Origin of the sequence: Allostella sp. (genome assembly GCF_041913585.1) — a bacterium.
Classification (GTDB): Bacteria; Pseudomonadota; Alphaproteobacteria; order ATCC43930; family Allostellaceae; genus Allostella.
Genome location: NZ_JAYSFE010000023.1, coordinates 1 through 44,693, shown reverse-complemented (window position 1 = coordinate 44,693; position 44,693 = coordinate 1). Strand labels below are relative to the sequence as shown.

At 72.0% G+C, this 44,693-nt stretch carries 38 protein-coding genes and 1 pseudogene; 16 read left to right on the top strand and 23 right to left on the bottom strand.

Annotated elements, in window-relative coordinates; all coding sequences use genetic code 11:
• The coding region (locus tag ACE3Q3_RS06750; RefSeq protein ID WP_374443803.1) for an ATP-binding cassette domain-containing protein at positions 1-952 on the top strand (952 nt) is incomplete at its 5' end.
• Here ACE3Q3_RS06750 and ACE3Q3_RS06745 read toward each other — a convergent pair.
• Positions 895-1,833 (bottom strand): DMT family transporter, encoded by a 939-nt coding sequence (locus tag ACE3Q3_RS06745; protein ID WP_374443800.1) that lies wholly within the window; start codon positions 1,831-1,833, stop codon positions 895-897. The genes ACE3Q3_RS06750 and ACE3Q3_RS06745 overlap by 58 nt on opposite strands.
• Positions 1,834-1,911: 78 nt before the next feature.
• Between ACE3Q3_RS06745 and ACE3Q3_RS06740 the strand changes: the two genes are divergently transcribed.
• Entirely contained in the window at positions 1,912-2,853 is a 942-nt protein-coding gene (locus ACE3Q3_RS06740; protein WP_374443798.1) for a LysR family transcriptional regulator, read from the top strand.
• Here ACE3Q3_RS06740 and ACE3Q3_RS06735 read toward each other — a convergent pair.
• The 5 genes from ACE3Q3_RS06735 to ACE3Q3_RS06715 all read right to left on the bottom strand — a co-directional run bounded on the left by ACE3Q3_RS06735 (position 2,835) and on the right by ACE3Q3_RS06715 (position 8,670).
• Entirely contained in the window at positions 2,835-3,653 is an 819-nt protein-coding gene (locus ACE3Q3_RS06735) for a class I SAM-dependent methyltransferase (protein ID WP_374443796.1), read from the bottom strand. The two genes, ACE3Q3_RS06740 and ACE3Q3_RS06735, sit on opposite strands and share 19 nt — an antisense overlap.
• 94 nt (positions 3,654-3,747) lie before the next feature.
• On the bottom strand, positions 3,748-4,542 hold the full coding sequence (locus ACE3Q3_RS06730; protein WP_374443794.1) for an HAD-IIB family hydrolase: 795 nt from the start codon (positions 4,540-4,542) through the stop codon (positions 3,748-3,750).
• The gene (locus ACE3Q3_RS06725; RefSeq protein ID WP_374443792.1) at positions 4,539-5,312 is read right to left on the bottom strand and encodes an RMD1 family protein; all 774 of its coding nucleotides are present in this window, start codon (positions 5,310-5,312) and stop codon (positions 4,539-4,541) included. Before ACE3Q3_RS06725 ends, ACE3Q3_RS06730 begins: the two co-directional genes overlap by 4 nt.
• Positions 5,309-6,493 (bottom strand): acetyl-CoA C-acyltransferase, encoded by a 1,185-nt coding sequence (locus ACE3Q3_RS06720; RefSeq protein WP_374443791.1) that lies wholly within the window; start codon positions 6,491-6,493, stop codon positions 5,309-5,311. The genes ACE3Q3_RS06725 and ACE3Q3_RS06720 overlap by 4 nt, the downstream gene beginning before the upstream one ends.
• Before the next feature lie 68 nt (positions 6,494-6,561).
• Positions 6,562-8,670, bottom strand: a complete 2,109-nt coding sequence (locus ACE3Q3_RS06715; RefSeq protein ID WP_374443788.1) for a 3-hydroxyacyl-CoA dehydrogenase NAD-binding domain-containing protein — start codon at positions 8,668-8,670, stop codon at positions 6,562-6,564.
• 176 nt (positions 8,671-8,846) lie between these two features.
• Between ACE3Q3_RS06715 and ACE3Q3_RS06710 the strand changes: the two genes are divergently transcribed.
• The gene (locus tag ACE3Q3_RS06710; RefSeq protein WP_374443786.1) at positions 8,847-9,650 is read left to right on the top strand and encodes a transglutaminase family protein; all 804 of its coding nucleotides are present in this window, start codon (positions 8,847-8,849) and stop codon (positions 9,648-9,650) included.
• A gap of 10 nt (positions 9,651-9,660) precedes the next feature.
• On the opposite strand, the gene ACE3Q3_RS06705 is transcribed toward ACE3Q3_RS06710, so the two are convergent.
• Both ACE3Q3_RS06705 and ACE3Q3_RS06700 read right to left on the bottom strand, forming a co-directional pair.
• Positions 9,661-12,195, bottom strand: coding sequence for an EAL domain-containing protein (locus tag ACE3Q3_RS06705; RefSeq protein WP_374443784.1), 2,535 nt, complete (start codon positions 12,193-12,195; stop codon positions 9,661-9,663).
• Between the two features lie 151 nt (positions 12,196-12,346).
• Positions 12,347-13,042 (bottom strand): cupin domain-containing protein, encoded by a 696-nt coding sequence (locus tag ACE3Q3_RS06700; protein ID WP_374443782.1) that lies wholly within the window; start codon positions 13,040-13,042, stop codon positions 12,347-12,349.
• A 129-nt stretch (positions 13,043-13,171) separates the two neighbouring features.
• On the opposite strand from ACE3Q3_RS06700, the gene ACE3Q3_RS06695 reads away from it, so the two are divergent.
• The 5 genes from ACE3Q3_RS06695 to ACE3Q3_RS06675 all read left to right on the top strand — a co-directional run bounded on the left by ACE3Q3_RS06695 (position 13,172) and on the right by ACE3Q3_RS06675 (position 19,920).
• Complete coding sequence (locus tag ACE3Q3_RS06695) at positions 13,172-15,235, top strand: hydantoinase/oxoprolinase family protein (protein WP_374443780.1); 2,064 nt, start codon at positions 13,172-13,174, stop codon at positions 15,233-15,235.
• Between the two features lie 18 nt (positions 15,236-15,253).
• Positions 15,254-16,960, top strand: coding sequence for a hydantoinase B/oxoprolinase family protein (locus tag ACE3Q3_RS06690; RefSeq protein WP_374443777.1), 1,707 nt, complete (start codon positions 15,254-15,256; stop codon positions 16,958-16,960).
• Between the two features lie 43 nt (positions 16,961-17,003).
• Entirely contained in the window at positions 17,004-18,041 is a 1,038-nt protein-coding gene (gene dctP, locus ACE3Q3_RS06685; protein ID WP_374443775.1) for a TRAP transporter substrate-binding protein DctP, read from the top strand.
• Between the two features lie 83 nt (positions 18,042-18,124).
• Complete coding sequence (locus ACE3Q3_RS06680; protein WP_374443773.1) at positions 18,125-18,625, top strand: TRAP transporter small permease; 501 nt, start codon at positions 18,125-18,127, stop codon at positions 18,623-18,625.
• 5 nt (positions 18,626-18,630) lie between these two features.
• The gene (locus tag ACE3Q3_RS06675) at positions 18,631-19,920 is read left to right on the top strand and encodes a TRAP transporter large permease (protein ID WP_374443770.1); all 1,290 of its coding nucleotides are present in this window, start codon (positions 18,631-18,633) and stop codon (positions 19,918-19,920) included.
• On the opposite strand, the gene ACE3Q3_RS06670 is transcribed toward ACE3Q3_RS06675, so the two are convergent.
• The 5 genes from ACE3Q3_RS06670 to ACE3Q3_RS06650 form a co-directional block, all read right to left on the bottom strand.
• Positions 19,871-21,124 carry a nitrate/nitrite transporter gene (locus ACE3Q3_RS06670; RefSeq protein ID WP_374443768.1) on the bottom strand — a complete coding sequence of 418 codons (1,254 nt, stop codon included), beginning with the start codon at positions 21,122-21,124 and terminating at the stop codon, positions 19,871-19,873. The genes ACE3Q3_RS06675 and ACE3Q3_RS06670 overlap by 50 nt on opposite strands.
• Before the next feature lie 92 nt (positions 21,125-21,216).
• On the bottom strand, positions 21,217-21,972 hold the full coding sequence (locus ACE3Q3_RS06665) for a glucose 1-dehydrogenase (protein ID WP_374443766.1): 756 nt from the start codon (positions 21,970-21,972) through the stop codon (positions 21,217-21,219).
• A gap of 19 nt (positions 21,973-21,991) precedes the next feature.
• A complete protein-coding gene (locus ACE3Q3_RS06660; RefSeq protein WP_374443764.1) occupies positions 21,992-23,626 on the bottom strand; it encodes a 3-(methylthio)propionyl-CoA ligase in 1,635 nt (544 codons plus the stop codon).
• Between the two features lie 354 nt (positions 23,627-23,980).
• Entirely contained in the window at positions 23,981-25,405 is a 1,425-nt protein-coding gene (locus ACE3Q3_RS06655) for an FAD-binding oxidoreductase (RefSeq protein WP_374443762.1), read from the bottom strand.
• 331 nt (positions 25,406-25,736) lie between these two features.
• Complete coding sequence (locus ACE3Q3_RS06650) at positions 25,737-26,495, bottom strand: TorF family putative porin (protein ID WP_374443759.1); 759 nt, start codon at positions 26,493-26,495, stop codon at positions 25,737-25,739.
• Positions 26,496-26,752: 257 nt separating this feature from the next.
• On the opposite strand from ACE3Q3_RS06650, the gene ACE3Q3_RS06645 reads away from it, so the two are divergent.
• From ACE3Q3_RS06645 to ACE3Q3_RS06635, 3 genes are read left to right on the top strand one after another with little or no spacing between them, the layout of a single operon-like run.
• Positions 26,753-27,793, top strand: coding sequence for a phosphotransferase (locus ACE3Q3_RS06645; protein ID WP_374443757.1), 1,041 nt, complete (start codon positions 26,753-26,755; stop codon positions 27,791-27,793).
• A 41-nt stretch (positions 27,794-27,834) separates the two neighbouring features.
• The gene (locus tag ACE3Q3_RS06640; RefSeq protein WP_374443754.1) at positions 27,835-29,088 is read left to right on the top strand and encodes an acyl-CoA dehydrogenase family protein; all 1,254 of its coding nucleotides are present in this window, start codon (positions 27,835-27,837) and stop codon (positions 29,086-29,088) included.
• Between the two features lie 24 nt (positions 29,089-29,112).
• Positions 29,113-29,937: an SDR family oxidoreductase gene (locus ACE3Q3_RS06635; RefSeq protein ID WP_374443752.1), complete on the top strand. Its 825-nt coding sequence runs from the start codon at positions 29,113-29,115 to the stop codon at positions 29,935-29,937.
• A gap of 1 nt (position 29,938) precedes the next feature.
• Here ACE3Q3_RS06635 and ACE3Q3_RS06630 read toward each other — a convergent pair whose 3' ends face one another.
• Genes ACE3Q3_RS06630 through ACE3Q3_RS06615 form a run of 4 tightly spaced genes read right to left on the bottom strand, consistent with a single transcriptional unit; the run spans position 29,939 to position 33,401 of the window.
• Positions 29,939-31,054, bottom strand: a complete 1,116-nt coding sequence (locus tag ACE3Q3_RS06630; RefSeq protein ID WP_374443750.1) for an oxygenase MpaB family protein — start codon at positions 31,052-31,054, stop codon at positions 29,939-29,941.
• Entirely contained in the window at positions 31,051-31,860 is an 810-nt protein-coding gene (locus tag ACE3Q3_RS06625) for an SDR family oxidoreductase (protein ID WP_374443748.1), read from the bottom strand. The genes ACE3Q3_RS06630 and ACE3Q3_RS06625 overlap by 4 nt, the downstream gene beginning before the upstream one ends.
• Positions 31,861-31,880: 20 nt before the next feature.
• Positions 31,881-32,936, bottom strand: a complete 1,056-nt coding sequence (locus ACE3Q3_RS06620; protein WP_374443746.1) for a sulfotransferase — start codon at positions 32,934-32,936, stop codon at positions 31,881-31,883.
• Between the two features lie 21 nt (positions 32,937-32,957).
• Positions 32,958-33,401, bottom strand: coding sequence for a MaoC family dehydratase (locus tag ACE3Q3_RS06615; RefSeq protein WP_374443744.1), 444 nt, complete (start codon positions 33,399-33,401; stop codon positions 32,958-32,960).
• A 96-nt stretch (positions 33,402-33,497) separates the two neighbouring features.
• On the opposite strand from ACE3Q3_RS06615, the gene gndA reads away from it, so the two are divergent.
• Positions 33,498-34,892 carry an NADP-dependent phosphogluconate dehydrogenase gene (gndA, locus tag ACE3Q3_RS06610; protein WP_374443742.1) on the top strand — a complete coding sequence of 465 codons (1,395 nt, stop codon included), beginning with the start codon at positions 33,498-33,500 and terminating at the stop codon, positions 34,890-34,892.
• A complete protein-coding gene (locus ACE3Q3_RS06605) occupies positions 34,889-35,386 on the top strand; it encodes a gluconokinase (RefSeq protein WP_374443740.1) in 498 nt (165 codons plus the stop codon). The genes gndA and ACE3Q3_RS06605 overlap by 4 nt, the downstream gene beginning before the upstream one ends.
• A gap of 30 nt (positions 35,387-35,416) precedes the next feature.
• Here the strand turns inward: ACE3Q3_RS06605 and ACE3Q3_RS06600 are convergent, their stop codons facing one another.
• The gene (locus ACE3Q3_RS06600) at positions 35,417-36,391 is read right to left on the bottom strand and encodes a 2-hydroxyacid dehydrogenase (RefSeq protein ID WP_374443737.1); all 975 of its coding nucleotides are present in this window, start codon (positions 36,389-36,391) and stop codon (positions 35,417-35,419) included.
• Between the two features lie 130 nt (positions 36,392-36,521).
• On the opposite strand from ACE3Q3_RS06600, the gene ACE3Q3_RS06595 reads away from it, so the two are divergent.
• Positions 36,522-37,325 carry a cell envelope integrity EipB family protein gene (locus tag ACE3Q3_RS06595; protein ID WP_374443735.1) on the top strand — a complete coding sequence of 268 codons (804 nt, stop codon included), beginning with the start codon at positions 36,522-36,524 and terminating at the stop codon, positions 37,323-37,325.
• A 9-nt stretch (positions 37,326-37,334) separates the two neighbouring features.
• Positions 37,335-38,114, top strand: coding sequence for a hypothetical protein (locus ACE3Q3_RS06590; RefSeq protein WP_374443733.1), 780 nt, complete (start codon positions 37,335-37,337; stop codon positions 38,112-38,114).
• A 9-nt stretch (positions 38,115-38,123) separates the two neighbouring features.
• Here the strand turns inward: ACE3Q3_RS06590 and ACE3Q3_RS06585 are convergent, their stop codons facing one another.
• Both ACE3Q3_RS06585 and ACE3Q3_RS06580 read right to left on the bottom strand, forming a co-directional pair.
• Positions 38,124-39,908: a TRAP transporter permease gene (locus tag ACE3Q3_RS06585; protein ID WP_374443732.1), complete on the bottom strand. Its 1,785-nt coding sequence runs from the start codon at positions 39,906-39,908 to the stop codon at positions 38,124-38,126.
• Between the two features lie 10 nt (positions 39,909-39,918).
• On the bottom strand, positions 39,919-40,878 hold the full coding sequence (locus ACE3Q3_RS06580) for a TAXI family TRAP transporter solute-binding subunit (protein ID WP_374443730.1): 960 nt from the start codon (positions 40,876-40,878) through the stop codon (positions 39,919-39,921).
• 369 nt (positions 40,879-41,247) lie between these two features.
• Between ACE3Q3_RS06580 and ACE3Q3_RS06575 the strand changes: the two genes are divergently transcribed.
• Positions 41,248-42,675: a peptidoglycan DD-metalloendopeptidase family protein gene (locus tag ACE3Q3_RS06575; protein ID WP_374443728.1), complete on the top strand. Its 1,428-nt coding sequence runs from the start codon at positions 41,248-41,250 to the stop codon at positions 42,673-42,675.
• A gap of 21 nt (positions 42,676-42,696) precedes the next feature.
• Here the strand turns inward: ACE3Q3_RS06575 and ACE3Q3_RS06570 are convergent, their stop codons facing one another.
• From ACE3Q3_RS06570 to ACE3Q3_RS06560, 3 genes and pseudogenes are all read right to left on the bottom strand, one after another.
• Positions 42,697-43,740, bottom strand: coding sequence for a threonine/serine dehydratase (locus ACE3Q3_RS06570; RefSeq protein ID WP_374443726.1), 1,044 nt, complete (start codon positions 43,738-43,740; stop codon positions 42,697-42,699).
• Positions 43,741-43,769: 29 nt separating this feature from the next.
• On the bottom strand, positions 43,770-44,456 hold the full coding sequence (locus tag ACE3Q3_RS06565; RefSeq protein WP_374443724.1) for a haloacid dehalogenase type II: 687 nt from the start codon (positions 44,454-44,456) through the stop codon (positions 43,770-43,772).
• A pseudogene (locus ACE3Q3_RS06560) lies at positions 44,453-44,693 on the bottom strand (lytic transglycosylase domain-containing protein); the annotation flags it as partial. The gene ACE3Q3_RS06565 and the pseudogene ACE3Q3_RS06560, both read right to left, overlap by 4 nt.

Below are 44,693 nucleotides of genomic sequence, written 5' to 3'. Positions count from 1 at the left end.
GGAGATCGCCGACCGGGTCGCGGTCATGCAGCACGGCCGGGTGGTCGAGGAGGGGCCGGCGGCCGAGGTGCTGGAGCGGCCGCAGCATCCCTACACGCGCCAGCTCATCGCCGCGGTGCCCCCCCTGCGCGCGCCGCCGCCGCGGCCCCTGGCCGAGACGGCGGTGCTGACCATCCGCAACCTCTCCAAGACCTACCGGACGGGCGGCTTCCTCGGCCGCGGCGTCCGCGTCACCCATGCCGTGCGCGACGTCTCGCTCCGGCTGCCCAGCGGCGGCACGCTCGGCATCGTCGGCGAATCGGGGTCGGGCAAATCGACGCTCGCGCGCTGCATCGTCCGGCTGGTCGATCCCGACCAGGGCACGGTCGAGCTCGAAGGGGTCGACATCGCCCACCTGTCGCGGGCCGAACTGCGACGTCAGACCCGGCGCATCCAGATGGTCTTCCAGGACCCGTTCGGCTCGCTCAACCCGCGGCGCCGGGCGGGTGAGCTGGTGGCGCAGGGGCCGATGGTCCACGGCATGCGGCGCGTCGACGCCATGACGCGCGCCCGCGAGCTCTTCCAGCTCGTCGGTCTCGACCCGGCCTCCGTCGGCCGCTTCCCGCACGAGTTCTCCGGCGGGCAGCGCCAGCGCATCGGGCTCGCCCGCGCGCTGGCGCTGGAGCCGCAGGTGCTGGTGGCGGACGAGCCGGTGTCGGCGCTCGACGTCTCGGTCCAGGCGCAGGTGCTGGCGCTGCTCGCGGAACTGCGCCGGCGGCTCGGCATCTCCATCGTCTTCATCACCCATGACCTCCGGGTGGCGGCGCAGATCTGCGACCTGGTGGCGGTGATGAAGGACGGCGAGGTGGTGGAGGAGGGACCGGTCGCCCGCGTCTTCGGCGACCCGCAGCACCCCTACACCCGGGCGCTGCTCGATTCCATTCCGGGCCGGAGCTTCGGCGCCGGCGGCTGATCTCGCCCGGGGGTGGCGGCGAGCGCGACGCCCAGCGTCGCGGCGACGGCGCCCAGGAGGGTCGCGCCGTCGGGCCGCTCGCCCAGCACGAGCCAGCCGGCGAGGGCGGCCGCGGGCGGCACCAGCGCCCCCGACGCCGCGGCGCGGGTGGCACCCAGGTGGCGCACCGCCAGTGCGTAGATGCCGAGCCCGCCGAGCCCGGCGACGAGGCCCTGCATGACGAACTGGAGCGCCACGTCCGCAAGCGGTGCCGTCGCCAGCCGGCCCTCGCCGGCGAGGAGCCAGACCGGACCGACCGCCAGCCCGGACCAGCCGGCGACGACCGCGGCCGAGGTCCAGGGCGCCATCCGGCTCCGCCGGTAGGCGACCGTGTAGACCGCCCACAGGAGGGCGGCGGCGAGGAACAGGAGGTCGCCGCGCCAGGCGCCGTCGCTGCGGTCTGCCAGCGCCGGCAGGCCGATGGCGACGATCCCGACGAGTATCAGGCCGAGGCCGACGAAGCGCCGGGGAACCGGCCGCTCGCCCAGCACCGCCCAGGCCAGCAGCGCCACGAAGAGCGGCATGGTGCCGGGCAGCAGCACCGCCATGTGCGCCGTCGGCGCGAAGGCCGCGCCCGCCATCGCCGCCAGACCGAAGGGCAGCCCGGCCCCCAGCACCATCAGCGCGACGGCGCCGCGCGCCACGCCCGCCGGCAGCAGTCCCGACCGCAGCCAGAGCGGCGCCAGCGCCAGGGCCGGGACGCCGTAGCGGAAGAGGGCGAGGTCGATCGGCGCCAGCGTGGTCGTCGTGCCGAGCCGCGTCGCCACCTGCCAGCCGACCCCGATCAGGACGGACAGGCCGCCGGCCAGGAGGCCGAGGGGCAGGGACGAGGCACGCGACATGGCCCGAGTGATGCCGCGGCCGGCCGGTCGCGGCCAAATGGTGCTTGCGCATGACCGCATGAGCCGGATTCATGACGGATGCGCCGCCTGCCACCCTTCCCCGCGCTCGTCGCCTTCGAGGCCGTGGCCCGGCTCGGCAGCTTCACCCGCGCCGCGGCGGAACTGCACCTGACCCAGAGCGCGGTCAGCCACCGCATCCGGGCGCTGGAGGCGCATTTCGGCACCCGCCTCGTCGACCGGCGCAATCCCGGGCTGTGCCTGACGGCGGCGGGGGAGGCGGTGCTGCCGGACCTCGTCGCGGCGCTCGATCTGCTGGCCCGCGTCGGACGGACGGACGGTCCCCGGCGATTGCGCCTCGGCGCCGGCTCCGCGCTCGCGACCTGGTGGCTCGCGCGCCGCCTGCCGGCCTTCGCGGCAGCCATGCCCGGCATCGCCGTCGACCTCGTGCCCTATGCGAATGCCGCGGAGGCGCAGCGCCTGCCGGTCGACGTCACGATCCGGTGGGTTCCCGCGGCCGAGGCATTCGCGACCGCGACGCAGCGGCCGCTGCCCCGCGAGCAGGTCTTCCCGGTCTGCCATCCCTCGCTGCTGCCCGCCGGCCGGCCGTTCGCCGTGCCCGACGACCTGCGGTCGCTGCCGCTGCTCCACAAGGGGCCCGGCGGCGAGGACGCGCCGCCCGGCCCCGAATGGTCCTGGTCGGCCTGGCTCGACCCGTCCCGCCCGCCGCCGCGCCCGGCCTTCCGCTTCCGCGACATCGGCCAGGCGCTGGCCGCCGCCGCCGACGCGGCCGGCGTGACGCTGGCGCGGACGCTCCTCGTCCGGGATGCCATCGCCGACGGGCGCCTCGCCCGCGCGCTGCCGCCCTCCTGCGACCGGCCGAGCGCGAAGGTGCACGTCATCCGCTGGCCGGCGGCGCTGGCCGGCGATCGCGCGGTCGCGCGACTGTCGGAATGGCTGGCGACGGCAGCGGCCGTCGCGGCGCCCGGCGCGTGGCCGGCCGCTCAGGCCCGGCAGACGTAGGTGACGGTGCGGATGCGGCGTTCCTGCAGGTTGCGCACCTGGTTCCGGGCCATGGCCGGGAAGTCGGCGCCGAGGAAGGTCTGGAACGTCACGGCTGGCGCCTGCTGCCCCGTCCGGTTCGCCAGGGCCTCGAACCAGGCCTGGCTTTCGGCGGTCGAATCCTGGACGTCCGTCACCGTCAGCCCGGCATCGGCCAGCAGCGACCGCATCGCGTCCGGCGTCGCGAGGTGGCTGATCGACGGATCGCGCGCCCAGGGCACCGGATAGTGAATGTCGCCGCCCTCGCCCTGGAGCACGTCGTAGATCGCGAGCCGCCCGCCGGGCTTCAGGACGCGTCGCGCCTCGGCATACATGCGGTCCTTTGCGGCAATGTTCATGGCGACGTGGATCGTCAGCGCCGCATCGAACTCGTGGTCGGGGAACGGCAACCGGGTCGCGTCGCCCTGGCGGAAGGCGACACGGTCGCCGAGGCCGACCCAGCCGCTCAGGATCGCGGCCGTCCGGCAGAATTCGTCCGTCAGGTCGATGCCGGTGACGCGACAGCCGAAGGCCTCCGCGATCGTGCGCGCCGGCCCGCCGAGGCCGCTGCCGATGTCGAGGACGTGGCTGGCGGAATCGAGCCCGAGAGCGGCGCCCAGTTCCAGGGTGGCCTTGCGGCCCCGGATGTGGAACTCGTCGACGGTCGCGAGGTCCGCCGTCGTCAATGCCGCGATGTCCTTGCCGGCGTCCCGCAGCCGTGCCGCGATGGCGGCCGCGAGGTCGTTGCTGCCTGCGTAGTGGTCTGCGACCGCTTCCGCCATGACCCACCCCCGGTAGGACCCGTCGACAACCGGAAACCCTATCGGAAGACGTGAGACAGCGCCAGCCGCGACGCCCCGCGAACGATCCGCCCGCCTACCGCACGGCCAGCAGCGCCTCCGCCACCTCGGCGAAGCCATGGCCGCCCTCGCCGGCGGTGACGTAGGCGGGCGGCTTCGTCAGCTGGTCCCGGAACCGGAGCACGTTGGCGACGCCGACGGCGTTCGGGAAATGGCCGAACATGGTCTGGTCGTTGGGGGAATCGCCGACGAAGACGAACGGCGCCGGGTCGGCGTCGACGTCCTGGCCCAGCACCTCGGCGACGCAACGGCGGGCCATGCCGAGCTTGCTGAAGTCGCCGAACCACATGTTGACATGGATCGACGAGACCTTGGCGGTCGCGCCTTCGGCCTCCGCGATGGCGACGATGCGGCGGACCTCGGGATCGGGCAGGGGCGCCACGTCCTCGCACCAGTCGATGGCGATGTCGGCGGCGCGGAACGGCTGGTCCGAGGCGATGCCGGTGCCGGGAACCTCGGCCAGGATGCGGCGGGCGATGCGCCACAGCCGCTCGTGGTCGGCGCGGCGCTGCGCCTCCTCCACCCACCAGCGGCGGACGAAGCGCCGGCCGCCCTCGTCGTGGCGGAACCAGAAGGCGCCGTTCTCGCCGACGACGGCGGCCACCGGCCACTGCCGGGCGATGAGGTCGCACCAGCCGGCGGGCCGTCCGGTCACCGGGATGACGGCAATGCCGGCCCCGGCCAGCCGCTCCATGGCCGAATAGGCGACCGCCTGGAGCCGCCCGTCCTTGGTCAGCGTGTCGTCGATGTCGGTGAGGACGCAGCGGACCCGGCGGCGGTCGGCCGCGGGGAAGGCGGCGAGCGGGATCATTTCACGAACATCTCGTAGAGGGTCAGGCCGATCTCGAAGACGATCAGGATGACGATGTACCACTCGACCCGCAGCGAGCGGTCCTGCTGGTCGAGGTCGACCAGCGTCGCCAGCGTCCGCGACACGAGGTCGAGCTTGCGGTCGAGCGCCACGGACCGGTCGCGCAGCTCGTACTCGTCGGCGAGGCGGGTGTGGACGCGCTCCAGGTCGGGATGGTCCCACAGCACGTCCGGCTTCTCGGTGACTTCGGCGCGGCCGACCATCTGGTGCAGGGTCATCAGCACGTCGCCGACCTGCCGCAGCAGCGCGCGGCCGCGCGCCTTGCGCCGGCCGTGCCGCTGCAGTTCGCGGGCGAGCGGCTCGATACCGTCGAAGACGCCGGCGAGCCGCCGCTCGTAGTGGGCGAGCAGCACCGACTTGGCGAGCACGTCGGCCACCACCTGGAGGCGGGCGAGCGACAGGTCGGGCAGCAGCAGCGTCCCGTCCGGCAGGATCGGCTCGGGCGCACCGGGGGCGAGCCGGATGCGGATGCGCTCCTCCTCCGGCAGCGGCAGCGGGTCGGGAACCAGCGGCGCGAGGTCGGCCAGGAAGGGCGCCTCGTCCTGCGGCGACACCCCGAACAGCACGACCGCGCCATAGCGGAAGACGATCGCCTGCCCGCTGCCGACGCCCATCACCACCGGGGTCGCGGTGAGGGGGCGCTCGGGCTCCCGGCGGCGGCTGTCGATGCGCTCGCCGAGGAGGAGCGCTCGGACGGGAAGGTCGGTCACGCCGCCTCGAACAGCCCCGCCGCGCCCATGCCGCCGCCGACGCACATGGTGACGACGAGCCAGCGCGCCTTGCGTCGCTTCGCCTCGATGAGACCGGTGCCGACCATGCGCGCGCCCGACATGCCGTAGGGGTGGCCGATCGAGATCGAGCCGCCATTGACGTTGAGGCGCTCCATCGGGATGCCGAGCCGGTCGCGGCAATAGAGGACCTGCACGGCGAAGGCCTCGTTCAGTTCCCAGAGGTCGATGTCGTCGACCTTGAGGCCGTGCCGCTCGAGCAGCTTCGGCACGGCGAAGACGGGGCCGATCCCCATCTCGTCCGGCTCGCAGCCGGCGACGACGAGGCCGCGGAAGAAGCCGAGCGGCTGCAGGCCGCGCTTCTCGGCCAGCCTCGCGTCCATGACGACGGCCGCCGACGCGCCGTCCGAAAGCTGGCTGGCGTTGCCCGCCGTGATCCGGCCCTCCTCGTTGAACACGGGCTTCAGCCCGGCGAGGCCGGCGAGGCTGGTGTCGGGCCGGTTGCCCTCGTCGCGCGACAGCGTCACCGGCTCGTCCCACTTGCGCTCGGTGCCCTTCTCGACCTTCTCCATCACGGTCGAGATGGCCACGATCTCGTCGTCCAGACGGCCGGCCTGCTGGGCGGCGGCGGTGCGGCGCTGGCTCTCCAGCGCGTATTCGTCCTGCGCATCCCGGCTGATGCCGTAGCGCTTGCCGACGATCTCCGCCGTCTCGATCATCGACATGAAGAGCTCGGGCTTGTGCCGCATGACCCATTCGTCGCGCAGCCACGCCTTGTTCATGTTGGGCTGCACGAGGCTGATCGATTCGACGCCGCCGCCGACCATGACCGGCGCCCCGTCGACGACGACGCGCTGGGCCGCGATCGCGATCGCCTGCAGGCCGGAGGAGCAGAAGCGGTTGACCGTCATGCCGGCGGTCGTCACCGGCAGGCCGGCGCGGATGGCGGCATTGCGGGCGATGTTGAAGCCGGTCGCGCCCTCCGGGAAGCCGCAGCCCATCACCACGTCCTCGACCTCGGCTGGGTCGATGCCGGCGCGCGCGACCGCGTGCCGGACGACATGGCCCGAGAGTTCGGTGCCGTGGGTCTTGTTGAAGGCGCCGCGGAAGGCCTTGCCGATCGGCGTGCGGGCGGTGGAGACGATGACGGCTTCGCGGGCCATGGGCGTGTTTCCCCGGGATGGTTCGGTTGCGTGGTTGGTAGGCCGGCCGCCGGGCCGCCGCAAGCGCCTCAGCCGGCCTTCAGGCTGGCGAAGCCCCGGCCGGCCTCGGCGAGGCGGACGATCAGCGGCGAGGGCGTCCAGAACCGCCCCTGCTCGGATTCGAGCCGCAGCAGCTGCGCCAGGACCTCCGGCAGGCCGATCTGGTCGGCATGGAACATCGGCCCGCCCTTGTAGGCGGGGAAGCCGTAGCCGTAGACCCAGATGACGTCGATGTCGCCCGGCCGCAGCGCCAGCCCCTCGTCGAGGATGCGGGCGCCCTCGTTGACGAGCGGCAGCAGGCAGCGGCGCACGATCTCGTCGGCCGCGATCGCCCGCCGGCGGATGCCGATGCGGGCCGAATTCTCGACGATCATCGCCTCGACGGCGGCGTCGGGATGGGGGGTGCGGTCGCCCGGCTCGTAGCGGTACCAGCCCGCCGCCGTCTTCTGGCCGAAGCGGCCGGCTTCGCACAGGAGGTCGGGCAGGGCGGAGCGGCGAAGGTCGGTCGGCGGCGGCTTCGTCTTCTCGCGATGCTTGCGGATGCGCCATTCGACGTCGTTGCCGGCGAGGTCCATCATCGCGAACGGCCCCATGGCGAAGCCGAAGTCGTAGAGGGCCTTGTCGACGTCCTGCGGCAGGCAGCCCTCCTCGAGCAGGAACAGCGCCTGCTGCATGTAGCCCGCCAGCATGCGGTTGCCGACGAAGCCGTCGCAGACGCCGACCAGCACCGCCACCTTCTTCAGGGGCTTGGCCAGCGCCATGGTGGAGGCGACGGTCGGCTTGTCGGTCTTGGCGCCGCGGACCACCTCCAGCAGCTTCATGACGTTGGCCGGGCTGAAGAAGTGGGTGCCGATGACCGCCTCGGGCCGCTTCGTCACCGCCGCGATCTCGTCGACGTCGAGCGTCGAGGTGTTGGTGGCGAGGATCGCGCCGGGCCTGACGATGGCGTCGAGGCGGCGGAAGAGGTCCTTCTTGACCGCCATGTCCTCGAACACCGCCTCGATGACGATGTCGGCGTCGGCGACGGCGGCGAGTTCGAGGGTGCCGGAGACGAGGCCCATCGCCTTGTCCATCGCCGCCTGCGACAGCCGACCCGAGGCGACGGTGCGGCCATAGTTGGCGCGCATGGTGCCGATGCCGCGGTCGAGCGCCTCCTGGCCCGTCTCGACCAGCGTCACCGGGATGCCGGCATTGGCGAAGGTCATGGCGATGCCGCCGCCCATGGTGCCGGCGCCGATGACGGCCGCCTTGGCGACGGCACGGACCGGCGTCTCCTTCGGCACGTCCGGGATCTTGGCCACCTCGCGCTCGGCGAAGAAGAAGTGGCGGAGCGCCTTCGACTGCGGCGAGGCGAGGCATTCCTCGAAGAGCTCGCGCTCGCGCTTCAGGCCCTGGTCGACCGGGAGGGTGGCGGCCGCCTCGACGCAGTCGATGCAGCGCCAGGGTGCGACCTGGCCGCGGCCGCTCTTGGCGATCGACCGGCGCAGGTCGGCGAAGAAGCCGTCGGGCACCGCCAGCTTGTCGTCCATGTTCCGGACGAGGCGGAGCGGGCGGCCCTCCGCCACCACCTGGCGGGCGAAGGCGGCGCCGGCCTCGGCGAGGTCGCCCTCGACCAGGGCGTCGACGATGCCGAGGGCCAGCGCCTTCTCGGCCGGCACGAAGTCGCCGGACACGATCAGCTTCGCCGCCGGCTCGACGCCGATCAGGCGGGGCAGGCGCTGGGTGCCGCCGGCCCCGGGCAGGATGCCGAGCTTGACCTCCGGCAGGCCGTACTGCGAGCCGCGGACGCCGACCCGCCAGTGGCAGGCGAGCGCCACCTCGAGCCCGCCGCCGAGCGCGGTGCCGTGGATCGCCGCCACCACCGGCTTGGGCGAGGCCTCGAGCGCGGCGATGAGGTCGAAGATCGTCTTCGCGCCGGCCGGCCGCGGCTTGCCGAACTCGCGGATGTCGGCCCCGGCGATGAAGGTGCGGCCTGCGCCCAGCAGCACGAAGGCGCCGACCGCCGGGTCGGCCGCGCCCGCCGCCAGGGCCGCCATGATGCCGTCCGGTACGCCGACCGACAGCGCGTTCACGGGCGGATTGTCGACGGCGATGACGGCGACGCCGTCCCGGATCTCGACGCGGACGAGGGAGGACATGGTCGGCATCCCGGCTGGCTGGAGGTGCTGGAAGGCCGCAACCTTAGTGTCCCCCGTCGGGTGGAGGCAATGCGGCGGGTCATGCGGCCCGAAACCTGCGATACCAGGAGCAACCCGGCGGCCGCTCCCGCGTTCACGCAGGAACGTCCGACGCAACCATCGCGAAAGGGTCCCCGATGCGCATCCGGCTCGGCTGCGAGATGACCTACGATCTGCCGCAGCCGACGCCGATGATCGCGCTGCTGAACGTCCATCGCAGCCGGGCGGCGGCGCTGGAGGGACCGGACGACCTCACGACCTCGCCGCGGGTGGCGGTCGGCTACTACCGCGACGGCTTCGACAACCGCTGCGCCCGCTGGGTGGCGCCGGCCGGCCGGTTCTCGCTCGCGGTCGACTGCGTCATCCGCGACGCCGGCACTCCCGATCCGGCATTTCCCGACGCGCGCCAGCATGCGGTCGAGGATCTGCCGTCGGACACGTTGGTCTTTCTCCTGGGCAGCCGCTACTGCGAGACCGACCGCCTTTCGGAGGAGGCTTGGCGCCTCTTCGGCGACACGGCACCGGGATGGGCCCGCGTGCAAGCCATCTGCGATCGGGTGCATCGCCACATCGCCTTCGGCTACCAGCATTCGCGCCCGACCCGGACGGCGGCCGAGGCCTGGGCCGAGCGCGTCGGGGTATGCCGCGACTATGCGCACCTGGCGACCGCCTTCTGCCGCGCCATGAACATCCCGACCCGCTACTGCACGGGCTACATCACCGACATCGGCCTGCCGCCGCCCTATGCGCCGATGGATTTCGCGGCCTGGATCGAGGTTTATCTCGGCGGCGATTGGCGTGCCTTCGACCCGCGCAACAACGCGCCCCGTATCGGCCGCATCAAGATCGCCCACGGCCGCGATGCGGCCGACGTGCCGCTGACCCACACCTTCGGACCCAACACCCTGGTCGGCTTCCGGGTCTGGGCGGAAGAGGCGTAGCCGCCCGGGCCTAGCAGAGCTGGGTGGCCAGCCGCGGCTGCTCCAGCATCTCTTCGAAGCGGACCGGGTGCCCGAATCGGTAGCCCTGGAAGACGTGGCAGTTGATGGCGCGCAGGAGGCGGAACTGCTCGTCCGTCTCCACCCCCTCGGCGCAGACCTGGATGCCGAGCCGCCGGCCGAGCTCGACGATCGCCTCGACGACCAGCCGCTCCTTCTCGGCCGCGGGGCCGTCGATGCGGGTCGTGAAGCTGCGGTCGATCTTGAGCTCCGCGACCTCCAGGTTGGCGAGGTAGGAGAGCGACGAATAGCCGGTGCCGAAATCGTCGATCGCGCAGCGCACGCCGAGCTCGCGCAGCGCCTGGACGATCTGCCGCGCCTCCCCGACGTCGCGCAGCAGCAGCGATTCGGTGATCTCGATCTTGAGGCACCGCGGGTCGACGCCGGCCCGCGCGAGGCGGTCCGCCACCGCGGCAACGAAGTCGTCCTGGTAGAATTGCCGGGCGCTGACGTTGACGGAGAGCGTCAGGTCCGCGGTCTCGGCTCGGGAACCCCATTCGCGCAGCCGCTCGCAGACCTGGTCCAGCACCCAGTTTCCGATCGGCACGATCAACCCCGTCTCTTCGGCCAGCCCGATGAACCGGTCGGGCGAGATCAGGCCGTCGCGCGGATGCAGCCAGCGGATCAGCGCCTCGGCGCCGACGACGCAGCCGTCGCGATCGACCTGCCGCTGGTAGTGGAGCACGAACTGACTGCGCGTGATCGCCTCGTGGAGATCGCGCTCCAGGATGCGGCGGGTCTCCATGACCTCGCGCATCGCCGCGTCGAACCGGCGGACCGTGTTCCCGCCGGCGCGCTTGGCGTTGTACATCGCGAAATCGGCGCGTCGGACGATCTCGTCGGCGTCGAGCCGTTCGGGGCCGCCGAAGAGACAGATGCCGATGCTGGCCGAATTCGAGGGGCCGCTCTCGGGCGAGCCCCGGGTCCGCATCCGCACCTTCTCCAGCAGGCCACGCCCGAACTGTTCGGCCCGGGCGGCGGCCTCGGCGGCGTTCTGGCCGAGATTTTCGATCGCGACCACGAATTCGTCGCCGCCCAGGCGCGCCAGCATGTCGTGCGGTCCGGTGGCGGCGGCGAGCCGGCGCGCGATCACCTGCAGCAGTTCGTCGCCGGCATCGTGTCCGCGCAGGTCGTTCAGGAGCTTGAAGCGGTCGAGGTCGACGAAGAAGAGGGCGCCGAACTGGCGCCGCTCGGCCATGCGCTCGGCGCTGGCCTCCAGCCGCTCGTAGAACTGCCGGCGGTTCGGGAGGTCCGTCAGGCTGTCGTGGAACGCCAGGCGCCGGACCGTCTCCTCCGCCCGCCGCTGGTCGGTCACGTCCATGACGAAGCCGTCCCAGTCGACGGTGCCGTCGGCATCGGCCTTGGGCAGCGAGTTGCCCATCAGCCAGCGCTCGTGGCCCTCCGGCGTGAAGATCCGGAAGCGGCTCTGCCACGGCGCCAGCGTGCGGGCCGATTCCTCGATCGACTGGATCAGCCGCTCGCGGTCGTCGGGATGGATGGAGGCGAAGACGGGCGCGGCGTCCTCGGCCACCTGCTCCGGCCGCACGCCGAGCACGGCGCGGATCGCCTCGCTCGCATAGGGCATGGTGTAGCGGCCGTCGGGATGGCGGCGGAACTGGTAGACGACGCCCGGCACGCGCTCGGCGATCGTGCGCAGCCGTTCGTCGAGCCGCGACGCCTCGACCGTGGCCGCGCGGGCCAGCGCGGCGGCGTCGGCGACGCGGCGGCGCAACTGCGTCGAGAGCAGCGACACGAGCAGGATCAGGCCGGTCGCCACTGCCGTACCGCCGGCGAGCACCGAGCGGTCGAGGCCGGCCGCGGCCGGGCGATGCCCGTCCAGCGGCAGGTACACGGCCGCCGCCATCGCCGCGTAGTGCATGGCGGAGGTCGCGAGCCCGAGGGCGAGGGCGCTGAACAGCGTCACCAGGCGCGGCGACGCGATCACGCGGTGGAGCAGCGCCCGGGCGGAGATCGCCACCGTCCCCATGACGATCGCGATCGCGACCGAAGCGAAGAACAGCCCCGGTTCGTAATACATGTGGGCCGGCACGATCATGCCGCTCATGCCGAGATAGTGCATGGCGGCGATGCCGAGGCCCATGACGACGCCGCCGGCCAGCGCCGGCCACATCTCCATGTGGATGCGGCGCAGGAAGGCGAGCGCGACCGCCGCGGCCGCGACCGCCGGCAGCAGCGACAGGACCGTCAGGTCGAGGCGGTAGGCGATGGGCACCGGCAGCGCGAACGCCAGCATCCCGACGAAATGCATGGCCCAGACGCCGGCACCGAGCGCGAACGCCGCCAGGGCGTGCCAGAGGCGGCCAAGCCCGCGCGAACCAGCGGCGCCGATGAGATGGACGTGCTGCAGCCCGACATAGGCGGCGACGACCGAGATCGCGATCGACAGCAGCACGAGGGTCGGGGAGTAGCTGCCGGTCAGGGCGCCCCCGAGGTCGATGCCGGGTCGCAGGAACTGGATCGCGTGCATGGCCCGCGCGTGCGCCCGCCCTCGCGGCGGGGACGGGACCCGCTCCGGATGCCGCCGCACATCCGGAAGGGTTCGGCAGACCTGCGGCGATTGTGCGGGTGGTTTCGGCGGTTCCGCAAGAGCGCGGTCGTGGCCCCCGGCGAGGCGCTCGTCAGACGAGCGGCGGGCTCAGAACCCAGACGACCTCGGTCGGGCCGTCGCCGGCGTTGGCATAGCGGTGCGGGACGCTGGAGGCGAAGCGGAAGCTGTCCCCCTGGTTCAGCAGGAACTCCTGGTCGCCGTGCCAGAGGCGTAGCGTCCCGGTCATGACCAGCCCGGCCTCCTCGCCCCGGTGCTTGTGCGCCTCGCCCGAGGTGAAGCCGGGCTCCAGCGTCATCATCAGGAGCTGGATGTCGCCCGACAGGTCCGGCGTCAGCAGGTCCATCGCCACGAGGTCGGCGTTGGTGCCGACGGTCGGCAGCCGGAGCTGGCGGCGGTCCTCGCGCCGCACGACCATCTTCAGTTCGGCCTCGGGCCGGCCCGAGTCGGCATGGAAGAACCAAGCGACTGGCACGTCGAGCGCGTCTGCCAGCTTGCGCAGCGAGCGGATCGAGGGTGAGGCGAGGCCGCGCTCGATCTGGCTCACCATGCCGATCGACAGCCCGGCCGACTGGCCGACCTGGGCCAGCGACAGGCCCTTCGCCTTGCGCAGCGAGCGGAGCTGGGTGCCGAGCCAGAGGTCGGCGACCTTGCCTTTTCCGCGTGCCGCCGCCGGCTCGCGCGGGTCCTCGCCGATCGCCGGCGTCGGGCGAGGGCCAGCGGGTGCGCGCGTCGCGCTCACGGTCCGGGCGGTGCTGCTGCGGCTCATGGCATCCTCCGTTCGGGGTGTCGCGTCACGCAGTTAAAAAATCTCATATCGATTTTTAACAGGATTGTCGTCTGCCCCCAAGGCATGCCAGGATGAATTTCCCGGAACTGAGGTGCGGCAGGGTTGGGCATGGTCGACAGCGTGCAAGGCGGCGTCCAGGTCGGTGTGGATATCGGCGGAACTTTCACCGATGTCGTGTGCCGTTCCTCCGACGGAACGGTGCGGTTCGTCAAGCTCCCCACCACCCGCAAGGACGAGAGCCAAGCGGTGCTGCAGTCGGTTGCCCTGATGGCCGCCGACTGGGGCATTCCGGCCGCCGACATCGCCCGCTTCGCCCACGGGACCACCGTCGCCACCAACGCCGTGCTGGAGCGCAAGGGCGCGCGCATCGGCCTCATCACCACGGCGGGCTTCCGCGACGTGCTCGAGGTCGGGCGCCAGATGCGCCACCAGATGTACAGCGTCGTCCTCGACGGCGAGACCCCGGTGTTCCTGGCGCCCGGCGCGCGGCGCAAGGAAGCGCGCGAGCGGGTCGCCGCCGACGGCACCGTGCTGGTGCCGCTCGACGAGGACGACGTGCGCCGTGCTGCCGCCGAACTGGTGGCCGACGGCGTCGAGGCGATCGCCATCTGCTTCCTCTTCTCCTTCCGCAACCCTGCCCACGAGGCGCGGGCGGCCGAGATCGTGCGCGCGGCCCATCCGGGGTTGAAGGTCGCGGTGTCCCACGAGGTGGATCCGGCCTTCCGCGAGTACGAGCGCACCGTCGTCACCGCCTTCGACGCCTATGTGAAGCCGGTCATCGACCGCTACGTGGCGCGGCTGGAGACGGGGCTGGAGCGGGCGGGCGTGCCGGCGCCGCTCCAGGTCATGCAGTCGCGCGGCGGCCTCATGGTGTCCGAGGTCGCCCGGCAGCGGCCGGTGCGGCTCTTCCTTTCCGGCCCGGCGGCGGGGGTCATCGGCGCCCGCATGGCCGGTGCGGCGGCCGGCATCGAGGATCTCATCACCGTCGACATCGGCGGCACGAGTTGCGACATCGCGCTGATCGACAAGGGGCGCGCCCTGGTGCGCTCCGAGGGCGTGATCGACGGCTATCCCGTGCGCGTCGCCATGGTCGACGTCAACTCGATCGGCTCGGGCGGCGGCAGCATCGCCTGGATCGACCGCGGCGGCGGCCTGCGGGTCGGCCCGCAGTCGGCGGGCTCCGAGCCGGGACCGGCCTGCTACGGCCGGGGCGGCGAAAAGCCGACGGTGACCGACGCCTCGATCGTGCTCGGCTACCTCAACCCCGACTATTTCGCCGGCGGCGCCCTCAAGCTTCGGCCCGACCTCGCCGAGAAGGCGATCCGGGACCACATCGCCGGCCCGCTCGGCATGACGCTGGAGCAGGCGGCGCTCGGCATCCACCGCGTCCTCAACGCCCAGATGGCCGAGGGCATCCGGCTCGTCTCGATCCGCCAGGGGCTCGACCCGCGGCGCTTCGCCCTGATGCCGCTCGGCGGCGGCGGTGCGGTGCATGCGACGGCACTCGCCCGCGACCTCGCGATCCGGCGGGTGCTGGTGCCGCGCCACCCCGGCATCCTGTCGGCCGCCGGCCTGCTGGCGGCGCCGGTCGAGCACGAGATGGCGACCGCCTTCGGGCGCACGCTCTCCGAGACCACGCCCGCGGACATCCGTGCGGTCCTCGACGGGCTCGACGCCGGCTGCCGCGACCTGATGGCGCTGGAGCGGCTCGACGGCGCGGCGGTCACCGTGCGCTATGCCGCCGACGTGTGCTACGTCGGCCAGTCCTACACGCTGGAGATCCCGCTCCGCATGGACGACCCGGCGCCGCTCGACCGGCTCTACGACGACTTCCTCGTCGACCACGACCGCGTCTACGGCCATGCGACGCGCATTCCCGCGCGCATCGTCAATCTGCGCGCCGTCCACCAGGCGGGCGGCGGCGACTTCAGCGAGGCCCCTCCCGTCGCCACCGGTGGCTCGCCCGAGAAGGGGACCCGGCGGCTGCTCGTCGCCGAACTCTCCGGGCCGGTCGACGCCAAGGTCTACGACCGCGCCGCGATGCCGCCCGGCTTCACCTTCGCCGGCCCGGCCATCGTCGAGCAGGCCGATACCACGACCCTCGTCGAACCCGGCTGGCATGGCGCGATCGACGCCGGCGGGTCCATGATCCTCACCCACCAGGACGCCTGATCCGAACGGAGCCCGGTCATGACCAACCCGAGCCAGCCCCTGTCCCAGCCCTTGGCCCAGCTCGACCCGATCACGGTCGAGGTCGTCCGCCACAAGCTCGACGGCATCGCCAACGAGATGGAATCGACGCTGCTGCGCAGTTCCTTCTCGCCGATCGTGAAGGAGGGCATGGACGCCTCGGCCAGCCTCTTCACCGTCGCCGGCGAGACCCTGTCGCAGGCCTGCGCGGTGCCGATCCACCTGGCGACGCTGATCCCGATCGTCGAGCGCCTGCTGGTCGAGTTCCCGCTCGCCGAGATGAAGGAGGGCGACGTCTTCGTGATGAACGACCCCTATCTCGGCGGCACCCACCTGCCGGACATCGCGATCGTGGTGCCGGTCATGTATCGCGGCCGGCCGATCGCGCTGTCGGCGACCATGACCCACCACCAGGACGTGGGCGGGATGACGCCGGGCTCGATCCCGACCAACGCCACCGAGATCTTCCAGGAAGGCATCCGCATCCCGCCCCTCAAGCTGCGGGACGCCGGCGTCATGAACGACACGCTGGTCAAGATGCTGCGCCTCAACGTCCGCATCCCGGACGTGCTGATGGGCGACCTCAACGCCCAGATCGCCGCCTGCACCATCGGCGCCCGCCGCATCGCAGCGCTGGCCGACGCCTACGGCGACAACCTGCTGGCGACGATCTTCCAGGAGCTGCTGGAGAAGTCCGAGGCGATGACGCGCGAGGCGCTGCGGGCGATCCCCGACGGCACCTACCGCTATGTCGACCACATGGACAATGACGGGATCGAACTCGACCGCCGCATCCGCGTCGAGGTCGCGGTGACGGTGAAGGACGGCGCGATCCATTGCGACTTCACCGGCACCAGCCGGCAGCTCAAGGGGCCGTTCAACGTCGTGCGCTCGGGCTCCCAGGCCGCCGCCTACTTCGCCGTGCGCGCCCTGACCGATCCCAGCATCCCGACCAATGCCGGCTGCTTCCGCCCGGTGTCGCTGCACCTGCCGGAGGGGACGCTGGTCAATCCGAAGGAGCCGGCACCGGTCGGCTCGCGGACGGCGACCATCAAGCGCATCGCCGGCTGCATCATCGGCGCCTTCCAGAAGGCCCTGCCGGAGCGGGTGCCGGCCGATTCCGGCGGCGAACTGCTGACGCTGGCCTTCGGCGGCCGCAAGCCCGACGGCTCGGGCAACTTCGTCGTCGGCGAACTGATCGCCGGCGGCAGCGGCGCGGCGATGCGCTCGGACGGCGTCGACGTCGTCGAGACGGACGCCTCCAACTGCATGAACCTGCCGGCCGAGGCGCTCGAGATGGAGGCGCCGGTGCGCGTCCGCCAGGTCGCGCTGCGGCGCGATTCGGGCGGTGCCGGCCGGCGCCGCGGCGGGCTCGGCCTCGTCAAGGAATTCGAGATGCTGGAGGTCGAAGCGACGCTCACCCATCGCGGCGAGCGCCACTTCTGCCCGGCGGCGGGGGCCCAGGGCGGACTGGCCGGCGCGCCGGCGCGGTCGGTCATCCTGCGCGCCGACGGCAGCGAGGAGGTGGTGCCGTCGAAGTTGGTGACGGTGCTGAAGCCGGGCGACCGGCTGTTGGTGGAGACGGCCGGCGGCGGCGGCTATGGCCATCCCGGCGAGCGCGAGCGCGATCTGGTCGCGGCCGACATCGCCGACGGCAAGGTCAGCGCGGAGGAGGCGGCCCGCCTCTACGGTACGGCCGCGGAGTAGGCGACGGCGGCGGGACCGCCGAACCGAACGACAGGAGCAGGCGATGGGGAAGTCAGCATTGCGTGGCGCGGCCGTCGGTGCGGCTGCGATCGTGGCGGCCCTGGCAGGGGTTGCCGGCGTCCCGGCCGAGGTCTCGGCCCAGACGACCTGGAAGATGCACATCGTCTGGGTCCCGGCGCGACCGGAGGCCCAGGCCTACAAGCGCTTCGCCGACATGGTGAACGAGAAGGCGGCGGGCAAGCTCAAGATCGACCTCCACCAGGGCGGCACGCTCGGCGTCAAGGACGTCGACATGCTGCGCATCCTGCCGGCCGGCAACGTCATCCAGATCGCCGGGCTCTATCCCGGCTACATGACGCGCGACGTGCCGGAATATGCCTCGACCCTGCCGCCCGGCGTCGTCAAGGAGCCGGCGAAGCTGGTCGACGGCCTGCCGGCCCTGACCAAGATCTACGAGGAGACCTACAAGAAGTGGGGCATCGAGCTGCTCGGGTACGTCATGCACCCGACGCGCGACACCCACATCCTGTGCAAGGAGCCGGTGGCGTCGCTGGCCGACCTGAAGAGCAAGAAGCTGCGGGTGTGGGAGAAGTTCCACGTCGACACCTTCGCCTCGCTCGGCGTCTCGGCGCAGATCGTCGGCCAGAACGACCTCTACGTCGCCATGAAGACGGGCGTCGTCGACTGCGCGGTCTATCCGATCGGCTTCGCGACGACGGTGTCGCTGCAGGAGGTGGCGCCGAACGCCAGCTACCTCTTCCCCTACGTGCTGCACCCGCTGCACATCATCGTCTCGAAGAAGGCCTATGACGCGCTGCCGGCCGACGTCCGCAAGATCGTCGCCGACGCCGCGCAGCAGACCCAGCAGGAGACCATCAAGTCCTACCTGTCGGGCAACTACGACCGCGAGGCCGCCAAGCTCTTCGTCGAGAAGGGCGGCAAGGAACTGCCGAACTTCTCCGACGCCGACCAGGCCGCCTTCACCAAGGCCGCCCGGGAGATCTGGGAGAAGACGGCCAAGAGCCTCGGCGCCAAGGCGAGCGAGAACTACGATGCGGTCCTGAAGGGGCTCGGCGGCTGACGTCGCCGGCACGATCGGGGTAGCGAGCGGCAGACCCCGGCCCGGAAGGGTCGGGGTCTGCCATATCCGGCAGGGGACGGGGCATGGACGGCGTGTGGCGAGGGCTCGACCGGTTGTTCACCGGCCTGCTGTGGCTGGCGGTGGTGGCGGGGATGCTGATGACGACCTTCGTCGTGCTGGCGTCGGTCATGCGCTACTTCGTCGGCAGCCCATTCCGCTTCACCGAGGAACTGGTCGGGCTGCTCTTCGTCGGACTGGCCTTCCTCGGCCTGCCCTGGACGACGATGCGCAACCGCCACCTGCGCATCACGCTGATCCCCGACATGCTGCCGCCGGCGGTCCGGCGGCTGACCGATCTCCTCGGCATGGCGCTGGTCCTCGTCTTCCTCGTCGTCTTCGCCTGGCAGTCCTGGGAGTTCGCATCGTTCTCGCTGATGCTGAACGCACGCTCGGACATGGGCGGCATCCCGCTCTTCCCGTGGATGGTCCTTCTGCCCTCGATGTGCGCGGCCGCTGCCGTCGGGGTGGTCGTCCGCCGGCTCCATGGCGGGGCTGAGGACGACGACGCCGGCCCGGGGGTCTGAGCGCCATGTTCTGGCTCTATTTCGCGGGCGGCCTCGGCGTCACCGCGCTGACCGGCCTGCCGATCGGCATCGGCCTCGGCCTCACCGGCCTGGCGATCCTGCATTTCGAGGCGGGCGGCGCCACCTCGCTGGCGGTCACCGCGGTCTGGAACGTGCTGACCGACTTCACGCTGAGTTCGGTGCCGCTCTTCATGTTCATGGGCGACCTGATGATGGAGAGCGGCCTCAGCCGCCGTCTCTACTCCGGGCTTGCCCCCCTGTTCCACCGCGTGCCGGGGCGGCTGCTGCACTCCAACATCGCGGTCTGTGCGATGTTCGGGGCGGTCGCCGGGACGAGCACCTCGACCGCGGCCGCCGTCGGCACCGTCGCCTATCCGGAACTGACGCGCCGCGGCTACGACCGCCCGGCCGTCGTCGCCTCGCTCGCCGCCGGCGGCACGCTCGGGCTGCTCATCCCGCCCAGCCTGTCGCTCCTCCTCTACGGCGCCACCCAGCAGGTCTCGATCGGCCGCCTCTTCCTCGCCGGCATCATCCCCGGGCTGATGATGGCGGCGCTGTTCATGGCCTGGATCTACATCAGCGCGAAGCGAAACCCGCGCCTGACGCCGAACGACGGCGAGCGTCCGACGCTCCGCGAACAGCTTCTCGGCCTGCTCGGCACCTGGCCGCTGGTCGTGCTGGTGTTCGCCTGCCTCGGCACCGTCTTCCTCGGCTGGGCGACGCCGACCGAGGCGGCCGGGCTCGGCGTGGCGGCGGCGATCATCGTCGGCTTCCTCTTCGGCGACCTCACCCTGCGCAAGACGTGGGACGCCTTCCTCAACTCCACGATCGTCTTCGGCTCGATCGTGCTCGTCATCATCGGTTCGCTGATCCTGTCGCAGGCGGTCAGCATCCTCGGGCTGCCCGGCCAGGTCATGCAGTCCGTCGTCGATCTCGGCGTCTCGAAATACTGGGTGCTGGTCCTCGTCGTCGTGGTCTACCTGATCCTCGGCTGCTTCTTCGACGGCGTGTCGCTGATGCTGCTGACGATCCCGCTCGCCTACCCGGTGATGACCGGCATGGGCTTCGACCCGATCTGGCTCGGCGTCGTCATCACCATCCTGATCGAGGTCGGGATGCTGACCCCGCCCGTCGGGATGAACCTCTTCGTGCTCACCGCCATCACCAAGCACGAGGTCTCGCTGGGCCAGGCGGCCCAGGCGGCCATTCCCTACTGGCTGCTGCTGCTGGGGGGCGTGCTCATCCTCACCCTCTTTCCGGCGATCGCGCTGTGGCTGCCGGGGATGATGGGCTGAGGAGGCGCGGCGCCAGCAGGAACCAGAGGAAGGCCGCGGCCTGCAGCGCCAGGAGCGCGGCGAAGGCGACGCGGTAGCCGGCCGGGTCGTAGCCGCCGGCCGCCGTCTGCGGCCACAGTCCGATGACCCCGCCGATGGCGTACTGCAGCAGGAAGGCGCCGGTGCCGGAGAGAACGTTCATGCCGGTGTTGGCGCGGCCGGCGAAGGCGGGGCCGAAATGCTGCGACAGGGCGGCATAGGTCAGCGTGATGACGTTGAAGGTGGCGCCGAAGACGGCCCACAGCACCGCCGAGCCGCCGATCCACTCCAGCACGATGCCGAGTTCGGCCAGCATGAAGAGCACGGCGGCGCCGCCGGCGACCGCCAGCGTGCCGATGCCGTGGCGGCGCAGCGCCTCGGCGACGACCCCGCCCAGCGCCGAGCCGATGGAGAGCGCCAGCGCCATCACCATGAGCTGGGTGGCGACGTCGGGCCGGGAGAAGCCGGCGACGTCGCGCAGCCAGGGGCCGGCCCACAGCGTCTGGATCGCCGAGCCGCTGGCGAAGCCCAGCAGCGTCATCGGCGCCAGCCGCCAGAACAGGCGATCGCGGTAGACGACGGTGAAGAGCTCGCGCACCTGGCGGCCGATCGGCACCGGTGCCGCGGTCCGCGGCCGCTCCGGCACGACGAGCCAGAGGGCGAGCGCCGCCGCCAGCGCCGCGCCGCCGCCGATCAGCATCAGCCCGCGCCAGCCGGCAACCCCGATCAGCAGCTCGGCGGGCGCTGTCGCGACGACCGCGCCGAGGCTGCCGAAGCCGAGGAAGAGGCCGTTCAGGAGCGGCAGTCGCGTCGGCGGGAACCAGTCCGCCATCTGCTTGTAGGCCGACATCAGGCCGCCCGCGAAGCCGAGCCCGACCATCGCCCGGCCCGCTGCGACCGTCGCCAGGTCGTGGCCGGCGGCGATGATGGTCGCGCCGGCGGCCGCGATCGTCACCAGGGTCGCCTGCACCCGCCTTGCCCCGTACCGGTCGAGCAGGGCGCCGAGCGGCAGCTGGAACAGCGCGAAGGCGAGGAAGTACATCGACGTCAGGAGGCCGAGATCCTCCGGCCCGAGCGTCAGCTCCGCCACCAGGTCCGGCGCGATCAGGGCGTTGATCGAGCGGAAGAAGAGCGACAGGAAGTAGGCGAGGGCGAAAGGCGCGATGATGCGCACGGCGTCGGACATCGGGCGGGGCTCGGCTCGACGGGGCGGGAGCGCCAGCCTATGGGCGGGTTCTCCGTCGCGCAATGAAATCCGCGCCCCGGATTTTTAACGAGCTACCCCGCGGTGACGCCGCCGTCGACCACCATCTCGGAACCGGTGACGAAGCGCGACTCGTCGGACAGCAGGTAGAGGACGAGGGGGGCGATGTCCTCCGGCGTCGCGATGCGGCCGAGGGGGACTTGGCGCACCAGGCGCTGGCGGGCGCGCTCGGGGTCGTCGGTGCCGGCGATCATCGCGTCGACCATCGGCGTGTCGACGAAGGAGGGGTGGACGCTGTTGCAGCGGATGCCGTAGCCGGCCCGCGCGCAATGCAGCGCCACCGACTTGGTGAGCAGCCGCACGCCGCCCTTGCTGGCATTGTAGGCGGCGAGGTTGTGGCCGCCGATCAGGCCCGACACCGAGGAGACGTTGACGATCGAGCCGCCGGTCGCCTTCATCAGGCCGATCGCGTGCTTGCAGCCGAGGAACACGCCGTCGAGATTGACGCCGATGGTCAGCCGCCAGTCGGCCAGCGTCGTTTCCTCGATCGACTTCAGGATCGCCACGCCGGCATTGTTGACGAGCCCGTCGAGCCGGCCGAACCGCTCCGTCACGGCGGCGATGGCGGCGGCCCAGGCGCCGTCCTCGGTGACGTCGAGGGGCAGCGCGGTGCCGTTCGCCTCCGCCGCGGCCGCCTCGGCCAGGCGGAGGTCGCGGTCGGTCGCGACGACGATCGCCCCCTCCGCGGCCAGCGACCGGCAGAAGCCGCGGCCGAGCCCGCCGCCGGCGCCGGTGACGAGGACGACCTTGTCCTGGACCCGCCCCGCCATCCTCACGCGCCCGCCACCGTCAGGCGCCCGGGAGCCGGTGGCGCCCGAACTCCTCGCGCAGCCGGCTCTTCAGCAGTTTGCCGGTCGCCGTGTGCGGCAGTTCCTCGACGAAGATGACGTCGTCGGGCAGCCACCACTTGGCGACACGCTGTTCCAGGAACTTCAGCATCTCGTCCTTGCCCACCGCACCGGCCTTGCGCGGCTTGACGATGAGGAGCGGCCGCTCCTGCCATTTCGGGTGGTGGACGCCGATGACCGCGGCTTCGGCGACGCCGGGATGGCCGACGGCGGCGTTCTCGAGGTCGATCGAACTGATCCACTCGCCGCCCGACTTGATGATGTCCTTGGCGCGGTCGGTGATCTGCACGAAGCCGTCGGCGTCGATGGTGCAGATGTCGCCGGTGCGGAACCAGCCCTCGGAGTCGAAGGCGGCCTTCGACGCCGCCTCGTCCTCGAAATAGCCGGAGGTGATCCACGGGCCGCGCACCAGCAGTTCGCCCTGCGCCGTGCCGTCGTGCGGCAGGCGGTTGCCGGTATCGTCGACGATCTTGAGCTCGACGCCGTAGACGACGCGGCCCTGCTTCATCTTCAGCTTGTAGCGGTCCTCCTTGGGCAGGGCCAGCATCTTGCCCTTGAGCACGCCGGTGGTGCCGATCGGGCTCATCTCGGTCATGCCCCAGGCATGGATGACGTCGACCCCGTAGTCCTCCTCGAGCGCGACGATCATCGACAGCGGCGCCGCCGAGCCGCCGACGACGAGGCGCTGGAGGGTCGAGAACTTGTGGCCGCTCTCGGCCATGTGGGCGAGCAGGCCGAGCCAGACGGTGGGCACGCCCAGCGTGATGGTGACCCCCTCGCTCTCGAAGAGTTCGTAGAGGCTGGCGCCGTCGAGCTTGGCGCCGGGCAGCACCAGCTTCGCCCCCGCCATCGCCGTCGAGTAGGCGCAGCCCCAGGCGTTGACGTGGAACATCGGCACGACCGGCAGCAGCGAATCGCGGCTGCAGATGCCGAGCGCGTCGGGCGAGCAGACGCAGTAGCAGTGCAGCACCGTCGAGCGGTGGGTGTAGAGCACGCCCTTGGGGTTGCCGGTGGTGCCCGAGGTGTAGCAGAGCGAGGAGGCGGTCTTCTCGTCGAACTGCGGCCAGTCGAATTCGGCCGGCTGGTCGGCGATCAGGCTCTCGTAGGAGCGGACGTTGGGCAGCGTCGTCTGCGGCAGGTGGGCGTCGTCGGTCAGGATCACGTACCCCTTCACCCGCGGGAACTCCGCCGCCAGCTTCTCCAGCATCGGCACGAAGGTGAGGTCGACGAAGATCCACTGGTCGTCGGCATGGTTGACGATGTAGCGGATCTGCTCGGGGAAGAGCCGCGGGTTGATGGTGTGCAGCACCGCGCCCATGCCGGAGATGCCGTAGTAGAGCTCGAGATGGCGGTGGGTGTTCCAGGCGAGCGTCGCCAGCCGGTCGCCGGGCTGGACGCCGAGCCCCTTCAGCGCGTTGGCCAGCTTCTGCACCCGCCGGTAGGCATCGCCCCAGGTGTAGCGGTGGATGGGGCCCTCGACCGTCCGGGTGACGATCTCGGTGTCGCCGTGATAGCGCGCGGCGTGCCGGATCAGGTTCGAGATCAGCAGCGGCACGTCCATCATCAAGCCCTGCATGGGCGTCACTCCCCGTTCCCCGTTCGCGGCGTGATGCCGCTTTGGCGGGAAGGATAGGCAAGCCGCCGGGGCAGGGGAAGGGCACTGCCGGAAAGTTTGAGGGCCGCTGTCAGCCTGCCGTCGGCGCCTACGTCCGAGCCTCGGGCAAGTGTCGACGTATCGACCGGCAGGGTCCTCCGGCGCTCCGAAGCCGCGAACGCCACCGGCTCGATCCTCGCAAGGCGCACCTGACCCGACCGAACCGCCGCGTCTGCAGACGGAGGCAGTTCCATAGTGTCGACAACCGCGGTCGAGCGAGTCATCCGAAGTCGGCCGGACGGCGCAATCGCCCGCCCGGCCGAACTCGCCATATCCCTATGCTGTCGGCCGGATATTCTGGTTCACACGGAACATGTTGCCCGGGTCGTACTTGGCTTTGACCGAGCCCAGCCTGGCGTAGTTTGCTCCGTACGTGCTTTCCAGCGGCTCGCCCTCCTCCTCGGACAGGAAGTTGACATAGGCGGTGCCCAGCGCGTGCGGCTTGGTGGCAGCGTGGAAATCCCGAGCCCAGCCGATGCATCGGGCATCGTCGCCGGCCTCCCGCCAGCGCGTGTGGACGTTCATCACGAATTCTGCCCCCCGGCCACCGTAGGCGGTGGCGTCGGGCGCAACTCGCGCCATCGCGCCACCCAGATGCGCGATGAAGATCTCGCATTCCGGTCCCGGCAGGCGGCCCGAGAAGTCGATCAGCACCGCCAGAAGGTCGTCCGAGACTTCGGCGAAATCATGCGATTTCCAGTAGTTGCGCGCGCCTTTCGTGAGCAGCGGATCGAACGCCTGCTGCCATCCTGCGAACGAGTGCGGCCCAATGACGTCGGCGATCGGGCTGCCGATCTTGCGCAACGGGGCCAGAGCCCTTTCGCCTGCTGCCATATCACCGGCATAGCAGGCGGCGAGCACGACGACTTCCTTGCCATGCCAGGCTTCCGGCAGGAACGGCAGGGGCGGCGCCTTGCGCATGACCACCCATGCCGTCAACTCGTCCGACGCCTGCGCGACGAACGCGCGGTATTCGCGCAAGACCTTCGGCGCGTCGGCGAAGGGGTGGACGACCAGACCCGACATCACCTCGGGGCCATGCGGATGCAGCTTGAACTCGAAGCCGGTGACGACGCCGAAATTTCCTCCGCCGCCACGGATTGCCCAGAAAAGATCGGGGTTCTCCGAGGCGCTGGTACGCACGACCTGCCCCTCGGCGGTCACGACGTCGGCGGCCGCAAGATTGTCGATGGTCAGTCCGAACTTGCGCGTCGTCCAGCCGAACCCTCCGCCGAGCGTGAGGCCCGCCATCCCGGTCGTCGAATTGATGCCGACCGGCGTGGTCAATCCGAACATCTGCGTCTCGCGGTCGAAATCGGCAAGCGTGGCGCCGGCTTCCACCCACGCCTTCCTGGCCGCGCGATCCACCCGCACCGAACTCATCTGCGACAGATCGATCAGCAGGCCGTCATCGCACACCGCTTTGCCCGCGATGTTGTGGCCGCCTGCACGCACGGCGACGAGCAGATCGTTCTTGCGCGCGAAACGCACGGCCTGCACGACATCGGAAGTTCCGCGGCAACGCAGGATGACACCCGGGCGCTTGTCGATCATGGCGTTCCAGATGCTGCGCGCTTCATCGTAGCCGGGAGCGCCGCGTTCGAGGATTTCTCCACCGATGCTGGACTGAAGTGCCGAAATATCGTCGACGCTGATCGAGCGTGTGCCGCCGTTCAGAGTGCGGAGCGCAATATTCTTCATTTGGTCTTCCTCCCTTGTTTTTTTGAAGAATAGACCTCGCTATGTGAAAGCGCCATGCCGATCGTGATGCGGGTTGAGACACACGGCTAGTGCCGCGACGGAATGATTGGCCGCCAAATCCACGCGACCGCTGTTTCTTTCCGGCTGACGGTTGTCGTCGCCCCGGGCGGCCCGGGGATTGCTGCCGGAAGGATGCCGGCGCTAACTAGCGATGCGAAAACGCTGAGAAATCACGGGTGGTGTCGTTTCGACTGCGTGATGCAGGCGGCCGGTTCCGGTGCCCTCGGGTGCGGGCGAGTTTACGGATCCGGACCGCCAGCAGGACCGATCCTCAGAACGATCTGGACACGGTGAACAGGGCTCGCGCGCCGCAGATGGTGCGGCCGCCGGCGCAGTCGGCCTTGGCGATGTCGGTGTCGGCATAGACGAGCGACAGGGTGAAGCCCTCGATCGTTGCCGTCACGCCGGCCTGCCACTCGAGATAGTCGGGCGCGCCGTAGCGTTCGTTCTTCTCGATCCACTGGTGGCCGAGATGGCCGATGAGGGCGAGGTCGAAGGGCGCGCCCGGGATCGGCACCTTGGCGTCGCCGTAGACGTACCAGGCGTCGCCGCTCTTCCCGAAGAATTCGGGCGAGTAGTTGGCGCCACCCGAGAGCGCGACGAAGCCGAGGTCGTAGCCGATCTTGCCGGCGAACTCGTAGAAGTCGTAGTTCAGTGCGCTCGCCGCGCCGGGATAGAAATAGCCGATCATGCCGGCCTGCCAGGTGAAGCCGGCGACCTCTCCCTTGACGCCGCCATAGACGTCCATCTCGATGGTCGCCTCGTTCCCGTCCCGGAAGTTCAGGTTCGAGGCCCAGACGCCGGCGTAGATGCCGATGCTGTCATTGAACATCAGGCTGTAGTCGATCGCGCCCTGGATGGTCGGGTTCTCGTCGGTCTGCGAGATGCCGCGATAGAGGTAGTCGCTGCCGAGCGTCACCGTGGCGGTGAGGTCCCCCGGGATCAGCTTCTCCTTCTTGTCCTGGGCGTGGGCCGGGGCCGCGAGCAGGGCCGCGGCGACCGGAAGAGCAATGAGAATGCGCGACGACATGCAGGCCCCCGGGCGTCCTGTGGCGAGGCAACCGGCTCCCTCCCCAGCGGCGGGTGCGAGATTGCGCACCACGAATAACCGCAAGGCGTGTGCCATGTCGCATCGGGTTCGCATCAGGCCCTGATGACCGCCTGACGGCCGGTGGGTGATGCATTCGCTTCCACACGGCCGGCGGCATGACGAAGTTTTGGGCACGATGTCGCGGATCGCCCGGCTTGTGTCCGGCGATGCCCGGCTTAGAGTGTCCGGCGCGTGCCATGACCCAAGCCGACACCATTCCCACCCGGGAAGCCCACCGCTTCGACGAGGCGGCGCTGGAGCGCCACCTGCGCGGCGTGCTCGGCTTCCGCGGCCCGCTCGCCGTCCGCCAGCTGCGCGGCGGCCAGTCCAACCCGACCTTTCTCCTCGCCGCCGACGGGCGGGAGATGATCCTGCGCAAGCAGCCGCCGGGGCAGCTCCTGCCGTCGGCCCATGCCGTCGACCGCGAGTACCGGGTGATGACGGCGCTGGCGGCGACCGACGTGCCGGTGCCGCGGACGCTGCATTTCTGCCCCGACCGCGAGGTCATCGGCACGCCCTTCTATGTCATGGAGCGGCTGGAGGGCCGGATCTTCTGGAACCCGGCACTCCCCGAGCTGCCGCCGGAGGAGCGGCGCGGCGTCTGGTTCGGCATGGCGGACGCCCTGGCGCGGCTGCACAAGGCCGACTGGCAGGCGATCGGCCTCGGCGATTTCGGCCGGCCCGGCAACTATTTCGGCCGCCAGATCGCCCGCTGGACGCGGCAGTGGCAGGAATCGAAGACGCACGAGAACCCGGCCGTCGACCGGCTGGCGGAATGGCTGCCGCCCCGGGTGCCGCCCGGCGACGAGGTCTCGATCTGCCACGGCGACTTCCGCATCGACAACCTGATGTTCCACCCGACCGAACCACGGGTGATCGGCATCCTCGACTGGGAACTGGCGACCCTCGGCCACCCGCTGGCCGACCTCGCCTACAACTGCATCCAGTACCACACCGATCCCAGCGTCTTCCGCGGTCTGGCCGGCCTCGACCTGGCGGCGCTGCGGGTGCCGACGCAGGACGAGTACGTCGCCGCCTATGCCGGCTTCGCCGGGCGGCCGGTGACGCTCGAGCCCTTCCATCTCGCCTTCGCGCTGTTCCGCCTCGCCGTCATCCTCGAGGGCATCCTCGCCCGCGCCAAGGCCGGCAATGCCGCCTCGGCCGACGCCTTCGAGGTCGGCGGCCTCGGCACCGTCATCGCCGACATCGGCTGGGACATCGCGCGGCGCGCCGACTGACCCGATCCCGAACCAGAACCGCCGCCCCCGAGGAAACCCCGATGGACTTCTCCTATTCCGAAAAGTCGCTCGACGTGCAGGCGCGGGTGCGCCGCTTCATGGACGAGCACATCGTGCCGCGCGCCCGGGAGTGGGAGGAGACGGTCCATGCCGGCATCTTCCCGCCGCCCTTCATCGAGGACCTGAAGGCGAAGGCCCGTGCCGAGGGCCTGTGGAACATGTTCCTGCCGGGGCTCCGCGACGACGAGCCCGGCACCCGCCTCAGCAACCTCGACTACGCCCCGGTGGCCGAGATCCTCGGCCACCTGATGTGGTCGTCGGAGGTCTTCAACTGCAACGCGCCCGACACCGGCAACATGGAGCTGCTGCACATGTTCGCCAACGAGCGCCAGTACCAGGAATGGCTGCGGCCGCTGCTGGAAGGGAAGATCCGGTCGGCCTTCTGCATGACCGAGCCGGCCGTCGCCTCCTCGGACGCCACCAACATCCAGACCCGCATCGAGCGGGTCGGCGACCAGTACGTCATCAACGGCCGCAAGTGGTTCATCACCAACGCCGCCGACCCGCGCTGCAAGATCGGCATCGTCATGGGCCTGACCGACCCCGAGGCCGAGGTCCATCGCCGGCAGAGCATGGTGCTGGTGCCGATGGACACCCCCGGCCTCACGGTCGTCCGCAATCCGACGGTGATGAACCACGTAGCGCCCGAGGGCCATTGCGAGGTCCTGTTCGAGAACGTGAAGGTGCCGGTCGCGAATCTGCTGGGCGGCGAAGGGCAGGGTTTCGAGCTCGCCCAGGCGCGGCTCGGCCCCGGCCGCATCCATCACTGCATGCGCTCGATCGGCCAGTGCGAGGTGGCCCTCGACCTGATGATGCAGCGCGCCCAGGACCGCCGGACCTTCGGCCGCACGCTGGCCGAGCACGGCACGGTGATGGAGTGGATCGCGCTGTCGCGCTGCGAGATCGAGCAGGCGCGCCTCCTCGTGCTGCGTACCGCCTGGCTGATGGACCAGCACGGCAACAAGGCCGCCCGCAAGGACGTCTCGCTCATCAAGGTGGTGGTGCCGCGGATGCAGACCGCCATCGCCAACCGCGCCATCCAGGCCTTCGGCGCCGCCGGCCTCACCGGCGACACGCCGCTCGCCATGATCTGGAGCTGGGGCCGGGCACTGCAGATCGTCGACGGGCCGGACGAGGTGCATCTGCGCACCATCTCGCGCCTCGAGATCAAGGAGCAGAAGGCGCGGCTCGGCAACCGCCGGCTCGACCTGCTGACGGGTTTCCCGATCGACTGAACCGAGGCCCATGGGGAGGGGACGATGTCGCTTGCCGGACGCACGCTCTTCATCACCGGCGCCAGCCGCGGCATCGGCCTCGCCATCGCGCTCCGGGCGGCCAGCGACGGCGCCGCCGTCGCCATCGCCGCCAAGACGGTCGACCCGCACCCGAAGCTCGAGGGGACGATCCACACCGCCGCGGCTGCGATCGCGGCGGCGGGCGGGAGGGCGGTCGCGCTCGCCTGCGACATCCGCGACGAGGACCAGGTGCGGGACGCCGTCGCCCGCACCGAGGCCGCCTTCGGCGGCATCGACGTCCTGGTCAACAATGCCTCCGCGATCAGCCTGACGGGGACGCTGGAGACGCCGATGAAGCGCTTCGACCTGATGCATCAGGTCAACGCGCGCGGCACCTTCCTCTGCTCGCAAGCCTGCATCCCGGCGCTGAGGCGGTCGCCGAACCCGCACATCCTGACCCTGTCGCCGCCCCTGAACCTGAACCCGCGCTGGTTCCGCGGCCATGCCGCCTACACGATGGCGAAGTACGGCATGAGCATGTGCGTGCTCGGCATGGCGGAGGAGTTCCGGGCGGACGGCATCGCCGTCAACGCGCTGTGGCCGCGGACCGGCATCGCGACGGCGGCCATCCGCAACCTGCTGGGCGGCGAGGCGGCGGTCGCCCGCTGCCGGACGCCCGACATCATGGCCGATGCCGCCCATTGGATCCTGACCCGGCCGGCCCGCGAGACGACCGGCAACTTCTTCATCGACGAGGACGTGATGCGGCGGGCCGGCGTCGCCGATCTCGACCGCTACGCCGTCGTCCCCGGCACGAAGGACTTCCTGCCGGACTTCTTCCTCGACTGAACTACCAGGAGCCGGCCGCCGCCGCGGCGTCGACGTCCGAATAGTCGGCGACCTGGAGCCACAGGCGCATGCCGCGCAGGCGGGCGTCGCGGGCGAGCCGCGGTGCCAGGACCTGGAGCAGGCCGAGGCCGGCCATGGCGGGGGCGACGACGACCGGCGCATGGCGCCAGGCGGTGCGGGGCACGCCGAGGTCGGCGGCCGCCTCGGGGCCGAACAGGCGGTAGGCCAGGCCCTGGAACAGCCGCTGCGTCGCCCGGCCGCGCCAGCCCGGCTGCTCCAGCACGTCCGGCACGGCATCGAAGAGCGCCGCCATCAGCCGCTGGGCGGCCGGGCCCGGCGGCGGCTCGCTCGCGAACAGCCGGTCGGTGAAGCGCATCGCCTCCGGCTCGGTGGCGAAGAGCAGTTCGGGATGCACGCCCATGAGATGGGACGAGTAGCGCCAGAGCTGCATCACCGCCTCGGCATCCTCGGCCGGGACGCGCACGCCCACCCGGCGCAGCCCCTGCAGCCAGTGGGCCGACAGGAAGGCGCTCATCGCCGCCATGTAGGCCTGGGCCATCGGCACGCCGTCGGCGGCGTCCCATCCGGGATCGGCCAGCATGGCGAGGCGGGTGCGTGCGTGCAGCAGGCGGATGCGCAGCGTCAGCCGGAAGCCCTCGGCGTCGCGCTGCAGGCCGAACGGGAAGCAGGTCTCGATGACGAAGCGCGCGGTGCGGCGGCCGCGCCGGACCGCGCCGCTGACCAGCGCGTCGGTCATGGCGAGCGGCTTGGCGCCGCGCCCGAGCCGGTAGAAGAGCGGCACCGAATAGCAGCCGAGCACCGCCGCGCCGACGATGTTGGCCCGCAGCACCGCTGCCGACGCGCGGTTCATCACCCGCCAGTCGACCCAGTAGGGAACGTGGTCGACGGTCGCGAAGAGGGCGCGCAGGCTGTCCGGCGGGTCTGCGACCGCGCCGATGCCGTCCCGGAGCGCCGTCTCGAACATCGTTTCGCCGTGGCGGCCGAGCGGTCGCAGGTCGGCCGCCAGCGCGTCCGCCAGCGGGTCGCCCATGGCGCGGAAGCGGGCGAGCGCATCCTGCGGACGGTCGCCGCCCGCATCGGCCGTTCCGGCGCTCATCGCGACCGGCGCGCCAGTTCGAAGGCGATGAGCCGGCGCCAGATCGCGTCCGGCAGGATCCGGTGGAGCAGCGGGAAGGGTCCGGGCGCCGACGGATAGCGCAAGCGGCCCGAGCCGTCCGTGGCCGCCCGGAAGACCGTCCGGGCGACCCGGTCGGGCGTCGGCAGGGTCGCGTTCAGGGCCTCCGACATGCGCCGGAAGCCTGCCAGCCGGGCGGCGTAGGCATCGTGGGACGCCCAGTCCGCGCTGCCGCCGAGGAAGTTGGTGCGGATGGGGCCGGGCTCGACGACCTTGACCCGGATGCCGTGCGGCGCGAGCTCGAAGCGGACCGATTCCGACAGCCCTTCGACGGCGAACTTCGTCGCGTGGTAGGCGGACGTGAAGGGGAAGGCCATGCGGCCGCCGATCGAGGCGATGTTGACGATCACGCCCGATCCCCGGGCGCGCATTCCGGGCAGCACGCTCTGGGTGACCGCGACGAGGCCCAGCAGGTTGGTGTCGAACTGCCGGCGGAGCTGCGCCCGGGTCAGCCCCTCCAGCGGCCCGAGCAGGGCGTAGCCGGCATTGTTGACCAGCACGTCGATCGCGCCAAAGCGCGCCTCCGCCGCCGCCACGGCGGCGTCGACCGATGCGTCGTCGGTGACGTCCATCGCCAGCACGGCGAGGCCCGGTGTCGCCGGGTCGAGCGGGCTGCGCGCCGGGGTCCGCATCCCGGCGGCGACGTTCCAGCCCGCAGCGAGGAAGCGGCGGGCGACCGCCTCGCCGATGCCGCTCGATGCTCCGGTGACGAGAACCGTCGGTGCCATCGGCTCGCCCTCCACCGGACCTAGATCGCGTAGCCCAGCGCCGCCAGACCGGGCGCGCAGGCCGCGGTCAGGGCGCGTTGCTCGTCGGCCGGGAGCGCCGCGAACTTCCGCCGCGTCGTCGGGCGCGGCACCGCCGCCGCCGCGTCGAGCCAGGCGGCGTCGGCCAGCGACGGATCGATGAAGCGGATCATCCGGTCGAGCATCTCCCGCGGGCGCGCCTGCACGTCCTCGAACCGGAGATCGAGGACGCGCTCCTCCGGCAGGGCCGAAAGCGCGGCCTGGCCGCTCCGCACGAGCCGGCTCCAGAAATCGCCGAAATCCGCCAGGGTCGGCCGTGCGGCCAGCTTTCTGGCATCGAGGAACGGGAAGAGGGCGCGCTCCAGCCAGACGTTGGCGAGGCGCCCGCGGTCGCGCTCGAAGTTGCGGCAGGCATCGATGCCGAAGCGCCGATAGGCGGCGATGGCGCCGACCAGGACGCGGAAGTTGGGATGCCCGGCCATCGACGGGGCGACGTCCCGCCCGTCGCGGAAGACGTGGATCACGCGCGCCTCCGGGAAGAGCCGCAGCAGCTTGCGGGCGAACATCAGCGACCCGCCCGAGCGCTCGACCCAGACGCGCCGGCCGAACCGGCGGCCGAGGTGGGCGAAGAGGAAGCGGTACTGCTCGGCGAGGTCGCGGCGCGGCTGGGCCGGGACGACGGTCGCGAGCTCGTCGAAGAGGGCGTCGTGCCGGTCCGTCAGGTGCGGCAGGGCGGTCATGGCGATCGGCGGCAGATCCTCCACGCCGAACCGGGCGCCGGGCGTGCCGAGCGGGTAGAGCACCTCCTCCATCACCCCGGCATCGCGGATCATCGCCCTGAGGGCCGGGCTCTGGCGGCTCAGGATGCGCCACATCCGGGCGCCCGACAGGCGGCGGTGGGCGAACGCCTCCTGGCCGAGCAGCACCATGAACTCGGACAGGCTGAGCACGGCCGGATGCCGGTTCAGCAGGTCGGAGATCATGGTCGAGCCGCATCGCCCCGTGCTGAGGACGAGGACCGGCGGAATCGTGAACGGGTCGGGCGGCTCTCCGGTCATCTCCCCGCGCCCTGCGTCCACCTACGCCGGCCGGCGGCGGTACATGCCCATCGCCTTCCAGGTCAGCACCGTCTCGCCGTCCTGGTTGGCGACGATCACCTGCGAAATCACGATGCCGCGGTCCGGCTTCGACTGCGAGGCGCGGGCCGACAGGATCTCCATGCGCGCGGTCAGGGTGTCGCCGGGGCGCACCGGGCGGACCCAGCGCAACTCGTCGAGGCCGGGCGAGCCCATGCTGGCCGACTGCAGCACGATCGCATCGCAGGCGAGCCGCATGGTCATGGCGGCGGTGTGCCAGCCGCTGGCGATCAGCCCGCCATAGATGCTCTCCTTCGCCCGCTCCTCGTCGACGTGGAAATACTGCGGATCGAACTGGCGGGCGAAGTCGAGGATCTCCTCCCGGGTGACGGCGCGGCTGCCGAGATCGTAGACGTCGCCGGCGTGGAAGTCCTCGAAGTAGCGCATGCGGCCGCTCTCCCTCACAGTTCCCCCCGTGCCCCTAGCACGGGCCGATCGGCGGGCGCTATGGTCCGCGGGCAAGTGGGGAGGGCGCAAGCGGGAATGCAGGGCCAGGCGGACATCGGCGTCGTCGGTCTCGGCGTCATGGGACGGAATCTCGCGGCCAACATCCGGGACCGCGGCTTCGCCGTCGTCGGCTTCGATGCCGACGAGGGGCAGCGGGCGCGGGCGACCGGCGAGGGGCTGGCGGTGGCGGCGACCGGCGAGGCGCTGGCGCGGGCACTGAAGCCGCCGCGGGCGGTGCTGCTGCTGGTGCCGGCCGGCGCGGCGGTCGACGCCGCCATCGCCGGGCTGCGGCCGCTGCTGGCCCCCGGCGACATCCTGGTCGACGGCGGCAACTCGCACTATGCCGACACGATCCGGCGCGCCGGGGAACTGGGCGCCTCCGGTATCGCCTATGTCGGGCTCGGCGTCTCCGGCGGCGAGGAGGGGGCGCGCCACGGGCCGGCCCTCATGGCGGGCGGGGAGCCGGCCGCCTGGGCGCGGCTGGAGCCCCTGCTGACGGCGATCGCCGCCCGCTTCGACGGCCGGCCCTGCTGCGGCCATGTCGGCGGCGCCGGCGCCGGACATTTCGTGAAGATGGCCCACAACGGCATCGAGTACGGCCAGATGCAGCTCATCGCCGAGGCGGCGCTGCTGCTGCGGCACGGGCTTGGCCTGGACCCCGCCGCGGCGGCGGCGACCGTGCGCGGCTGGAACGCCGGCGAGGACGCCTCGTACCTCCTGGAGATTACCGCCGACATCCTGGCGACGCCGGATCCCGACGGCGGCGGCATGCTGCTCGACCGGGTCGCCGACCGCACCGGCCACAAGGGCACCGGCGTCTGGACCGTCGAGGCGGCGCTCGCCCTCGGCGTCCCGTTGCCCACCGTCGCCGCCGCGGTGTGGGCGCGGGCGCTGTCGGCGGCGCGCGACCCGGGCCGGGCGGAGCATGCCTGGCCGGCGCCGGCGCCGGCGCCGAGCGGTGGGGAAGCGTCGGGCGCCGACATCCGCCGGGCGCTGGCCGCAGCCGCGCTCGTGGCCTACGGCGAGGGGCTCGACCTGATCGCGGCGGGCGCCGCGCGACACGGCTGGGATACCGACCGGGCCGCCGTCGCCGAACTGTGGCGGGCCGGCTGCATCATCCGGTCGGCCGCCCTCGACCGCATCGCCGCGGTGCTGCGGGCCGACCCGGGCGACCATTCCTTCCTCGACCGCGGCTGGGTGCGCGGCCGGATTGCCGAGGCCCTGCCGTCGTGGCGCCGGCTGCTGGCGGCGGGCGCGGCGCGCGGCCTGCCGCTGCCGGCCTTCGCCGCCGCCTGCCAGCACGCCGCGGGCCGCAGCGCGCCGGAACTCGGCGCCCGCGTCGTCGCCGCCCAGCGCGATCGGTTCGGGGCCCACGGCTTCGCCCGGATCGACCGCGCCGGCAGCTTCCATGCCGCGTGGGACGGCCGATGACGCCGCCCCGCGTCATCGTCCTCATGGGCGTGTGCGGCGTCGGCAAGTCGACGGTCGGCCGTCGGCTCGCCGCCGAACTCGGCGGCGCCTTCGAGGAGGGCGATGCGTTCCACCCGCCGGCGAACGTCGCCAAGATGGCGAGCGGCCGTCCGCTCGACGATGCCGACCGGGCGCCGTGGCTGGCGGCGATGGCGGCCGGTATCGGCGAATGGCTCGGGCGCGACCGACCGACGGTGCTCGCCTGCTCCGCGCTCAAGGCGGCCTACCGCAGGGTGCTGGCGGCGGGTCGCCCCGGCGTCGCCTTCGTCCACCTGACCGGCGACCCGGCCCTCATCGCCGCCCGCATGGCGGCGCGCACGGACCACTACATGCCGCCGACCCTGCTGCCGAGCCAGCTCGCGATCCTGGAACCGCCCGACGATGCGGTGACGGTAACGATCGACCGGCCGCCGGGGGAACTGGTCGCCGAAATCCGCCGCCGCCTCGATCTCTAGCTTCGCGCCGCGAACCTCCGCCCGCCGCCGTCAGACGACGCGGTCGGCCGGCCGGCCGGTGGCGAACCAGGCGTCGAGATTGTCGAGGGCGCGGAAGCCCATGGCCTCGCGGGTCTCGGTGGTGGCGCTGCCGAGATGGGGCAGCAGCACGACGTTCTCGAGGTCGAGATAGCCCTCGTGGACATGCGGCTCGCCGTCATAGACGTCGAGCCCGGCCGCCGACAGCTGCCCGGACTTGAGTGCGGCGACGACGGCGCGGTCGTCGACCACCGGGCCGCGGGCGGTGTTCACCAGGATCGCGCCGCGGGGCAGCATGGCGATCCGCCGCGCGTCCAGCAGATGCCGCGTCTGCGGCGTCAGCGGGCAATGGAGGGACAGGAACTGGGCGTGCGGCAACAGGTCCTCGACAGTCCCGTGGAAGACGGCGCCCTGCTCCTGGTCGGCGGGCAGCCGGTTGCGGTTGTAGTAGCGCACGGTCATGTCGAAGCCGCGGGCGCGCCGGGCCAGCGCCTGGCCGATGCGGCCCATGCCGACGATGCCGACGGTCTTGCCGCTCATGTGGGTGCCGAGCAGCTGTGTCGGCGCCCAGCCGCCCCAGGCGCGGGCGCGCACCATGCGCTCGCCCTCGCCGGCGCGGCGGGCGGCGGCCAGCATCAGCAGCAGCGCGACGTCGGCGGTGGCGTCGGTCAGCACGTCCGGCGTGTTGGTGACGACGATGCCGCGGCGCTTGGCGGCGCCGAGGTCGATATGGTCGGTGCCGACCGAGAAGGTGGCGATGATGCGGACGCTGTCGGGCATGCCGTCGATGGCGTCGGCGCCGACCTTGTCGGCGGCGCAGACCAGCACGCCGTCGCAGCCCTCGGCCGCGTCGCCCATGGCCGCCGGGTCGAGCGCCTGGTCGTCCGGGCTGAGGCGGGCGTCGTAGTCGCGGGCGGCCCGCCGTTCCACGGCCTCCGGGAGCTTGCGGGTGACGAGAATGCGCGGGCGGTTCGGCGTGGCCGACATGCGACGGGCCTCTTGCGATGTCGTGGGAGGGGTGGTCGACGAGGAGCCCGATACTATCTCGGGGAAGGCGCGGATGTCATAGTCCGGGCACATGTTTTCTCGATTCGGGCGCGGGAGTGCGGGGGCGTTCATGGTGAGAGTTGCCGCGGGAGCGGTGGTGGCCATCCTGTTGGCGATCGCTCCGCCGGTCGGCGCCGCTGCCGGCACCATCGCACCCCATCGGGCGCTCTACGACCTGACGCTCGCCTCGTCGCGGGCGAGCGGCGGCGTCGTCGGAGTCCACGGCCGCATGCTGTTCGAGTGGGGCGACGCCTGCGACGGCTGGACCGTCCACCAGCGCTACCGCATGAAGCTGTCGCAGGCCCAGGACGACGATGTCGAGATCGTCTCCAGCCTGGCGAGCTGGGAGTCCAAGGACGGGTTGCGCTACCGCTTCGCGCTGCGCAAGCAGCGCGGCGAGGAGCCGGAGGAGGAACTCCGGGGCTCGGCGCGGCTCGACGGCCCGGGCCGCCCGGGCCGTGCTCTGTTCACCCGTCCGGAGGAGACCCGGGTCGACCTGCCGCGCGGCACCATATTTCCCTCGGCGCACACGATCGAGGTGATCCGCCGGGCCGAGGCGAAGGAGCATTTCTTCCTGCGCCGGGTCTTCGACGGTTCGGAGGTCGAGGCGCCGGTCGACGTCACCGCCTTCGTCGCGCGGCCGACTCCGGCCGGCGGCGAGGGCGGCAAGGGCAAGGCCCTGACCGATCGGCCGGGATGGAAGGTGCGGCTCGCGTTCTTTCCCGCCGCCGGCAAGACGCCGCTGCCCGACTACGAAATCGGATTGGTGCTGCTCGACAACGGCGTGTCGTCGGACATGCTGATCGACTATGGCGACTTCACCGTCCGGGCCCGCCTGAAGGAACTGGAGCCGCTGCACGGCGGCGGCTGCTGAGGGGGCCGGTTGCTGCATCTGCTGAGCCGGGCGGCGACGGCGGCGCACCTCGCCGACGCGCTGGCCGGCGGTCGGCCCGAACGGCGGCAGCAGATCGCCGCGCTCGACTACGGACGCGCGATCGCGCTCGGCGACGAAGAGCTCGGTCCGGGGGCCTGGGTCTTCCTCGGCCTCGATCGCCTCGACGACGATTCGGCCTTCGCGGTGATGGAGTTCCGCGCCCGCCTCGGCCGGCGACCGGGCATCGCCTGCCACAACCACCCGACGCGCACGTTGCACCGCTTCGAACTGTTCCGGCTGCTCCACGACGCCGGCGTCAATGCCGGCGACACCCTGCGGCTGGAGGATCGGCGGCGGCCGCTGCGCTGGCCGGTCTTCCTGCACGACGAGCTGGTGCCGCAGGTCGGGCCGCCGGAGCTGCTGCCCGACGCCGGGGCGCTGCTGGCGGCGATCCGCCGGCTCGACGCCGCCGCGCTCTACCGGCCGGCGATCCTGATCCGCGAGGCACCGGGACTGCAGGCGGATCGCCCGCGCCTCGGCCATGTCCGCACGGTCGGCGGCCGGGTCTTCGCCGACGCGGCGGCACGCACCCTGCTGGCGCGGCCGGGAGCGCCGGACGCGCGGCGGCTGGCGGTGCTCTTCGCCGAAGCGGGGATCGCCGTCGGCAGCATGGTGCTGGCGCCGACCGAGCAGGGCGCCATGGTCCTCGACGCCGGCACCGACCCGGTGCTCCTGGCCGCCGCCGACGGCCTGCCCGCGGTCGCCGAGGCGCTGCTCGCCCTGGCCTAGCCCCCCTCCCTAGAAGCCCGCCAGGAAGATGGCGGCCAGTCCGGCCGGCAGCGCGGCGGCGCGCCGGACCGCCGACCGGTCGCTTCGGATGATGGCGAAGCTCAGCAGCCACAGGCCGGCCCCGACCTTGACCGTCGCCGCCAGCGCGGCGACGGGCGTGCCGGCCAGCATCAGCAGCGAAGGGTGCTGGATGAAGGCGAGCGGCACGACGAAGAGGCCGAGGCCGAGCCGCATCGCCCACCATGCCACCGGCAGCCATGGCGTCTGGGCGATGCCGGCGGCGATGAAGACGGTGCCGCAGACGGGCGGCGTGATCGTGCAGAGGAGCGCATACCAGAAGACGAAGAGATGGGTCTGGAGCGGCGGCAGCCCGAGCTTGCCGAGCGCCGGTCCGGCGACCGCCACGCAGATGACGTAGGCCGCGGTCGTCGGCAGCTCCATGCCGAGCACGAGGCAGGCGCAGGCCGTCAGGACCAGCGCCAGCCACAGCCGGTCGCCCGACAGGTCGAGGATGGCCGAGGTGATCTTGACCCCGAGCCCGGTCATGTTGAACACGCCGACGATGAGCCCGGCGCAGACGATGACGGCGGCGATGTGGGCGATCTGGCGGGCGCCGTCCTCGGCGGCGCCGGCGAGTCGCTGGAGCCAGCGCCCGAAATCGACGCGGCCCGCGGCATTGACCAGCAGCAGCAGGGCGGCCGCCGCCGCCGCGATCGCCGCCCCGAGCTGGGCCGTGTAGGCGGTGAAGCCGAGGATGGCGATCACCGTCAGCAGCGGCACCAGGAAGAAGGGCATGGTGCGGGCGACCAGTCCCCAGGCCGGCAGCGCCGAGGCCGGCAGCCCGGTCAGGCCGAGGCGGACCGCGAAATGGTCGACGCCGATCCAGGCCGCGGCGAAGAACAGCAGCGCCGGCAGCGTCGCCGCCACCATCAGCTCGGAATAGGGGACGCGGATCAGCTCGGCCATCAGGAAGACGCCGGCTCCCATCACCGGCGGCATGATCTGGCCGCCGGTCGACGCCACCGCTTCGACCGCGGCGGCGAAGGGGCGCGGGTAGCCGGCGCGGATCATCACCGGGATCGTCATCGTCCCGGTGGTGACGACGTTGGCCGAGGCCGAGCCCGAGATGGTGCCGTAGAGGGCCGACGCCACCACCTCGACCTTGGCCGAGCCGGCGCGGAAGCGGCCTGCCACCCGGGTGGCGAAGCTCATGAAGCCGGTGCCGGCGTCGCCCGCCGCCACCAGCGCGCCGAGGATGAGGAAGGGCGCCACGAGGTCGACGGAAACCCCGGTCAGCTGCCCCCACAGCCCGCCCTCGGCGACCACCAAGGTGCCGAGGAAACTGTCGAGCGGCAGGCCCGGATGGCCGAAGGCCCCCGGCAGGTGCTGGCCGAAGAGGCCGTAGAGGAGGCAGATCGCGGCCACCGTCGGCATGACGGCCTTGACCGAGCGGCGGGCCATCTCCAGCACCACCAGGATCAGCAGTACCGCGAGCCAGTGCTGGAAGCCGCCGACGACGACCCCGTACTGGTCGACCAGCCGCTCGCGCTCCCAGGCGATCCACAGGCACCCGGCGAGGCCGAGCGCGCAGAGGACGGCGCCGCTCGCCCGGGTTGCCCGGCCGCCGGGCGCGAAGAGGAAGACGAAGGGCAGCGCGAGCGCGAGGTGGAGCGGCCGGGTCACCAGGGTCGGCAGCAGGCCCGAAACCACCAGCCAGAGATGAAAGCCGATCGAGGCGAGCGCACAGGCGAGGATGGCGGCGCGCCATGCGCCGCCCTCGCGGACGGGCTCCATCGTGGCGGGGCTACTGCGCGGCCGGAACCGGGATGCCGGCCTCGCGGTAGTAGCGGACGGCGCCCGGATGGAGCGCGGTGCCGAGCAGCGCGATCTGGTCGGGGGTCACCCCGTCCCACCAGGGGTTCTGCTTCGCCATTTCGGCCTTGCGCGCCCAGAACGCCTTGACGATCGCGTAGGCGGTGTCCTCGTCCATCTTCAGCGTGCCGTAGGCGCCGACCGGCAGCGCGATCGTGCGGGTCGGCGTGTCGACGCCCTTGTAGATCCCGGCCGGAATGGTGAGCGGGGTGGCGCTCGGGTCGTCCTTGCGGATGCTCTCGATCTGCGCCGCCTCGAGGCCGAGCAGGCGGATCGGCGTCGAGACGGCGAGTTCCTGGAGATTGGGGGCGGGAAAGGACCCGCCGGTGGCGAAGCCGTCGATCTGGCGGTTGCGCATGGCGTTGACGGCGGCGTTCAGCTCGACGTCGACCAGCGTCACCTTGTCGGCGATGCCGAGGAGCTTGAAGACGGCGTCGCTCTGCCGCTGGGTGAAGGTGCCGCGGCCGCCGGCGACGAAGCGCTTGCCCGCAAGGTCGGCGAAGCCGGAGACGCCGGCATCGGCGCGCACGACCCAGTGCATGGTGATGGCGGGAAGGGTGAAGAGGCCGCGGATACCGTCGTAGCCGCTCTCGCCCTCGAACGGCTTGCGGCCGCCGCGAGCCGCCGCCACCAGGCCCGGCGGCGAGGTGAAGAGATAGGCGCCCGGACGGCGCGCCGCCTCCTTGACGTTCTGGACCGAGCCCTGGCTCTCCTCGACCGTGGGCTGCACGGACCCCTTGGTCTCGGTGCGGATGGTCTCGGCGAGCTGCACCGTCATCACGTAGTAGGCCGAGCCGCTGGCGGCGGCCTTGAGGGTCAGACGGGTCTCGGCCGCCGCCCCGTGGGACAGCAGCAGTCCGCCGGCCAGAACGGCCGCAGCCAGAACGCGCATGGTCTCCATCCCTTTTCCGAAATTCGTCGGCCAGGAAATCGCCGCCGGGGAACATGCCAGTGCCGCCGTTCACCCACAAGGCGGGCGTTTCGGCTTGCTCCCGGCCGGCACCGCCGATACCCTCCCGCGCGGGGAACGAAGGGCCCGGTCCTGCCGGGCGCTCGACGAGTGGATCGTTCCGGCGTCCGGGTGTGCCCGCTGGGGAGCGGGGTGCACCATCCAAGGGACCGCCGGAACGTCGGGGACACTTGATCCATCTCGACCCGACGCTGTTGCGACCCGGCCCTGCCGGGCGAGGCGCGCCGACGCGATGCGTCGACGCGCAAACGGCGTCGTGTCGCGGGCGGATCGCCAGGACCGGAGACGGGGATGACCGGACTGACGATGGGACGCAGAGCGGCGGCCGGCCTGTGCGCCGGGCTTCTGCTGTGGGCGGCGCCGGCACCGGCGCAGGACGCGCCGGGCGGCGCGGCCGCCGCCGCGACGCCGGCGGTGCCGGACCGCGAGACCCTGCTGCGCCTCCTGGCGGAGGAGATGACGACCCGGCTGGTGACGGCGCTGTCGATCCAGGCGCGCTCGCACGCCGCCGAGGTGGCGACCCTGGAATATCGGTTGCGCCAGACCGAGGAGCGGCTGGAGCGGGCCGAAGGCGAGCGCGACCGGCGGGAGGAGGCCCATCGCCGGGAACTGTCGGCGATGCGCGACCTGCTGGCGCGGGCCGAGGCGGCGGTCGGTGGGATCGGCGCCTCCCAGGCGGCGATGAAGCAGGCACTGGAGACCCGCGAGGAGGATATCGGCCGGCTGAAGGCGGCGCTCGGCGCGGCGCTCGGATCGCTCGCCGAGGCCCGGCAGGAGGTCCGCCGCACCCAGGCCGCAGCCGCGGAAGCGACGGCAGCGGAACTGGCGGCGATGCGCAGCCGGCTCGACGCGGCGACGGCGGCCCTGGAAGCGAGCCGCGGCGAGGGCCGCGGCCTGGCCGCCGACCGCGACCGCCTCGCGGCCGAGGCGGAGGCGCTGCGCCATGCCGAGGCCCGGCTCCGGCTCGACCGCGACATCGCCGTCGGCGAGCGCGACGCGATGTCCGACCGGCTGGAGCAGGCGGCGGCACGGGTGGCGGATCCGCTTCCCTCGGCCGACGGGCTCGAATCGCAGGCCCTCGAGCGGCTCGGACAGATCGAGCAGTTCCTGTCCTCGACCGGCATCAATGTCAGCCGGCTGTCGCAGCCGATCCCGGCCAAGGGGGCGGTCGTGCCGCCGCCCCTGCCGGTCTCGCGCCAGGGCGGCCGCGGCGGTCCCTTCGTGCCGCTGGCCCGCGACCGCGAGCCGGACGCGGCCGGCAAGCCGGGCCCGCAGCTCGAGCGCCATCTCGACCGGCTGGAGCGGATCGAGCGGGTGCTGCGGGTGATGCCGATCGGCGCACCGCTGGCGAGCTATTCCTTCGAGAGCGGCTTCGGCCGCCGGTCCGACCCGTTCCGCAAGCGCGCGGCGATGCACGAGGGCGTCGATCTGGCGGCGCCGATGCGGACGCCCCTGCATGCGACCGCCCCCGGCACCGTCGTCCATGCCGGCCGCAAGGCGGCCTACGGCAACACGGTTGACGTGCGCCACGCGGGCGGCCTCGTCACGCGCTACGCGCACCTGGCCGACGTCAAGGTGTCGGTCGGCGACACGGTGGCCCGCGGCGACGTCGTCGGCCTGCTCGGCTCGACCGGCCGCAGCACCGGGCCGCACGTCCACTACGAGGTGATGATCGACGGCACCGCCGTCGACCCGGCCCGCTTTCTCGGCCGCCGCTGACGGCGGCCGGGCGCCGGCGGCTCAGCCGCCGGCCAGGACCTCGCGATAGAGCGCGGGGTCGACATTGCCACCCGAGCAGATGACGGCGATGGTGCGGCCGGCGATGGCGATGCGGCCGGCGAGCACCGCGGCCAGCGCCACCGCGCCGCCCGGCTCGACCACGACCTTGAAGTGGCGGAAGGCGAAGCGCATGGCCTCGGCGACCTCGTCGTCGGTGACGACGAGCCCGCCCGCCAGCCGCCTGGCGTTGATGGTGAAGGTGATGCGTCCCGGCGTCGGCGCCAGCAGGGCGTCGCAGAAGGAGCGGGCAGCCGGATCGTTCTCGACCCAGGCGGCCGCCGCCAGCGAGCGCGTGGTGTCGTCGAAGCCGGCCGGTTCGCAGCAATAGACGGGCGTGCCCGGACTGCGGGCGGCGATCGCCGTCGAGACGCCGGCGACGAGGCCGCCGCCGCCGGCCGGCACCAGCACCGCGTCGAGCCGGACGCCCTTGGCCGCCGCCTGCATCGCGATCTCCAGCCCGCAGGTGCCCTGGCCGGCGATGACGTTGGGCTCGTCGTAGGGCCGGATGATGGTGGCGCCGCGCTCGGCCGCGAGCCGCTCGCCGAGTTCCTCGCGGCTTTCGGTGTAGCGGTCGTAGAACACCACCTCGGCGCCGTAGCCGCGCGTGTTCTCGACCTTGATCGCGGGCGCGTCGGCCGGCATGACGATGAGGGCCGGGATTCCCGCGGCCTGGGCGGCCGCGGCCAGCCCCTGGGCATGGTTGCCGGACGAATAGGTGACGACGCCGCGGGCCCGCACCTCGGGGGGCAGGGCGGCGACGCTGTTGTAGGCGCCGCGGAACTTGAACGAGCCGGTGCGCTGCAGCATCTCGGCCTTCATCAGCAGACGTCCGCCGAGGATGGCGTTGGCCGCCGGAACCTCGAGGAGCGGCGTCAGCACCGCCTCGCCGCGGATGCGCTCGGCCGCCTGGTCGATCGCGCCGATGTCGGGGGCACCGGCCGCCAGCGGCGGCAGCCGCTCGGGCGGAATGATGGGCGCGGTCGCGAGCGCGGCATGCATCGTCATCGGAGACTCCGGTGGCAAGGGGGCGGCGCTCAGAGCGCCAGCAGGGGCGGCAGCTGGTCGAGAGCGGTGACGGTGCCGGCGGGCCGGCCGGGCAGGCCCTCCGGCGGCTGCCCGGTGCGGTCGACATGGACCGCCTGGAAGCCGAAGCAGGCGGCGCCGGCGACGTCCCAGCCGTTGGCCGAGACGAAGCAGACCTCGGCCGGCGTGCAGGCGAAGCGCTCGCAGGCGAGCGCATAGACCGAGGGATGGGGCTTGTAGGTGGCGACCGGGTCGACCGACAGCACCGCGTCGAGCAGACGCCCGATGCGCGCCGCCGAGACCGCGGCCGCCAGCATCGACGGGCTGCCGTTGGAGAGGATTGCGGTCGGCCGGCCCGCCGCCTTGAGGCGGGTCAGCAGCGGCCGCGCGTCGGCATAGGCGTCGAGCTCGAGATAGCTCGCCATCAGCCGCGCCCGCAGGCCGGGATCGGCGATCGCGAGCGCCGCCATCGCGTGGTCGAGGGCGGCGCCGGTGACGTGCCAGAAATCCTCGTAGCGGCCCATCAGGCTGCGCAGCCAAGTGTATTCGAGCTGCTTGCGCCGCCACAGTTCGCTGAGCTGGTGGCTGCGCTCGCCCAGCAGGTCCTTCCAGCGCCGCGCCGCGGCGGCGACGTCGAAGAGGGTGCCGTAGGCGTCGAAGACGCAGACCCGCGTCGCCTGGAGCGCCGCCGCGCTCATCGCCGGAGGTCCGCGGAGAGCGCGACCGGCGTGCCGGCGCCGGCCAGACGCCAGCGATAGACCTGGACGTTCTCCATGACGCGCTGGACGTAGTTGCGGGTCTCGTTGAAGGGGATCATCTCGACCCAGTCGATCGGGTCGCGCGGGCCGGTCCGCGGGTCGCCGTAGTCCTGGACCCACTGGCGCGAGCGGCCCGGGCCGGCATTGTAGGCGGCGACCGCCAGGATGTAGGAGCCG

What these genes read in the sequence shown, in the direction of transcription:
- ACE3Q3_RS06710 (WP_374443786.1), top strand. Translation starts at nt 8,847, where the DNA reads ATGCGCATCCGGCTCGGCTGCGAGATGACCTACGATCTGCCGCAGCCG.
- ACE3Q3_RS06615 (WP_374443744.1), bottom strand. Translation starts at nt 33,401, where the DNA reads ATGCGCTACTTCGAGGACTTCCACGCCGGCGACGTCTACGATCTCGGC.
- ACE3Q3_RS06665 (WP_374443766.1), bottom strand. Translation starts at nt 21,972, where the DNA reads ATGGCGGGGCGGGTCCAGGACAAGGTCGTCCTCGTCACCGGCGCCGGC.
- dctP (WP_374443775.1), top strand. Translation starts at nt 17,004, where the DNA reads ATGGGGAAGTCAGCATTGCGTGGCGCGGCCGTCGGTGCGGCTGCGATC.
- ACE3Q3_RS06595 (WP_374443735.1), top strand. Translation starts at nt 36,522, where the DNA reads ATGGTGAGAGTTGCCGCGGGAGCGGTGGTGGCCATCCTGTTGGCGATC.
- ACE3Q3_RS06575 (WP_374443728.1), top strand. Translation starts at nt 41,248, where the DNA reads ATGACCGGACTGACGATGGGACGCAGAGCGGCGGCCGGCCTGTGCGCC.
- ACE3Q3_RS06700 (WP_374443782.1), bottom strand. Translation starts at nt 13,042, where the DNA reads ATGAGCCGCAGCAGCACCGCCCGGACCGTGAGCGCGACGCGCGCACCC.
- ACE3Q3_RS06620 (WP_374443746.1), bottom strand. Translation starts at nt 32,936, where the DNA reads ATGACCGGAGAGCCGCCCGACCCGTTCACGATTCCGCCGGTCCTCGTC.
- ACE3Q3_RS06680 (WP_374443773.1), top strand. Translation starts at nt 18,125, where the DNA reads ATGGACGGCGTGTGGCGAGGGCTCGACCGGTTGTTCACCGGCCTGCTG.
- ACE3Q3_RS06625 (WP_374443748.1), bottom strand. Translation starts at nt 31,860, where the DNA reads ATGGCACCGACGGTTCTCGTCACCGGAGCATCGAGCGGCATCGGCGAG.
- ACE3Q3_RS06600 (WP_374443737.1), bottom strand. Translation starts at nt 36,391, where the DNA reads ATGTCGGCCACGCCGAACCGCCCGCGCATTCTCGTCACCCGCAAGCTC.
- ACE3Q3_RS06570 (WP_374443726.1), bottom strand. Translation starts at nt 43,740, where the DNA reads ATGACGATGCATGCCGCGCTCGCGACCGCGCCCATCATTCCGCCCGAG.
- ACE3Q3_RS06660 (WP_374443764.1), bottom strand. Translation starts at nt 23,626, where the DNA reads ATGCAGGGCTTGATGATGGACGTGCCGCTGCTGATCTCGAACCTGATC.
- ACE3Q3_RS06715 (WP_374443788.1), bottom strand. Translation starts at nt 8,670, where the DNA reads ATGTCCTCCCTCGTCCGCGTCGAGATCCGGGACGGCGTCGCCGTCATC.
- ACE3Q3_RS06705 (WP_374443784.1), bottom strand. Translation starts at nt 12,195, where the DNA reads ATGCACGCGATCCAGTTCCTGCGACCCGGCATCGACCTCGGGGGCGCC.
- ACE3Q3_RS06690 (WP_374443777.1), top strand. Translation starts at nt 15,254, where the DNA reads ATGACCAACCCGAGCCAGCCCCTGTCCCAGCCCTTGGCCCAGCTCGAC.
- ACE3Q3_RS06720 (WP_374443791.1), bottom strand. Translation starts at nt 6,493, where the DNA reads ATGGCCCGCGAAGCCGTCATCGTCTCCACCGCCCGCACGCCGATCGGC.
- ACE3Q3_RS06645 (WP_374443757.1), top strand. Translation starts at nt 26,753, where the DNA reads ATGACCCAAGCCGACACCATTCCCACCCGGGAAGCCCACCGCTTCGAC.
- ACE3Q3_RS06580 (WP_374443730.1), bottom strand. Translation starts at nt 40,878, where the DNA reads ATGCGCGTTCTGGCTGCGGCCGTTCTGGCCGGCGGACTGCTGCTGTCC.
- ACE3Q3_RS06695 (WP_374443780.1), top strand. Translation starts at nt 13,172, where the DNA reads ATGGTCGACAGCGTGCAAGGCGGCGTCCAGGTCGGTGTGGATATCGGC.
- ACE3Q3_RS06640 (WP_374443754.1), top strand. Translation starts at nt 27,835, where the DNA reads ATGGACTTCTCCTATTCCGAAAAGTCGCTCGACGTGCAGGCGCGGGTG.
- ACE3Q3_RS06650 (WP_374443759.1), bottom strand. Translation starts at nt 26,495, where the DNA reads ATGTCGTCGCGCATTCTCATTGCTCTTCCGGTCGCCGCGGCCCTGCTC.
- ACE3Q3_RS06670 (WP_374443768.1), bottom strand. Translation starts at nt 21,124, where the DNA reads ATGTCCGACGCCGTGCGCATCATCGCGCCTTTCGCCCTCGCCTACTTC.
- gndA (WP_374443742.1), top strand. Translation starts at nt 33,498, where the DNA reads ATGCAGGGCCAGGCGGACATCGGCGTCGTCGGTCTCGGCGTCATGGGA.
- ACE3Q3_RS06630 (WP_374443750.1), bottom strand. Translation starts at nt 31,054, where the DNA reads ATGAGCGCCGGAACGGCCGATGCGGGCGGCGACCGTCCGCAGGATGCG.
- ACE3Q3_RS06735 (WP_374443796.1), bottom strand. Translation starts at nt 3,653, where the DNA reads ATGGCGGAAGCGGTCGCAGACCACTACGCAGGCAGCAACGACCTCGCG.
- ACE3Q3_RS06565 (WP_374443724.1), bottom strand. Translation starts at nt 44,456, where the DNA reads ATGAGCGCGGCGGCGCTCCAGGCGACGCGGGTCTGCGTCTTCGACGCC.
- ACE3Q3_RS06730 (WP_374443794.1), bottom strand. Translation starts at nt 4,542, where the DNA reads ATGATCCCGCTCGCCGCCTTCCCCGCGGCCGACCGCCGCCGGGTCCGC.
- ACE3Q3_RS06675 (WP_374443770.1), top strand. Translation starts at nt 18,631, where the DNA reads ATGTTCTGGCTCTATTTCGCGGGCGGCCTCGGCGTCACCGCGCTGACC.
- ACE3Q3_RS06740 (WP_374443798.1), top strand. Translation starts at nt 1,912, where the DNA reads ATGCGCCGCCTGCCACCCTTCCCCGCGCTCGTCGCCTTCGAGGCCGTG.
- ACE3Q3_RS06745 (WP_374443800.1), bottom strand. Translation starts at nt 1,833, where the DNA reads ATGTCGCGTGCCTCGTCCCTGCCCCTCGGCCTCCTGGCCGGCGGCCTG.
- ACE3Q3_RS06605 (WP_374443740.1), top strand. Translation starts at nt 34,889, where the DNA reads ATGACGCCGCCCCGCGTCATCGTCCTCATGGGCGTGTGCGGCGTCGGC.
- ACE3Q3_RS06655 (WP_374443762.1), bottom strand. Translation starts at nt 25,405, where the DNA reads ATGAAGAATATTGCGCTCCGCACTCTGAACGGCGGCACACGCTCGATC.
- ACE3Q3_RS06635 (WP_374443752.1), top strand. Translation starts at nt 29,113, where the DNA reads ATGTCGCTTGCCGGACGCACGCTCTTCATCACCGGCGCCAGCCGCGGC.
- ACE3Q3_RS06585 (WP_374443732.1), bottom strand. Translation starts at nt 39,908, where the DNA reads ATGGAGCCCGTCCGCGAGGGCGGCGCATGGCGCGCCGCCATCCTCGCC.